44 protein-coding genes and 5 pseudogenes (1 of these 49 running past the window's edge) are annotated in these 57,671 nt (G+C 53.9%); 20 read left to right on the top strand and 29 right to left on the bottom strand.

What is annotated here, in order from left to right; all coding sequences use genetic code 11:
* From LBW89_RS17575 to LBW89_RS17545, 7 genes are all read right to left on the bottom strand, one after another.
* Nucleotides 1-729: the beginning of a GH36-type glycosyl hydrolase domain-containing protein gene (locus LBW89_RS17575; RefSeq protein ID WP_148455167.1), read on the bottom strand. It extends 2,703 nt beyond the left edge of the window; 729 of the gene's 3,432 nt are visible here — the first part of the coding sequence; it begins with the start codon at nucleotides 727-729; its stop codon lies beyond the left edge, outside the window.
* A complete protein-coding gene (locus LBW89_RS17570; protein WP_148455165.1) occupies nucleotides 726-2,978 on the bottom strand; it encodes a glycoside hydrolase family 3 N-terminal domain-containing protein in 2,253 nt (750 codons plus the stop codon). The genes LBW89_RS17575 and LBW89_RS17570 overlap by 4 nt, the downstream gene beginning before the upstream one ends.
* Nucleotides 2,979-3,079: 101 nt before the next feature.
* Entirely contained in the window at nucleotides 3,080-4,717 is a 1,638-nt protein-coding gene (locus tag LBW89_RS17565) for an extracellular solute-binding protein (protein ID WP_148455164.1), read from the bottom strand.
* A gap of 57 nt (nucleotides 4,718-4,774) precedes the next feature.
* On the bottom strand, nucleotides 4,775-5,650 hold the full coding sequence (locus tag LBW89_RS17560; RefSeq protein ID WP_148455162.1) for a carbohydrate ABC transporter permease: 876 nt from the start codon (nucleotides 5,648-5,650) through the stop codon (nucleotides 4,775-4,777).
* 16 nt (nucleotides 5,651-5,666) lie between these two features.
* Nucleotides 5,667-6,626 carry an ABC transporter permease gene (locus tag LBW89_RS17555; protein WP_412067008.1) on the bottom strand — a complete coding sequence of 320 codons (960 nt, stop codon included), beginning with the start codon at nucleotides 6,624-6,626 and terminating at the stop codon, nucleotides 5,667-5,669.
* A gap of 27 nt (nucleotides 6,627-6,653) precedes the next feature.
* Nucleotides 6,654-7,406, bottom strand: coding sequence for an alpha/beta hydrolase (locus tag LBW89_RS17550; RefSeq protein WP_148455160.1), 753 nt, complete (start codon nucleotides 7,404-7,406; stop codon nucleotides 6,654-6,656).
* A gap of 33 nt (nucleotides 7,407-7,439) precedes the next feature.
* Nucleotides 7,440-8,453, bottom strand: a complete 1,014-nt coding sequence (locus LBW89_RS17545; protein ID WP_148455158.1) for a LacI family DNA-binding transcriptional regulator — start codon at nucleotides 8,451-8,453, stop codon at nucleotides 7,440-7,442.
* 391 nt (nucleotides 8,454-8,844) lie between these two features.
* On the opposite strand from LBW89_RS17545, the gene LBW89_RS17540 reads away from it, so the two are divergent.
* A complete protein-coding gene (locus LBW89_RS17540; protein WP_148455156.1) occupies nucleotides 8,845-9,768 on the top strand; it encodes a serine hydrolase domain-containing protein in 924 nt (307 codons plus the stop codon).
* 140 nt (nucleotides 9,769-9,908) lie between these two features.
* Entirely contained in the window at nucleotides 9,909-10,565 is a 657-nt protein-coding gene (locus LBW89_RS17535) for a YitT family protein (RefSeq protein WP_318249401.1), read from the top strand.
* Between the two features lie 38 nt (nucleotides 10,566-10,603).
* Here the strand turns inward: LBW89_RS17535 and LBW89_RS17530 are convergent, their stop codons facing one another.
* Together LBW89_RS17530 and LBW89_RS17525 are read right to left on the bottom strand one after the other, a co-directional pair.
* Nucleotides 10,604-12,136 carry a hypothetical protein gene (locus tag LBW89_RS17530; RefSeq protein WP_148455154.1) on the bottom strand — a complete coding sequence of 511 codons (1,533 nt, stop codon included), beginning with the start codon at nucleotides 12,134-12,136 and terminating at the stop codon, nucleotides 10,604-10,606.
* Between the two features lie 644 nt (nucleotides 12,137-12,780).
* Nucleotides 12,781-13,215: a carboxymuconolactone decarboxylase family protein gene (locus LBW89_RS17525; protein ID WP_148455152.1), complete on the bottom strand. Its 435-nt coding sequence runs from the start codon at nucleotides 13,213-13,215 to the stop codon at nucleotides 12,781-12,783.
* Between the two features lie 126 nt (nucleotides 13,216-13,341).
* Between LBW89_RS17525 and LBW89_RS17520 the strand changes: the two genes are divergently transcribed.
* The gene (locus LBW89_RS17520) at nucleotides 13,342-13,806 is read left to right on the top strand and encodes an Lrp/AsnC family transcriptional regulator (protein ID WP_148455150.1); all 465 of its coding nucleotides are present in this window, start codon (nucleotides 13,342-13,344) and stop codon (nucleotides 13,804-13,806) included.
* 496 nt (nucleotides 13,807-14,302) lie between these two features.
* Here LBW89_RS17520 and LBW89_RS17515 read toward each other — a convergent pair whose 3' ends face one another.
* Nucleotides 14,303-15,475 (bottom strand): TraB/GumN family protein, encoded by a 1,173-nt coding sequence (locus tag LBW89_RS17515; protein WP_148455148.1) that lies wholly within the window; start codon nucleotides 15,473-15,475, stop codon nucleotides 14,303-14,305.
* 210 nt (nucleotides 15,476-15,685) lie between these two features.
* Here LBW89_RS17515 and udk point away from each other — a divergent pair, with 210 nt between their 5' ends.
* The gene (gene udk / locus LBW89_RS17510) at nucleotides 15,686-16,321 is read left to right on the top strand and encodes a uridine kinase (protein ID WP_148455146.1); all 636 of its coding nucleotides are present in this window, start codon (nucleotides 15,686-15,688) and stop codon (nucleotides 16,319-16,321) included.
* 121 nt (nucleotides 16,322-16,442) lie between these two features.
* On the opposite strand, the gene LBW89_RS17505 is transcribed toward udk, so the two are convergent.
* The 4 genes from LBW89_RS17505 to LBW89_RS17490 all read right to left on the bottom strand — a co-directional run bounded on the left by LBW89_RS17505 (nucleotide 16,443) and on the right by LBW89_RS17490 (nucleotide 22,692).
* Nucleotides 16,443-18,458, bottom strand: coding sequence for an EAL domain-containing protein (locus LBW89_RS17505; RefSeq protein ID WP_318249400.1), 2,016 nt, complete (start codon nucleotides 18,456-18,458; stop codon nucleotides 16,443-16,445).
* A gap of 127 nt (nucleotides 18,459-18,585) precedes the next feature.
* Nucleotides 18,586-19,932 carry an extracellular solute-binding protein gene (locus LBW89_RS17500; protein ID WP_225039698.1) on the bottom strand — a complete coding sequence of 449 codons (1,347 nt, stop codon included), beginning with the start codon at nucleotides 19,930-19,932 and terminating at the stop codon, nucleotides 18,586-18,588.
* Nucleotides 19,933-20,044: 112 nt separating this feature from the next.
* Nucleotides 20,045-20,896: a response regulator transcription factor gene (locus LBW89_RS17495; protein ID WP_225039696.1), complete on the bottom strand. Its 852-nt coding sequence runs from the start codon at nucleotides 20,894-20,896 to the stop codon at nucleotides 20,045-20,047.
* 2 nt (nucleotides 20,897-20,898) lie between these two features.
* On the bottom strand, nucleotides 20,899-22,692 hold the full coding sequence (locus LBW89_RS17490) for a sensor histidine kinase (RefSeq protein ID WP_225039694.1): 1,794 nt from the start codon (nucleotides 22,690-22,692) through the stop codon (nucleotides 20,899-20,901).
* A gap of 221 nt (nucleotides 22,693-22,913) precedes the next feature.
* Here LBW89_RS17490 and LBW89_RS17485 point away from each other — a divergent pair, with 221 nt between their 5' ends.
* Nucleotides 22,914-23,969 (top strand): hypothetical protein, encoded by a 1,056-nt coding sequence (locus LBW89_RS17485; RefSeq protein WP_148455138.1) that lies wholly within the window; start codon nucleotides 22,914-22,916, stop codon nucleotides 23,967-23,969.
* A gap of 68 nt (nucleotides 23,970-24,037) precedes the next feature.
* Here the strand turns inward: LBW89_RS17485 and LBW89_RS17480 are convergent, their stop codons facing one another.
* Both LBW89_RS17480 and LBW89_RS17475 read right to left on the bottom strand, forming a co-directional pair.
* The gene (locus LBW89_RS17480) at nucleotides 24,038-25,360 is read right to left on the bottom strand and encodes an MATE family efflux transporter (protein ID WP_211373339.1); all 1,323 of its coding nucleotides are present in this window, start codon (nucleotides 25,358-25,360) and stop codon (nucleotides 24,038-24,040) included.
* An 877-nt stretch (nucleotides 25,361-26,237) separates the two neighbouring features.
* Nucleotides 26,238-26,903, bottom strand: a complete 666-nt coding sequence (locus LBW89_RS17475) for a Crp/Fnr family transcriptional regulator (protein ID WP_225039692.1) — start codon at nucleotides 26,901-26,903, stop codon at nucleotides 26,238-26,240.
* 113 nt (nucleotides 26,904-27,016) lie between these two features.
* Here LBW89_RS17475 and LBW89_RS17470 point away from each other — a divergent pair.
* The 4 genes and pseudogenes from LBW89_RS17470 to LBW89_RS27740 all read left to right on the top strand — a co-directional run bounded on the left by LBW89_RS17470 (nucleotide 27,017) and on the right by LBW89_RS27740 (nucleotide 28,482).
* Nucleotides 27,017-27,693: pseudogene (locus LBW89_RS17470) on the top strand (lactate utilization protein).
* Nucleotides 27,694-27,855: 162 nt separating this feature from the next.
* Nucleotides 27,856-28,029, top strand: a pseudogene (locus LBW89_RS17465) (recombinase zinc beta ribbon domain-containing protein); the annotation flags it as partial.
* A 96-nt stretch (nucleotides 28,030-28,125) separates the two neighbouring features.
* On the top strand, nucleotides 28,126-28,317 hold the full coding sequence (locus tag LBW89_RS17460; RefSeq protein ID WP_225039689.1) for a hypothetical protein: 192 nt from the start codon (nucleotides 28,126-28,128) through the stop codon (nucleotides 28,315-28,317).
* A 12-nt stretch (nucleotides 28,318-28,329) separates the two neighbouring features.
* Entirely contained in the window at nucleotides 28,330-28,482 is a 153-nt protein-coding gene (locus tag LBW89_RS27740) for a hypothetical protein (protein WP_318249405.1), read from the top strand.
* Nucleotides 28,483-29,079: 597 nt separating this feature from the next.
* Here the strand turns inward: LBW89_RS27740 and LBW89_RS27935 are convergent.
* The 7 genes and pseudogenes from LBW89_RS27935 to LBW89_RS17435 all read right to left on the bottom strand — a co-directional run.
* Nucleotides 29,080-29,577 (bottom strand): annotated as a pseudogene (locus tag LBW89_RS27935) (LamG domain-containing protein); the annotation flags it as partial.
* 201 nt (nucleotides 29,578-29,778) lie between these two features.
* Nucleotides 29,779-32,172: pseudogene (locus LBW89_RS27930) on the bottom strand (LamG-like jellyroll fold domain-containing protein); the annotation flags it as partial.
* Between the two features lie 642 nt (nucleotides 32,173-32,814).
* Nucleotides 32,815-33,327: pseudogene (locus LBW89_RS27925) on the bottom strand (S-layer homology domain-containing protein); the annotation flags it as partial.
* A 116-nt stretch (nucleotides 33,328-33,443) separates the two neighbouring features.
* Nucleotides 33,444-34,934, bottom strand: a complete 1,491-nt coding sequence (locus LBW89_RS17450; RefSeq protein ID WP_148455128.1) for an alpha-N-arabinofuranosidase — start codon at nucleotides 34,932-34,934, stop codon at nucleotides 33,444-33,446.
* Nucleotides 34,935-35,019: 85 nt separating this feature from the next.
* Entirely contained in the window at nucleotides 35,020-35,865 is an 846-nt protein-coding gene (locus LBW89_RS17445; RefSeq protein ID WP_148455126.1) for a carbohydrate ABC transporter permease, read from the bottom strand.
* Between the two features lie 21 nt (nucleotides 35,866-35,886).
* On the bottom strand, nucleotides 35,887-36,762 hold the full coding sequence (locus LBW89_RS17440; RefSeq protein ID WP_148455124.1) for a carbohydrate ABC transporter permease: 876 nt from the start codon (nucleotides 36,760-36,762) through the stop codon (nucleotides 35,887-35,889).
* The gene (locus tag LBW89_RS17435; RefSeq protein WP_225039687.1) at nucleotides 36,762-38,006 is read right to left on the bottom strand and encodes an extracellular solute-binding protein; all 1,245 of its coding nucleotides are present in this window, start codon (nucleotides 38,004-38,006) and stop codon (nucleotides 36,762-36,764) included. Before LBW89_RS17435 ends, LBW89_RS17440 begins: the two co-directional genes overlap by 1 nt.
* Before the next feature lie 443 nt (nucleotides 38,007-38,449).
* Here LBW89_RS17435 and LBW89_RS17430 point away from each other — a divergent pair, with 443 nt between their 5' ends.
* From LBW89_RS17430 to LBW89_RS17390, 9 genes are all read left to right on the top strand, one after another.
* Nucleotides 38,450-39,625: a GntR family transcriptional regulator gene (locus LBW89_RS17430; protein ID WP_225039759.1), complete on the top strand. Its 1,176-nt coding sequence runs from the start codon at nucleotides 38,450-38,452 to the stop codon at nucleotides 39,623-39,625.
* Between the two features lie 88 nt (nucleotides 39,626-39,713).
* Nucleotides 39,714-40,691, top strand: coding sequence for a LacI family DNA-binding transcriptional regulator (locus LBW89_RS17425; protein WP_148455119.1), 978 nt, complete (start codon nucleotides 39,714-39,716; stop codon nucleotides 40,689-40,691).
* Nucleotides 40,692-41,921: 1,230 nt separating this feature from the next.
* Complete coding sequence (locus LBW89_RS17420) at nucleotides 41,922-43,259, top strand: ABC transporter substrate-binding protein (RefSeq protein WP_225039685.1); 1,338 nt, start codon at nucleotides 41,922-41,924, stop codon at nucleotides 43,257-43,259.
* Complete coding sequence (locus LBW89_RS17415) at nucleotides 43,241-43,405, top strand: hypothetical protein (protein ID WP_225039684.1); 165 nt, start codon at nucleotides 43,241-43,243, stop codon at nucleotides 43,403-43,405. The genes LBW89_RS17420 and LBW89_RS17415 overlap by 19 nt, the downstream gene beginning before the upstream one ends.
* Before the next feature lie 75 nt (nucleotides 43,406-43,480).
* On the top strand, nucleotides 43,481-44,365 hold the full coding sequence (locus LBW89_RS17410) for a carbohydrate ABC transporter permease (protein WP_148455114.1): 885 nt from the start codon (nucleotides 43,481-43,483) through the stop codon (nucleotides 44,363-44,365).
* On the top strand, nucleotides 44,365-45,189 hold the full coding sequence (locus tag LBW89_RS17405; protein ID WP_213508563.1) for a carbohydrate ABC transporter permease: 825 nt from the start codon (nucleotides 44,365-44,367) through the stop codon (nucleotides 45,187-45,189). The genes LBW89_RS17410 and LBW89_RS17405 overlap by 1 nt, the downstream gene beginning before the upstream one ends.
* Before the next feature lie 27 nt (nucleotides 45,190-45,216).
* Complete coding sequence (locus LBW89_RS17400) at nucleotides 45,217-46,698, top strand: glycoside hydrolase family 32 protein (RefSeq protein WP_225039682.1); 1,482 nt, start codon at nucleotides 45,217-45,219, stop codon at nucleotides 46,696-46,698.
* A 108-nt stretch (nucleotides 46,699-46,806) separates the two neighbouring features.
* Nucleotides 46,807-49,434: a LuxR C-terminal-related transcriptional regulator gene (locus LBW89_RS17395; RefSeq protein ID WP_225039680.1), complete on the top strand. Its 2,628-nt coding sequence runs from the start codon at nucleotides 46,807-46,809 to the stop codon at nucleotides 49,432-49,434.
* Between the two features lie 620 nt (nucleotides 49,435-50,054).
* Nucleotides 50,055-50,963 (top strand): EamA family transporter, encoded by a 909-nt coding sequence (locus LBW89_RS17390; RefSeq protein ID WP_148455106.1) that lies wholly within the window; start codon nucleotides 50,055-50,057, stop codon nucleotides 50,961-50,963.
* Between the two features lie 22 nt (nucleotides 50,964-50,985).
* Here the strand turns inward: LBW89_RS17390 and LBW89_RS17385 are convergent, their stop codons facing one another.
* A complete protein-coding gene (locus LBW89_RS17385) occupies nucleotides 50,986-51,198 on the bottom strand; it encodes a DUF378 domain-containing protein (RefSeq protein ID WP_148455104.1) in 213 nt (70 codons plus the stop codon).
* 143 nt (nucleotides 51,199-51,341) lie between these two features.
* Between LBW89_RS17385 and LBW89_RS17380 the strand changes: the two genes are divergently transcribed.
* Entirely contained in the window at nucleotides 51,342-52,427 is a 1,086-nt protein-coding gene (locus LBW89_RS17380; RefSeq protein WP_148455101.1) for a phosphotransferase, read from the top strand.
* A gap of 50 nt (nucleotides 52,428-52,477) precedes the next feature.
* On the opposite strand, the gene LBW89_RS17375 is transcribed toward LBW89_RS17380, so the two are convergent.
* Together LBW89_RS17375 and LBW89_RS17370 are read right to left on the bottom strand one after the other, a co-directional pair.
* Nucleotides 52,478-53,152 (bottom strand): lysozyme inhibitor LprI family protein, encoded by a 675-nt coding sequence (locus LBW89_RS17375; protein WP_225039679.1) that lies wholly within the window; start codon nucleotides 53,150-53,152, stop codon nucleotides 52,478-52,480.
* 235 nt (nucleotides 53,153-53,387) lie between these two features.
* Nucleotides 53,388-54,158: a sporulation protein gene (locus LBW89_RS17370; protein ID WP_318249398.1), complete on the bottom strand. Its 771-nt coding sequence runs from the start codon at nucleotides 54,156-54,158 to the stop codon at nucleotides 53,388-53,390.
* 117 nt (nucleotides 54,159-54,275) lie between these two features.
* Between LBW89_RS17370 and LBW89_RS17365 the strand changes: the two genes are divergently transcribed.
* On the top strand, nucleotides 54,276-54,941 hold the full coding sequence (locus LBW89_RS17365) for a spore coat protein (protein ID WP_225039677.1): 666 nt from the start codon (nucleotides 54,276-54,278) through the stop codon (nucleotides 54,939-54,941).
* Nucleotides 54,942-55,039: 98 nt separating this feature from the next.
* Here LBW89_RS17365 and LBW89_RS17360 read toward each other — a convergent pair whose 3' ends face one another.
* The 3 genes from LBW89_RS17360 to LBW89_RS17350 form a co-directional block, all read right to left on the bottom strand.
* The gene (locus LBW89_RS17360) at nucleotides 55,040-55,348 is read right to left on the bottom strand and encodes a hypothetical protein (RefSeq protein ID WP_225039675.1); all 309 of its coding nucleotides are present in this window, start codon (nucleotides 55,346-55,348) and stop codon (nucleotides 55,040-55,042) included.
* A gap of 76 nt (nucleotides 55,349-55,424) precedes the next feature.
* Nucleotides 55,425-56,828: a DUF5808 domain-containing protein gene (locus LBW89_RS17355; RefSeq protein WP_225039673.1), complete on the bottom strand. Its 1,404-nt coding sequence runs from the start codon at nucleotides 56,826-56,828 to the stop codon at nucleotides 55,425-55,427.
* A gap of 16 nt (nucleotides 56,829-56,844) precedes the next feature.
* The gene (locus LBW89_RS17350) at nucleotides 56,845-57,231 is read right to left on the bottom strand and encodes a GntR family transcriptional regulator (RefSeq protein ID WP_213508554.1); all 387 of its coding nucleotides are present in this window, start codon (nucleotides 57,229-57,231) and stop codon (nucleotides 56,845-56,847) included.
* Nucleotides 57,232-57,671: the final 440 nt, after the last annotated feature.

Raw genomic sequence — 57,671 nt, 5'->3', positions numbered from 1 at the left:
GCCATAGAAAACAAAACGAACCGGGGCTCCCCCGCCGAGTTCCACAGTCTTGGTCTGCAAGGCGGTGTATGCGAACTCGTATTGATACACCTCATTCGCCAGCTTCGGACGGGTCAGGGCTTCCGGCACGTCGGTTTCTTTGTAGGACAAACCGAAAAACTGAAACCCGTCCGTGGAAAAACCGGCGCTCCCCGTCAACACGCCCTGCTGGATATAAGGAAAGCGCCCGCCCTGCGGCTGATTTTGCCGGGAACAAACCACGTAACCCCATTCCTCGTCCTCGAATACGGCATGGTCGATATATTGGGACAAATAGGCCTCGTTGCTGCGGACCGCGCCCGGTGCGGCGATGCCGATGTCCTGCCCGTACAGCACGTCCGCCTTGCCCCGGCCGCCTTCCAGCGTAACCTCCCAGAACCAGACGCCCCGCCCGGTCAGCGTAAACACAACCTGGTACCCGATGCCTTCCGCAATCCCGTTCCAAATCATCCGGCGCGCCGTCCGGCTCACCGAAGCGCCGGAACGGATGCCCAGCAGCGGGACGGCCCGAATGCCGTCCTCTCGGTGCAGGCGCAGGTAAAGATTCCCCAGCGCGCCGTCGGCGGCGTGCGGCAGAAGCTGATTGATCATGGTGGTCTCCGACGAAGCTTGATACAGATCGCCGCTATTCAAAAAGGAAAAGGTCAGGCCTCCGGCCTCCAGCTGATATTGATGCACCTGTTTGGTCATCGCATTTCACTCCCCATCTGTTCGTGTTGGTTGTTCCCGAGGCTTGCTCCCTGAAGCCGGATTCCCGACGTGACGGGGCCTTTCTCCAGCCGGAATCGCAGCTCCTCGGCATCGCGGCTGTTCGGCCCCACGAATACCGAGAATTGTCCGGCATCGCTGGCAAACTCCAGATTCTGATGCGTGTAACGGAGCATTTGTTCCGTTACCGTGAAACGAACCTCACTGCTTTCCCCGGCCGCCAGGCGTACCTTGGCAAAAGCCTTCAGCTCTTTGACCGGACGAACCGTATCCCCCACCCAATCGCGGATATAGAGCTGTACGGTCTCTTCGCCCTCCGCCGGACCGGCGTTCGTCAGCACCACCGATAATTCCAGGGGTCGGTCCGGCGTCATGATTTTCCCGGACAATTGCGGCTTGCCGTAAATGAACGTCGTGTAGCTCAACCCGAAACCGAACGGCAAGAGCGGTTCGTTCGGAAGGTCCAGGTAATGCGAAACATAGCGCTCTTGGGCATCCGGCGCGCCGAGCGGGCGGCCGGTGCTGAAATGGTTGTAGTAAACCGGGATCTGTCCGACCGCGGCCGGGAAAGACATGCTGAGGCGGCCGGACGGGTTGGCGTCCCCGTACAGCAGGGCGGCGATCGCCGCGCCGCCTTCGCTGCCCGGGAACCAGGCCTCCAGCACCGCGTCGGCGGTGTCGTACACGCCGCGCAGGTCCAGCGGCCGGCCGTTGAACAGCACGACGGCCACCGGCTTGCCGAGCGCCTTCATGCGCCGAAGCAGCTCAAGCTGCGCCGCCGGCAGCGTGATATCCGCGCGGCTGCCCGCTTCCCCGCTCATCTCCGACGACTCGCCGAGGGCGAGCACGATGACGTCCACGTCGGCGGCGGCGCGGGCCGCCTCCGCCCATTGGGCTTCCGTCATCGCCTCGATGCCCGAGCCCTCGGCCACGGAGATGTCGCCCGGCTCCGCGGCGGCCGCTTTCATGGCCGTGTCCAGCCGGACCGCATCCTTGCGCGATCCGGTCCACGACCACGGCCCCAGGATGTCGCCGCTCTGCGCGAACGGCCCGACCAGGGCCACCCGCTGTCCGCGGGCCAGCGGCAGGACGCCGCGCTCGTTCTTCAGCAGCACGCACGATTTCTCGGCGAGCTCTCGCGCGGCGGCCCGGTGTTCGGCGCAGAAGACGATTTCTTTCTCCGCCTCGGGATCCGCCCCGCGGTGCGGCCGCTCGAAGAGGCCCAGCCTCTCCTTCAACTGCAATATGCGCAGCACCGCCTCGTCGATAATTTCCTCCTCCACGCGTCCCTCCCGGACAAGCCGCGGCAGATGATGGACGTAACAGGAGGTCATCATTTCTATATCTACCCCTGCCTGTATCGCCTTATAGGCGGCTTCCGCTTCATCTTCGGCCACCCCATGCGGGATCAATTCTTTCACCGCGCCCCAATCCGAAATCAGGACGCCGTCAAAGCCCCACTCCTCCCGCAGCAGCTTCCGCATCAGTCTGGTGTTTCCGCTTGCCGGTACGCCGTCGACCGTATTGAAGGAGGTCATAACCATCTCGCAGCCCTCGTCCAGGGCGGCCCGGTAAGCCGGAAGGTAATACTCGCGCAGTTGCCATTCCGACAGGTCCACGGTGTTGTAATCTCTCCCGCCCTCGGACAATCCGTAAGCGGCGAAATGCTTCACGCAGGCGGCCACCCGCTGTACATCCTCCCGCAGATTTTGGCCCTGGAAGCCGCGCACGAAAGCCCGTGCGAGCTCGCTGTTCAGGTAAGGGTCTTCCCCCGTCGACTCCATGACTCTTCCCCACCGGGCGTCGCGGACGAGATCGACCATCGGCGCGTAGGTCACGTGAACGCCGGAGACCGCGGCTTCCCGGGCGGCGATTTCCGCGCTCCGCTCGGCCAGCGGAAGATCCCAGGAGCAGCCGATCGCCAGCGGGATCGGGAATATGGTTTTGAAGCCATGCACAATGTCCGCCATAAAGAGCAGAGGAATGCCCAGCCGGTTCTTTTTCAAATGCGCTTTCTGAACGGCGATTGTTCCTTCGGCGCCCGCGTACCCCAGCACCGAACCGCTGTTTCGCACCATCTCCTCCGTCACGCCCATCGATTTCATCGGACCCGTGATTTGCCCTTCTCCCTCCGCCCCTTCAAAGAACGGAGCCGCCAATTGCATCAGCTGAGCAACCTTTTCCTCCAGTGTCATTTGCGTCACCATTGTAAGCAGCTGCTGATTGTCCATGTCTAGTCCTCCATCGCTTTTGCTTATGTTTTGATTCGCAGCGCGCCAATGAATGGAAGAACCCGGTGCGGGAAACCCACGCCGGGTTCTTGGCCTGCTGCCTATTTCTTCAGGCTGTTCAATTCGTCGAGCACCGGTTGCACGAGCGACATTTTGCTGTTCACCCATGCTTTCCAGTTCGCTTCCAGATCCCCTTCCTGCAAGATCAGGTTGGTGTATTCTGTGGCGTAGTCGAAGCCGGCCTGATTTTTGGCCTTGGAGTCATACAATTGTACATCCCAATCGTACTCGGCCATCGCTCCGCCTTCCGTACTGAGCTTCGCCTTGTCTTGATAGTGCTTGACCGCTCTTTCGCGGAATTCTTTCTTGATCGCCGGGTTCACGACGCTGAAGTCGTCGCCCAGCAGATAAAGGCCTTCGAAGCGGCTAGGGTATTTCTTCTCCAAGGTCGTTCCTTCCGGAAGCAGGCTGACGAGTTCCTTGTTCTCGTCATACTTCCAGTCTTTTCCTTCAAATCCCATATTCAGCAGAAGCTGTCCTTCTTGACTGATCGAATAGTCCATCAAATCCATAACGCGTTCGAATTTCTCTTTGCTGATGTTCGGCGAGAAAATAATGCTCGACCAGAAGTTCGCTTGCTCCAGGTTACGGTACTTCCCGTCATCGCCGAGCACGATCGCCGTGTGCACCACTTCCGAGCTGTCGAGGCCCAGGTTCTCTCTCATCCGCGTATCGATATCCTGTCTGTAAGAAGCCAGACCGCCAATACTTGTGATACCGGCTACGCCGTTAATGGAGAATTTCTGGCTGGCCTCCTGGCTTTTCCATGTATAGAATTCGGGGCTGAGCAATCCTTCTTTGTATGCGGCTTGATACTGCTTCAACGCGTTCAAAGTTTCCTCGTTGGCGGGACCCCATTGATACTTGCCGTCTGCGCCTTTATAGAAGGCCGATTCTACGCGGGAATGCGCGCTGTTTGCCATGATGATGTTGGTCAGCGAATCGTTGATGTCGAAAGAAATCGGCACCAGTTTATTGCCTACCTTGCCAGGATCTTTTTCTTTAAGCAGCCGGGCGTATTCCATCAGTTCTCCGACGGTATAAGCGTCTTTGAGTTCAAAACCGACAGCCTTGGCCCAGTCTTTACGCAGGCCGATGACCCCAATTTGGTTCAACAGCGGATCGGCCGGCTTGTTCTCGAAATACACCGGCTTCGGCAATACGTAAGTTCCGCCGGTCAACTCCTCCAGCTTTTCGCCGAGCCCGGTTTGTTTATAGGCCGCAGCTACGTTTGGCCAGCGCTCTTTCCAGTCGTCCGGGAGCTTGTATAATAACCCTTGTTCGATATAGTTAATGGCGTCGCCATGCACATAGTTCCAGCTGGCTACATCGGGCAAGTCGCCGGAGTTGATCCACAGGCGGAGCTTTTCCGGCCAGGAATCCCATTCCACATAGTTGTAGTCCCACTCCAAATTGAACTTGTCCGACCAATATTTATGGAATTCGTTATCCAGCACGTCGGGTTTTTCCAGTTTGATCGTACTGGCCAAAGAAATTTTCAGTTTCTTGTCGTAGCCGTCTTTGGCATTGCCGCCTGAGCTTGCATTCGAGCCTTGCGCATTTCCGCCGTTTCCGCTGTTACCTTCCCCTTTGGAACAAGCGGCCGTCACCGCCATCAGGACGATGCACAGCGATAAAACCATAATTCTTCTGATCGAAAGCCATTGGGTTGCTTTCATGTTTTGACCTCCCTGTTTTTTTAAGTAGTTGCAAAGCGAGAATTTTATGTGTATGAATCAGGTCTTGATAGCCCCTGTCATAACCCCTTTGGCGAAATGCTTTTGAAGCAGCGGGAAAAAGCACATGATCGGCACCATGGTGACGAAAACCGCCGCCATTTTCATCCCCATCGAGAATCTCTGACCCGCCGAGGCATCCAGACTGGCCGCGTTGGACGTGTTCAGTTGCGACTCCACGATGATGCTGCGCAGCACGTTCTGCAGCGGCATCTGCTCGGCTTTCCGGAGGAAGATCATCGCGTCATACCAGCCGTTCCAGATCGCCACGCCGTAAAACAACGTAATTGTGGCGACGATCGGCGCCGATAGCGGAAGAATAATCGAGAACAGGATTTTCCACTCTCCCGCACCGTCCAGCCGCGCGGATTCCATCAACGACTCCGGCAGGGTGTGGAAGTAGTTCATCATCAAAATCATGTTGAAGGCGCTGAAACCGCCGGCCAGGACGACCGACCACAGGCTGCCCGTCAGGTTCAAATCCTTCATGATCAGGTACAGCGGGACAATCCCCCCGTTAAAAATCATCGTGAACAAGACGAGGAAGAAAATCGGCTTTTTCCCCGGATATCCCGTCCGGCTCAGCCCGTAGGCCATACTGGTCGTCAGGAACAGGCTGAGCGGCAGGCCAAGCAGCAGAAGTTTAAGGGTATTGAGATAGCCGGTGCCGATCCCTCCCTTCTCAAAAAGCTGTCTGTAATTGTCCAAGGTAGGTTGGCTCGGGAAGATCATCAATGGATGGTCGGCGTATTCCTTTTGCGTCGAAAACGAAATCATGACGACATTCCAGAAAGGAATGAGGATGGCCAAGGCCCCCAAGGTCAACAAAACAAAGATGATGGCATCCATCCAGGAAAATTTGCGTTTCTGTATCATCGTTCGCACTCCTTTCTCATCGGAACAGCCCGTCGCCGCCCATCCACTTCGCCGCCCGGTCGGCAATCAGCAGCAGCGCCATATTGATAATGGACCGGAACAAGCTGACCGCGGAGGAGAACGAGAAGTCGGTGGCGGATTGGAACGTAATCCGGTAGATGTAGACGTCAAGCACCTCTGCCGCATTCTTCGTGGCGGCGTTCATCAAGTTAAAGATCTGATCGAAGCCCGAGGACATCAAGCCGCCGACGGATAGAATGAACATGACGGTAATGGTTGGCAAAATATTCGGGAGCGTGATCCGGAACAGCTGCTGCAGCCGGGTCGCCCCATCAATTTGCGCGGATTCGTACTGGTCCATATCGATCCCCGAAATGGCCGCCAAATAAATGATGGCCCCCCACCCCGCGGACTTCCATATGTCCGTCACGATGACCATCGGCACGAACAGTTTTTCCGAGCCCATAAAGTTGATGGGCTGCGCCCCGAACAAGGTCAAGGCACTGTTGATCAGCCCGTCATGAGAGAGGACGTTGATCACGATCCCCGAAACGACGATCCAGGACAAAAAATGCGGGAAGGTAAATACGGTTTGCATCACTTTTTTATAACGGCTCATGCGGAGCTCATTCAGCAGCAGAGCCAGCATGATCGGGAAAGGAAACTGAATGATCAGCTTGGTGACGTTGATTGCAAGCGTTTTCCACACCGCGTCGATAAAGGCGGGATCCCGGAACACATACTCGAAGTTCTCCCACCCGACCCAAGGGCTGCCCCATATTCCCAGGTTCGCCTTGAAGTCTTTAAAGGCCAGGGACAAACCTCCCATCGGCATGTAAGCAAATAGCACGAGCCATACCAAGCCGGGAATCAGAAGCGTATAAGTCATCCGGTGTTTCCAAATTTGTCTGAAATACGTTCCCAGCTTATTCCCGCCGGTGCGGCTATTCTGAGGTACTGCGGCTGCCGGTTTCAATTTTGCATCTCCTCGCTCTACTAGAATCTATTTGTGATACAGGAAGTCAAAAGCGGTTTTTAAATGTTCCTCCCAAAAACGCCATTCATGCGTTCCCGGGGTTTCGACATACCTGAAATCAAAAGGTGACTTTTCCATGTAGGAGGCAAAAGCGCGATTCATTCCGCAAAACGGATCCTCCGACCCGCAGCAGGCGAGCAGGGAAGGAAGCCTTTTGTTCTCCCGGACGAGCGTGTCGGCCAAAGCGTATAAATCCTGCTCCGGCTTGACCTCCAGGCGCTCTCCAAACACCGCCTTCATCTCCTTGATCATCCCCGGGGGCATGTCCGGATCCCGCAAGCGTTCCCGGATATCGGTGACGCCGGAGAGCGAGACCGCCTTGGCATATTTCTCGGGGAAGGTCAGCGCGCACTTCAGCGCTCCGTACCCGCCCATCGAGAGCCCGGCCACATAGGTTTTGGCGGGGTCCGTATCCAGGTTCAGCATCCGGGCGCATAGCTCCGGCAGCTCCTGCGTGAGATAGGTGAAATAATCGAGCCCATACTCCATGTCGGTATAGTAGCTGCGATTCACCTCCGGCATGATCACGGTGCAGCCGTAAGTTTGCGCATAAAGCTCGATCGTGGTCAGCCTGTGCCAGGTGCTGGCGTCGTCGCCGGCTCCGTGCAGGAGATAGAGGGTCCCCCCATCCTGCCTGCCCGCGTCGCAAGGCGATATGACATGAATGGATGTCGTCATCCGCAGCGTAGGAGAACCTGTTTCCACGGTTAAAAGCGCCATCTGCTTGCTCCTCTCCTTTTCCTTGCCGATCCGTTATTTGCCGATTTTCTTGCAGGACCCCCGCTTGACCAGCACGGAATCAAACACGACATGCTTGTTGGTCGACTGACCCGTAATCAGGTCGAACAGGATTTCCACGCTGGCCTTCGCCATATCTACCCCCGGCTGGCTGATGGTGTCCAAGGAAGGGTGGTAGTACTCCGCCATCTCGATCCCGTCGAAGCCGATGACCGAAATGTCGCCCGGGATGGACAAACCCGAGGAAAGAATCGCCTTGGCCGCCCCGATCGCGATCGTATCCGAGGCCGCGAACACCGCGGTCATATCTTTGTTCTTGTTCATCAGCCGTTTCGTGGCGGTGAATCCCGAGCTTGGGCTGTACTCGCAATCCTCGACCAGGGAAGGGTCGTAAGGAATGCCATGCTCCTCAAGCGCCTTGATGTAACCGAGCAGCCGCCGGTTCCCCGTCGTATGCTGTACAAGCGGAAACCGGGCCAGGAAGCTGATCTTCGTATGTCCCAGGGAAATCAAGTAACTTGTCGCCTTGTAGGCCTCCTGGACATCGTCGATGATGACGCTGGAGAAGACCGTGGGATCCACTTCCTGGGTCGTCGTGATTGTGGTCAGAACGAAGGGAATATTGAGCTGCCGGAACTTCTCTTCGGAGTGATCGTAGGTTCCCCCCATAAAAATAACGCCGTACAAATTTTTCTCTTTGACCAGTTGAAGCGCCGCGTTAATCTCGTCGCTGCCGTCTTCGACATGTTGGATCAGCAGCGGACAGCCCCGGAGGTTCACCTGGCGTTCGACTTCTTTAATCATGTTGGAAAAGAACGGGTTGGATATCCCTTTAACCATAAGCGCAATCGTGTTGGACTGCGTCATCTTCAGGTTGCGTGCGCTGCTGTTAGGGATATAGTTGTACTTCTTTACCACTTCCATCACTTTGGTCCGGGTGGCATCGCTTACAAATCCCGTATTATTTAAAACTCTGGAAACGGTGGAAATGCCAACTCCGGAGAGCCTTGCAATGTCTTTTATATTCATTTTCTTACGGACCACCTCTGCTATAATGCCTTATCCCACCTGGGTGGATCGGGGATTTCAGGATTTCCATTGTTTTCGGGAAACGTTTCCCGTTCAGGGTAAATCCAGCCCATGGCAAGACATTCTTTCGATGGATAACATTATGCACCCGATGTTTCCGAGTTGTCAATAATCAATTTTTAAAGCGGGTCTCTTGATTTAATGCGCTTACAAAGTTGATTTACACCATTTTCCAATGAGTTCCCCCGCAGCTTGGCATGTTATTGACATTTTTGCGGCGCTCCTTTACGATCGTCTTAGATAAACCACAGAAAAGTATAGGGAAACGTTTCCCTATACTTAATATCCTTTCTTTATTCGGATTGGAGTGTCTCATAAAGGAGGAACCAAGATGGCGCTGAATCTGTCCGCGTTTCAGGCAAGGCTTGAGCGTGAAGGGCTTCATGTTTTTTCCGTTCGCGTAGTGCAGCATGGCGAGGCGGTAGGGGCGGAAAATTTTGCGGGTGCCGACGACATTCGTCGTTTACAGCATTCCGTCAGCAAATCTTTTACGAGTATGGCGGTCGGCCTCGCCCTTGAGGAAGGACGGCTGGATTTGGATACGCGGATCGGAGACGTGTTTCCCGAGGCCGGTTCGGATCGGGCTTCCTGCGCCTCCGAAGCCCTGGATCCCGCACAAATCCGGTTGATCGATCTGCTGCGGATGTCCAGCGGCCATGATACCCCGCCTTTAACTTATGAGGAGAGAGCCGTGCTGGAGGAGCCCGACTGGGTGAAGCATTATTTATCCCGGCCGCTGGACCGACCTCCCGGGGAATTGTTCACATACAGCAGCGGGGATACCTATATGATTTCGGCCATGCTGGAGGCCGTAACCGGGCAGACGGTGAAGGATTACCTGGTCCCCCGCTTGTTCGAACCTATGGGAATCGATGACGTGCGTTGGGATACCTGTCCGCTTGGCCGAACGCTCGGCTGCACCGGATTGTATTTAACCACCGAAGAATTGAGCCGGTTTGGGGAGTTTTTGCTGCGCCGGGGGGTGTGGAAAGGCCGACGACTAGTCTCCGCCGCCTGGATCGATCTGGCGACGAGCAAGCAGGTCGCCACGCCCGAAGACGGCGGTGACTGGGGGGCCGGTTACGGCTATCAATTTTGGCGCTGCACGCACGGGGCCTACCGGGCCGACGGCATGTACGGACAATTCTGCATCGTCCTTCCCGAACGGGATGCGGTGGTCGCCATCAACAGTCAGGAAGAAAATATGCAGGGGATCTTGAACGCCGTTTGGGAGGAGATCTACCCTCAGCTCTGAAAATAAATGCGTGGTAGTTGGAACATCCGGTTCCATGGATTGAAGGCATGTTCGATGTCCGGCCAGCATACACTTGTGACAAGCAGGCTGTAGGACTGGCCCGAACCAATGCCTTCATCTCGAATAAAGGATGGTCCCTTGTGAATTTATTAACACGCAGAACCAAAGCCTATCTTGTTCGCCGTTCTCTCCAAAAAGGCTCCATGATTTTTGCCGGCTCCATGATTCAGGGGTTTGCCATGGCCGTCTTTTTATTTCCACACGCCATTCCCTCCGGCGGGGCCGCGGGTCTCGCGGTGCTGCTGAACTACTGGTTTCAACTGCCGATGAGCATCGGGTTATGGCTGATGAACTTTCTCTTTCTGATCACTTCGATACAGTATCTGGGTAAAATCAGCGCGGTGGGCACGATCGGCGTCATCACGACGACCGCGGTATCCGTCAATTTCTTCGAGGTTTACTTCCGCTCTCCCTTCGAGAACATCTGGCTCGACCTCTTGATCGGCTCCATCTTTCTCGGCCTCGGCATTACCCTTCTGCTCAAGCAAAGAGTGTCCAACGGCGGGATCGGATTCGTCGCGCTCGCCCTTTCCAAACAGAAGAAAGTGGATCCCGGCAAAGCCCTGTTCTGGATGAACGGCTTCATCTTCCTCCTTACGGCCGTTGTGATCAACTGGCAGATCGTGATCCAGGCGCTGCTCTGCCAGTGGCTGTCCACCCGAATCGTGAGCTGGCTCTACCGCGTTTCATTTCCGCCCGTTTTGCAAATGGCCTGGCGCAACAAAAGGGATGGCTGAGCGCCATCCCTGCGTACCGAGTGGGGAAGATTTCACGGTTAGTCCAGAGTTTCCTTGTATGTGGTCAGAGCTTTTTTAAACCAATCCTCGTTAGCTTCCATAAAATCCTGCTCCCCTATAAACATCATTTGGGTAAATTGACGTGATGAGCGGGTAATCGCCATGATTACCATCGCCCTTCTCCCATTGAAGATTCCAGTTCCTTTAAAATAAATCGCTTCATAACCTTTGATGTTGATGGGTTCGGGCTTGGTCCAACTGGGATTTTCCAGCGCTAAACTCTCGATATAGAGTTGGTAAGCATCTTCCATTGTTACGGATTCGAGTCCAGCGGCGTCTTCGGCATATGCCGTAAAAAGGGTGTTGTCGCTGCCATCGTGACGCAGCTCAATCTCACCATCATCAAACAGCTTAAATTCTTTCCATACCTCGGTAAGCTCGACCTTCATTGAAGCACGTTTATTTTTGAATACCTTGGATTTTTCCTTACTGAAGTCAAATGAAAGGTTTGGTTCTTCTACCTCTTTCAGCACTTTGAAGGAATCCACAATACGTTTATACTCCCTTTTGTGTGAAACAAAATCTTCGGGTGGGCATGTGACCGTTAAAAAATAATAAGCGTTCCCTTTTTTTAGCCCTGTCATCAGTACTCCTCGCTTTTCCCCCTCCAACTCCGTTCTTCCTTCCAACTGGTACGCCGGCTGACCGTCAATGGTAAGATTTCTCCAGCCGGTCTTCTCACCGTGTCCCACTAGTTGAAGAGAATCGAACCTCTCATTGACAATCGCCTCAGGTTCTTTCCCTTCCGTCATTTTCGACTCGAACACCCTAGCAACTAATAATTGGGCATTCCTGTCGTCGTGCAGTATAAACTCGGCGACTTGATCATACGGGGTCCTCATCTTGTTCCATTTCAAAGGGACCTTGATTTGCAAGGATTGATCATTATTAACGATCGTTTCACTTTGATATTCTATAAATTGCTCCTTCTCCGCAGGTTTCAGAACTTTAAACGTCGACATTAGTTTCCGGGACTCCTCTTTTGGGTGAGAAGACGCCTCCGGGCCGGTAATTTCTATTAAGTAAAATGCATCTTCCTTTTCTAAAAATGTCTGCATTACATATTCCGTTGCGTTATTATGTATTCGCATGATATATCTCTCTTTTGCCGTAACCCCATCGATCTCTACGGTTTGGACGACTTGTACATCAACACTCGCATACTCTTTATCCAACTCTTTCTCCCATACTTCGAGAGTCATTCCTTCGCTAGCATCCGCGCGAAGTTCCTGCATAATGCTTAAAGTTACAAGAGTTCGATTTGTTCCATAGCCGTGAAGTACAAGACGGGTACTTCCGTAGGTATGGTCCCCTTCATCCAACCACCAAGACTCCGGAACGGAAATTTGAACCGTCCCGTCCTTGCTCCCGACCGTTTTAAGCGGCTCGCGCAACAAAGTAAGGCCCTGCTCCTTCCCTTGAACAGGATTTGCATTGCCGTTCTCCCCCGACTGGCATCCCGTAATCAAAACGAACAGCACGATGCAGGCAAGCCACCACAACCTATCCATTCCTTGCCTCATTCTCATAGCTTCCTCCCACCATCCAAAATCTGTTAATGAATTATTTATCTTTTCATTTATCGGGTGGGACAGGTGAAAATGTTAATATTTAGGTGGCTCAATCCAGCGTTAACGGAAGTTTCTCCCGTTAATTTAGCTCGTTACGTCCATAGGACATAACTTAGCTCACTGGCGTTGCATCAAACCTGACATGGTGCTGCCGCCCCCGCCATCTCACTTACCGCCCGTTATGATAGCGGCATTTTGGGCTGCTATTTCGCCCAGATATGCTTTTTCGGGAAAAATAGCGGCTAAAAAGGGCCTTATTTCTCTGGTGCGAGTACAGAAATCAGGTTTTGGCCCGCTTTTTTTCAAAATAAGGCCCCAAAAGACCGCTATTTCACAGCAAAGAGCCAAGTTCGACAAAATAGCGCCGCAAAAGGCCGTTATCCACCCGCCCGGCTTCAAAAGGTGGCGGTTACGGCCATTAGACCCCTCGGGTTCATGCAACGCTAGTGAACTTAGCTGGAAATTATCCCGATAATACCGCCCAAAAGGGGCGAACGAGGCCTCTGCCCGCAGATTTGCTGGAGGTTTTCCAGCTAATTGTGAGCTGCGGCGGTTCGCCTCCGAATTAACGGGAATTTCTCCCTTTAAGCCCCCTCACTCCCCGCCGGGCCTTCCGGCTTCAAGTCCATCATCGCCCCGAACAACTGGGAGCCCGTGGTGAAGCAAATATAAGCGCAGAGCTCGGCTATTTCCTGCTCGGTGAACAGCTCCCGCAGGATGTTAAAGCTTGCTTCCCCTATGGCGCCGCGGTCCTTCAGAAACAGCTCCGCGAACCCGACCGCGAGGCTGGTGCGCATGTCCTCCTGGCTCGCGTCAGCCCGGCCCTTGGCCTGGCAGTACTCGCAGCCGTTGCCGAACGCAAGTGTGCGGCGAACCTGCTCCTTTAAGTTCCGATCCAGCGTTCCCGCGGAATAGAACGTTTCCTCGAGTCTAGTCCACTCCGTCAAGATCGCCTCATTATGTCCCAACAGCCTCTGAAACGGCGTGTCTCCCCGGTCGGAATAAGCAATTCTTGGCATAAAAAATACCCCCTTTGGATTTATTTTGATTATATATACCAACCGGGGGCGAATGAATTATAATTGATATTAATCATATGGGTTTTCCGATCATATATAATCATTTTATAGAAAAAGAGGTTTCATATGAAAATTGACGAAATCGATATCGCCATCCTGAACGAACTGGCTGTAGACGCCCGGCTGTCCATGCGGGAACTCTCCAAAAAGGTCAATCTGTCCCCACCTTCCGTCACCGAGAGGGTACGCCGTCTGGAAAGCGAGGGGATCATCGAGGGTTACACGATCCGCCTGAACCGGAAACGGCTTGGCTTCGGACTGGAATGCATCATGGAAATTACTGTGCGGAATGGAGATTACGAACGGCTCCGGAATCTTATTCAGGATCATCCCCGTGTCCTTGGCTGTTGGCGGACCGCGGGGAAGGCCTGCTTCTTCGTACATTTGTACGCCAAAGACTTGGCGGAGATCGAGGAGTTTGTAGACCGAATCGCCTCGTTTACCGCTCCCTCCACCAACATTATTTTTTCCGAGGTCAAAATTCGTACCCCGCTAAAAGACCAGTTGTCCGGCGGCCCTGCTGATTTTTAACTGTATGCCTGCCCCGCTACCCGCCGCTCCAAGTGCTCCGTCTCGTTATCCCGACTTGGCGCAAGGAGGCGCTCATGCACAAAAAGATGCAAATCTGCAGGAATTTTCGCCAGCCATCTAGACTTCCGCTCAAAAAGATGCAAATGTGCAGGAATTTTCAGGCGGCTGGGGCCGCAGGATGCTATTTCCCGATAAAAGCTGCAGATTTGCATCAATTTTTCCATCGGGGCTCCATATGAGAAAAAAACCTGCAGATTTGCAGGAATTCTCACTGACAGGCCTAGCTCGGACGATCCCGACCTATCTCGAACTCCCGACCTATCCCGAACTCCCGACCTATCCCGAAACTCCCGACCCTATCCCGAACTCCCCACCTACCCCGAACCTATTCCGACCACCCCCGAACCTATCCCTGATCTGCCTCCGGCTATCCCGGGCTCTCCCACAGCACAAAAAAAGAACCCCTCCTCATCACCGAGGCAAGGGTTCTTTCAAATTATTTACGCGTAACGGTGTAGCCTTTTTCTTGGAGCAAGGTTACGATGCCCTTCTCGCCGAGCATATGAGCCGCGCCCACAGCGATCATGTACGTCGAGGAGTCCTTTCCTTTCAAATAACCTTCGATTTTCTCGGTCATTTTAACATTGCGATCCACGAGCATGGCTTTGTAGTACTCGTCGCCGCTGGATTTAATGGCATTAACCATTTCGATCAGCGCTTGATCATCGCCGGTTTTCCACATTTCGGCCATCGAGTTTACGCTGTCGTCTACCGCCTGGAGACTGTTCAGCGTGGTCAAGAGATTGGCTTCCTGCAGTTCCTGAGAGAACTCGTTGAACATTCCCAGCTGCGATTCATAACTTTCGAGTTCGATAACCGGAATTTTACGCTCCATAGCTTTCGAAACGAAATAGTAATCGATGCCGACTTGTCCTTGATACCCGCTCTTGCTGGCCTGCAGGGTCTGGAGTGTCATTTCGACCACCCAAGGTTTGAACGGATCGAACGCATCCCGTTCCATCCCGTTTTCGGTGAGGAATTTGGCCAATTTCGCGTAAGTTGTCTCGGAAATATGGTCCTTCAAAGTGGTTCCGTCCTGATAAGTCCCCAGATCCAACAGCAGCTTCTGCATCTCGGGAGAAGACCCCTTGGTCACGTCGACTTCGACTCCGAGGTTATCCGCTTCGGCAAAGGCACTTTCAATCGCAGGGTCGAGCGGATAGAAGCTATCGTCCGCGACATGCATGGTTCCCAGCAGGTAAACTTTATTTCCGGCATTTTCGACTTCCCACAGGAAGCCGCGGCCGCTGGCGGCCGCCGGTTGCTTGGACCAAATATAAACGGCGCGCTCCGAGGCGCCCCAGTGTACATCGTAACCGGAAATTTCCCCGAACGAACGGACCGGGAGGTACGTGACGCCGTCCACCGTTTTGGAGCCCGAAACGTTTTGGGCTTGTTGCTCCGGCTTCAGTTTCAGAGCTTTATAGATCTCTTCCGCGGGAACCAGGGTCGATCCTTGGTCGATGACAGGCGCATGTTCACCGAACTGTACCCATTCTCCGTCCACTTTAACCGATACCGTATTCGGCGCAGCCGAAGTCGCAGGGACGAGCACAACCAGCGACATGATCATGGATAACAGCGAGGCTGTCCATTTTTTAAATCTCATTTTCTAGTAACTCCTCTCTTATGTATATCTAATTAGTATAGCGAAGTCGGTCGTCGAAGCCAACCCCGCATAAGAAACGCCTGCCGTTGGGCAGATTTAATATAATCCGGCGGCCCTCGTCTATTGGAAGACAAGATGAAAAAAAACGCCCGCTGTGCTACAATAACGGAATGTTCAACGGGAAATTGCCTAGGAGGTTAACAAAATCGCATGCTGATTATCGGAATCGCCGGCGGCACCGGTTCGGGAAAAACCACGGTGGCCCGCTCTGTCATCGAGCAGCTCGGCTCGGACAAAGTCACATTTATATCCCAGGATAATTACTATAAAGACCAGGCGGACCTGACCATGGAAGAACGGCTGCTGACCAATTACGATCACCCTTTCGCTTTCGACAATGAACTGCTGATCGAACATCTTCAATTGCTGAAAAAGGGGCTGCCTGCCCACGCGCCGGTCTACAATTTCACCGACTATACCCGCTCGACCTCGGAAACCGTCTTGCTCCAGCCCAACCGGATCGCCATCGTCGAGGGCTTGTTCGTCCTCTATGACGAACCGCTGCGCAAGCTGCTGGACATCAAAGTGTTTGTTGACACGGATGCCGATGTCCGTCTGCTGCGCCGCGTGCTGCGGGATATGGAGGAGCGGGGCCGCTCGATTCATTCGATTTACCAACAGTATCTGGCCACGGTGAAGCCGATGCACGAAGCGTTTATCGAGCCATCCAAAAAATATGCCGACCTCATCATTCCCGAGGGCGGGCATAACGAGGTCGGCATTCAGCTCCTGAGAATCCTTACCGAGAAATACCTGACGGGTGGAGAAGAATGGCCCGTCGGATAAAGAATCCGTCTATGATAATAACCGGACGTTGTCCCGCTTTATGAACCTTTTTCGGGTACATGCAGGACGGTCCGGTTTTTTCCTGCTTTTTGGCCTGGCACAAGAGGGATTCCGATGAGGATCATGAGGATAAAATGCCTTTCCGAAGCATCCATTCGTCAACTTGTTCCACCCGCATCGGTTTGCCGTAATAATACCCCTGCATCACATGGCAGCCGAGCTCGGTCAAAAAGGAAACCTGCTCCTCGTTCTCCACTCCCTCGGCGATCACATCCAGATGAAGATTTCCGGCCATCTGAATAATGGCGCTGATGATCGCCCGCTTCGTCGGCGTTTCCAGATCGTTAGTAAACAGGCGATCCAGTTTCAGCGCGTCCAACGGAATCCTGTCCAACAGACCGATCGAGGAATATCCGCTGCCGAAATCATCCATGGAAATGCGAACGCCCATCTCGCGCAGCCTTTCGATCTGCCGGATAATCTCATGAATATCATGCAATACCATGGATTCGGTAATCTCCAGCTCCAGGAGGCAGGGATCCAGACCGGACTCGTCGAGCGCGCTGCTGATCATGCTATGCAGGCTCCCCGTCCAGAACATGCCGACCGACAAATTGACCGAAACCGGCTGAAGAATGCCGCGAGACACCCAGGCGACGCATTGACGGCAGGCCTGCTTCAAAGACCAGCGTGTCATCGGAACGATCAAGCCCGTCTCCTCCGCAATCGGGATGAACTCTCCCGGGGACACGGTCCCCAAACGGGGATGGCTCCACCGGATCAAAGCTTCCCACCCGACCAGCCGGTTTTCCTTGACGCTCCATTTCGGCTGATACACCAAATAAAATTCCCGGTTGTCCAGCGCTTTTCTCAAATCCTTCTCGAGTTCCATTCTCCGAATCTCTTGAAGTTCCATTTCATTACTGTAGAAACAGTACCGGTTCTTCCCCGCCGACTTTGCGCGGTACATGGCCGTGTCCGCCGATTTGAGCAGAAAGGAGCCGTCCGTCATATGCGGTGAACGGAGACTGATTCCGATACTTGCGGTTATGTATAGTTCATTTCCTTGGATAAAATAGACCTGCTTCACGCATTGCAAAATATGCTCCGCCAGCCGCCTGGCCCGGTCCTCGTCGCAAGGGGAGACGATAAACAAAAATTCATCCCCGCCGATTCGGAACACCTCCCGGCCATCGCCCGCAAACCGGAGCAGCCTGCGGCCCACATGACCGATCATCAGATCCCCCACGGGATGCCCCAGCGTGTCATTGATCGCTTTGAACTGGTCGAGATCCAGGAACAAGACCCCCAGGCTATCCCGGTCCGAAATCGTATTAAAAAAGCGGTTCATTTCATTCCGGTTCGGCAGTCCGGTGACCGTGTCGCGATAAGCCATGCTTTCGAGAACGAAGCGGTCCAGGAATATCGCCGTCCAGGAAATAAACAGGATGATGAGGATGATCACGGTAACTCCGTACAGCAATAACATGTCCACGGTAGGTTCGTTGGTCATCTTCATCCCGGGATGACCCAGGAAGCGGGACGCCTTCATTCCCGTATAATGCATCCCGCACACCGCCGCCCCCATGACCAGGGCGGCCGCCCATTTCATCCCGCTTCCCTTCGGCTGATAGCGGAAGCGGAGGAACAACATCAATGCCACCAAGGAGGCGGCTACGGCAATCACGGCGGACAGCGCCACGTATAGGGGATCATATTCCAGCCGGGCCGGCATAATCATCGCTTCCATCCCGATGTAATGCATCAGCACGATCCCGCCGCCCATCGCGCCGCTGCCGAGGATCAAGGCCTTCCAGCCGACTTTCTTGGGCAAGGTGATGTAAAAAGCAATCCAAGAGGACATCATGCTAGCGAACATCGAAAAGACGGTCAGCCACCAATCATACCTCACTTCCATCCCCAAATGCACCGCCTGCATGCCTACAAAGTGGGTAGCCCAGACCCCCGTACCCATAACGAACGCCCCGGCCAATGTCCAAAAAAAGCGGATTCCTCCGCTTGCCCGGGAAATCCGCGACGTAATATTTAGCGCAGAGTACGAAGCTAATACGGCAATCAAACATGATAGCGCCACAATGTAGTAATTATAGATGCCCACCATAACCAACGCACTCACTCCTGTCTTCACCTGCTGTCTAAAGTGATTATAATATGATAATGAAATAAATGAACAGAATAATCTGGTAGAGCGTATAAAAAAGAGCCGATCGCCCTTCCGGGCATCGGCTCCACCGTGCGGCGGTTTATTTTCCGGCCTTCAAGACCTCTTCCTGCTTCTTGACGAACTCCTCCGGCGTCAAGGCGTTGCCCAGCAGCGCCTGAATCAGATTCCGATGTTCCTCGGAGGCCACCGGCTTCATCTGCACATCCAAATAGAGAATGACCTTATTGGCGTTGTTAAGCTCGTTCAGGACATCCTTAAACATCTGGGGCAGTTCGACGCTCGACGTATCCACCTTCGTTCCGGGAATGATGCCCGCATCGGTCACGGACAATTCCCCCCACCGCTGCACAAAAAAGCTGACGAACTTCTTGGCGTCCTCCTTCACCTTGGAGTTCTCGGACACGAACAAGCCGACGCCGACGCCCCCGACCCAATCGTTGACATTTCCCTTGCCGCCTTCGACGATGGGGAACTTAAAAAAGCCGATTTTGTCCTTAAACGCTTTCGGTATATCCGGGTTTGTCGTATAGTTCGGCACTTCCCAAGTCCCCATCGCGTACATGGCGGCCTTCCCATTCATGAATTCGGCCTTCGCTTCTTCATTCGACAAACCGTTGAAGCCCTTGATGAACGCGTTGCTGTTGACCAGAGCCTGGGCCTCCCTCGCCGCTTCCAATAAGGTTGGGTCGCTGAAGCTGCTATGGGCAACCGCGTGATCCTGCACATCCGGCCCGCCGATTCGATCGGCCAGATACATATACCAGATCGATCCAGTCCACGCATCCTTCGAACCGAGGGCGACCGGCGTTACATTGTGCTCGTTCAGCGTCCTGATGATGTTTTTGAATTCTTCATAGGTCTGCGGCGGCTGAAGGCGGTACCTCGCGAAAATCTCCTTGTTGTAATAGACCGGCACGATGTTCAGCTCTACGGGAAGCGCGTAGGTTTGGCCGTCCATAGCGTAAGCCTCGGTCGTTCCGGCCACGAACTTGTTCTTCAGTTCGTCCTGAAGCAGATCGTCCAACGGGGCAAACAGCCTTCCTTTTACGTAGGGCTCCAGGAATCCCGCAGCCCAGGTAAAACCGACGTCCGGCAAGCTGTTCGAAGCGGATAATACCTTGATTTTATTTTTGTACTGTTCATTCTCCAGCATTTCGATTTCGATTTTTACATTCGGGTGGGCCTGCTCGTATTCGCCGATGATCTGTTTGACCAGCTTGTTTTGCGCGGAATTGTTAACATCCGGCCAAAGATGCATCATTTTGATCGTCACCTTGTCCGCGGAAGCGCCTTGACTCGCTTCATATCCCTTTGCGGCCGTGGCCGGCGAGCCTTCCGGTCCGGCTTTGTTTTTGTCCCAGCAAGCAGCCAGTACCAAGGCCAGCGCCAGCAAAAGCAGGGATACGGAAAACATTTTTCTTTTCATTTCTTCCTATCCCCCTTATTCGCCTTGGAAAAATGTATGCGCTTCCTTCCTGAAGCCAGTGTAGCACCCTACCGCCGGGAGACAAGGTCATATCGATTGGGAATTATACCAATTAATTTGGCTCATTCGGATCTTCGTTCGGTCCCGGCACTTCCGGCGCCTGTCCCTTCACCTCGTTCCGGTAAGAACCGGGGCTGTGTCCTTCGTACTCTTTAAATACCTTGTTAAAATATTTGGTTGTCTGATATCCGACGCGCTCCGCGATCTCCCCTACCGGCAGCTTCGTCTGCAGGAGCAGTTCCTTCGCCTTCTGGATTCGCAGGCGGGTGACATATTCGATGAAGGTCATCCCCATCTGCTCCTTGAACAGCACGCTGAAATAGCTCGGGTTCAAGTGCACGTGCTGCGCCGCATCGCGCAGGCCAAGGCCTTGATTCAGATGCTCCTCCACATAGCGGAGCGCTTCCTTCACGGGCTCCGCCACCGAGTTCAGCTCTCCCGCCGCCTCCAGCAGCTTGCGGTCCATCATCCGCTCCAGCAGCGTCGCCCGGCTTCGCTCCTCGCCGATCTGCAGCGCCCGCTCCACCGTATCGATCAGTTTCTCCCTCCGAATCGGCTTCAACAGATAGTTGACCACCCCGAGCTGGATCGCTTGTTGAGCATATTCGAATTCGGCGTAACCGGAAATCAGAATGACCGCCGGCCGGTATGCCGCCCCCGCCTCCCCCTCCGCTTCGGCCGCGGAAAGACGCTCCACCAGACTCAGCCCGCTAATTTCCGGCATACGGATATCGGATATCAGCAGCACCACCGGCTCTTTGGCCAGCAGCTCCATCGCTTGGGGGGCATGCTCCGCCGTCAACACTTCATAACGGCCGCCGCTCCAGGATTCAAGCATATTTTTCAGCCCTTGGCGGGTTCTCGGTTCATCATCGACGATTAAAATAACTTTTCTCCTCCACATGTTCATTCCTCTCCCGTCCGCAATGGAATCGTGATCATGACCCGAGTCCCTTCGCCGCTGCCGCTGCTGACGGACAATCCCGGCTCCAACCGGCCGGGACGTTCCGTTTCTCCGCCGGCGCGCCCTCCGCCGCGGCCGTAGTAAAGCTTCAACCGCTGCCGCACGTTGAAGATTCCCATCCCCGTCCCTTTGGAAGGCGGGGACTGGCCGGACTCCAGCGCACGGTTCACCGAGCGCAGGGTCTCTTCATCCATCCCCCGGCCGTCGTCTTCGACGGAGATCCCCAAGTGGATCCCGTCTCCGGCCGGCTCTACCCGGATCGTCACGGTCCCCGGGCCGATCCGCCCTTCAATGCCGTGCAGGATCGCGTTTTCGACGAGCGGCTGGATCAGCAGCTTCGGCATTCTTACCGCCGCGTAAGCCGGCGGCATCGAAACGCTCCAGGCGATCCGGTCGCCGAGCCTCATTTTCATAATCAGCAAATAACGCTCGATATGCTCCAGTTCGTCCCCCAAGGTGACCCATTCCTCTTTATTCGGTCCCGTTATCGTATAGCGAAATAAATCCGCCATGGCGATGACATATTCGGCCAGTTCCTCCTCCTGCTTCTCCTGCAAAGACCAATAAAGCGCTTCCAGCGTATTGAACAAAAAATGCGGATGAATTTGCGCCTGCAGGGCCTTCAGTTCCGTTCGGCTCTGGATCAGCTCTTTTTCGTAAACCAGCTCGATCAGCTCGTTCATATGTTCGACCATCTGGTTGTACGTGTGATTCAGTTCGTTGATCTCGATCGTCGACGAAATCCGCGTCGTCGGCTTCAGACCGCCCAGCCGGGCGCCGCGCATCGTTTTGATCAGCTTGAACACCGGCCTGGTGATGATCGTGGACATCGGAAAGGACAGCACGATAAACAGCAGCGTACCGAGCCCCGCCGACATCAGAATAGCCGTCCGCAGTACGGAAATCCCCTCCGTTATGGCGCTGACGGGCGTCAGAATCAAAAAGATCCACCCCGTTACTTCGGAAGATTGCTTCACCAACATGTATTTTTCCTTGCCGATCGAGACGACCGTCTCTTCCGCCTCCACCAACGGCTGGATCGCCCCCGCATTAAAGGTCGGGGCGCTGCTGGCGATGAGACTGTAATTCGGTCCCACGACCAGCATCGTCTCACGGCCGCCATCGCCGCTTAACGATTCGCTCAGCCTGAACGCCTCCCGGTCCATCCGAACCAGGACATACCCGCCGTGCGTAAACCAATGATCCATCAGACTGACGCTGCGGATCGCCAGCACCGTGTTCGGCTCCAACGGATCCTTGCCGATCCATACCATCCGCCCCTTGCCTTCCTTCGCCCTGGCGATCCATTCCTGGCCCACCTTCTTGTCCAGACGCCCCTCGTCAAGCGGAAACAGCCGTCGATTATCGCCGCTGTACAGTTCGACCGAGGTGATGCCGTCGGCATAGGTCTGCACGATTTTGATGCTGGAGAGCAGGGCCTGGCGTTCCGCAAATGTCGCCGGCTTTCCCCCCTGTTCATTCAGCAGTACTTTCTGGACATAGGCATTCGTGGCGACCTGCGTCGTCAGGGAATCGATCTGGTTCAGCACGGCCTCCAGCCGGCCGTTGGCCTCCACCGCCGTCTGTTGGATATGTTTCTCCGCATTGTTTTTTAACAGTCGGGATACGGAATCGAAGGTAAAAACCCCGACCACGCACAAAATAATGATCATAACCCCGAGGAACCCCACCAGCATTTGATTGCGCAAGGTATTCCACTCTCGAAAACGCCGCATCCGTCCATCCCCTTTCCATCCCTTGACGGTGGTTCTCGGTTTTCGAGTTACCTAAATTCTAGATTGAGCGGAAAAGTCCTTTTTTTTTCGAGCGGATGTCAGGGCATACCCGTCAAGCTCATGGCGAAAGGAGAGCCAAAGGAACAAAAATCCATTTAACAATTTACCACGTTTCTCCGATAAATGATTTAGCAGCACGAATAGGACTATAGGAGGAAGTCATGAGAACTAGTAAAGTATGCCTGAGCTTCATATTAATTGCAGGGTTGTTTGCCGGCTGCGGGTCCAAGGAGAAAGCCCCTTCCGAAAGCAGCGCTCCCAACCCGCCCGCGCAAGAAGCCGCGGCCCAAACCACCAAGGATCCCGGCGTCGTTACCGGAGCCAGAGAAACGATCCTGGACATGTACCGGGCGGCAAGTACGGGGAATCAGGAAACCTTTTTAAAGATTGCCGAAGGATACGCAAATTCTACGGCGGAGTCGCCGAGCGAAACGATGGGGAACCTGGCGGAACTTTTTGAGATGAAAGGCGGAGCCGAAGGGATTACCCTGGAAGAAGCGACAAAGGAACAATTAGCCCCCTTTTATCTGGCCCGCATTGAAGAGCAATTTGGCCCTTACGGGGAAAAAGCAGTCGTCGTCATCGAGTGGAGTCTGAGCCATGATACGGAGCCGATGGCCTGGATCGTTGAGCGCCGGGACCAGGAAAACCGCGTAATTCGGCGGGACCTTGATTTGGAAGAGGGCAGCAAGTTTACCTTCTTCGAGCGAAAGGAAACCGGCCAGACTGCACAACAGCCGGGGAAATCCGCGAACTCCGGCGGCGGCCAGGACCAGGTCTCGCTGACCGATATTATGCGGGGCAGCCCCTACAACACGATCGTCGCGCTTTATGAGGCGGCATTAAATGGGGACAAGGACGTTTTTGAGAATATCACGCAGTTCAGTACCGAGAAGATTCATTCCTCCTGGATGGCCGAACGGGTTATGAAGGCCGGATCGACGGGAGGTCTGCGGATTGAAGAAATCGATAAAGCCTGGATCAAGGCGGACTTGCGCGATAAAATGGCCAAGGAATACGGTGAGGATTTCGCCTTGATGGTAGAATGGGAGAAGGATGATTACGCGCAGTTGTTTATTCTGAAAAAAGTAAACGGGGCTTACTATGTGATGTGGCATGAAGACGAGAACAAAGACGGGTTCCTCGATTACTACGTCAACGAGAAATATGAGTACGACATGAGTATATTCGACGAGGAGAACGTCGATTACGAATAGAAAAAATCCCGGTCCTGGCGACCGGGATTTTTTGTTTCCTGTTCTACGGAGGGCGGCGTTATATGGCGTTATATCAGCTTATGCGCGTACCACTTTTTGCCGCGGAACCGCCACAGGAAAATCGCCCCGCGAACGCCCCATTCGCAGTTCATCGCCAGCCAGACTCCGAGAATGCCGAAATTCAGCGTAATCCCCAAAATATACCCGAGGATGACGCGGAACAGCCACATCGTCAGCATCGAAGTGATAGAAGTGAATTTCGAATCGCCGGCGGCCCGCAGAGCCGAGGGCAGAATAAAACTGATCGCCCAGAGCGGTACCTGGGCCAGCGTGTTGACCAGCAGGACGAGGAAGATGTCGTCCACAATTTCCGGCGGCGGATCAAACAAGCCTACCAAAGGCCGGAAAAACGGCATCAAAATCAGTCCGATCAGCGCGAGGGAGATCGATCCCAGCCAAAGAAAGGACTTGATGAACTTCCGCGCATCGGCGATATTTCCGCGTCCGATGCACTGCCCGACCACCGTCACGATCGCCAGGGACATCGCGCTGGCGGGAATCTGGAATACCATGGCGAGCGAACCGCTGATCGCGTTGGTCGCGATGGCATAGGTCCCCAAGCTGACGATGAACACCTGGGTCAACAATTTCCCTCCGTTGAAAAACATCTGTTCCGCCGCAAACGGCACGCCGATGAACATAATTTTGCGCAGCATCGACAGCGGAAAATGAAAGAGATCGCGAATGCGCAAATGCAGCGTGACGTCGAGTTTGAACAAATAATACAGCGCGCACGCCGCCCCCGCGTAACGGGCGATGTTTACCGCGATCGTCATGCCTACCACGCCCATATGAAGCAGCGTAATGAAGACGATGTTGAGCAGCACGTACAGCAGGTTCATAATCAGCGACAGGGCCAGCGAGGCCCGGGTCTTGCCGATCCCCCGCAAGGCGCCGCAGACCGCTTGAACCACCGCGATGCCCGCATACGAAATACTGCTGCCGATCAGATAAACCCTGGCGTTGCCGAGGACCTCCGCCGAGGCCGTCCCGAACAGCACGTTCAGCACCGGGTTGTGAAAGCCCATGATCAGCAGGCCGATAGCCAAAGCGATCATCGCCACCGCCGTCACGGTAGCCGCCGAGGCCCGGGATACCATCGAATCGTTGCCGCTGCCCTTGTACTGGGCCACCACCACGGTGCCCCCGGTCGCCACGGCGACAAACACGTTGATCAAGAAAATATTGAGCGAATCCACCATATTCACCGCACTGACCGCGGCCACACCGGAGGAACTGATCATGGCGGTATTCACCAGGTTAAGCCCGACGATGAAGGCCTGGTCGATCAGAATCGGAATAAAGAGGGCGATAATCTGCCGGTAATCCATCGTCTCGCCGGTAAAATATTTGTTCAAAATCGCGGGATTCCGCAAACGCTCGGGTAAACGAATCACTATTCATCACATCTTTACTTTTAAAATGGAAAAAACCCTTCGGAATGAAGAGCTTTTGCAAAAGAGAACTATAGAAATCGATCACTCATTATATAAACCGTATCTGTTTGAACATATCACTCGGGGTCGGTTATGTCAATGAACCGGGTCATGCGGGTTCTATAAACATCGTGACGCCGTTCTTCGGCGGCGTACCTGCCACCGCCGGGCCTGAAGGTTCGACGGACCGGCGAAAATTCTAACGGAAGCCATAGCGGCTATTTCGTCCTTTCAGGGCAAAACGGAATTCTAACGGACGCAGTAGCCGCTATTTTGGTAAAAGGAGGTCGTTTGACGAGGAAATTCGCAAATAGGCGCTACTATTTCCGTTAGAATTCGGAAAGAGCCACTTTTGGCGAAATAGCGGTTATTATGTCCGTTAGAGCAACCGATTGAGGGGAACTCGCGTCCGCCCGGCGTGGTTGCCGACGGAATGGCAAGAGCCGGTATGACAGTAACCGGAGAGTTGATCGGCCAATGCATCGCTAAATATCGTGCCCCCGTTCTTCGGCGTCGTACCTGCCACCACTGAACCAGGGAATACCAAAATAAAATATGAGCTATCACATACACAGGATACCCCGCCCTATTGGACAAGATGGGCGGTATCTTTGTATCTGGATAGCGGAACTTCGGGTCAACTTGGCTCGAAGTTGTTTTTTAGAGGAAAGAAGGAAATGCACATGGCAACTCCCCGCCTTATCACCCGTCACACTGGAAGCGGCAAGTGTCAATACACTTGCTCTGCTTGCCGGTTAGTGAAAATCTTTTTCTACTGCTTTTGCAATAGCTTAAATTCGTTTCTATAAAAGTCAATCAAGCCGTCCCGCTTCATCCATGCAAGCTCTCTGGATAAAGCACTTCGATCTACATCTAAATAATCGGCCATCGCTTCTCTATCAAAAGGAATAGTAAAAGCTTCTGTTCCAGTTTCACGCATAACCCTTGTTAAATAAGTTAAGACCTTATCCCGAATAGTAGGCATAATCAGACAATCATTTCGGTCATGCAGTTCTAACGCTCGTTCTGCAATACTATCAAAAAGATTGCCAAGTAATTGTTCGTGCACCATACATAACTTCGTACAACGGCTCAATATGCTTTTGATAGGAATAAACAGAACCTCAAGCGGTTCTATTGCCTGTACTGACATAGGGCATCTTCTTCCACGGCTAGCCGCTGTTAAAACTGCGGTATATCCACCCGGATGATGGAGGGATACAATAATTTGTTTTCCTGTGACACTCAATTTCGTACTTTGAGCGCTGCCCTGCAATATGATGCCGACATCATCAACTAAATCGCCTTCACGGACAACCATCTCGTCTTTTGCATATTCTTTCCGTGTGGCTGACAGACATTTAAGCATTTGGGGAATATCATTTGGGGAAATCCCCGAAAATAAACGTGATTGACATAGGGAATCTAAGTTGTTCATGAGAGGATCCTCGTTGCACGTGCAACATACTTTTTCTTTTTACTATCCTATATTAATCATAAATACACAAGAAGTTTAGTCACCTTTTCTAACGTCAGAATGGAGGAAACACAATGCAAGGGAAAGAGAATTCAATAAAAGCGAGAAATCGACTATTAGCCTCAAAGGTTATTAAAAATCTGCAAAGCAGAAAGTTTGAGGCTTATTACTGTGATAACGCCAAAGAAGCTGTAGAAAAGGCACTATCATTTATTCCGGAACATTCTTCGGTATCATGGGTGGGTCAGTCACGCTTGAGGAAATCGGGCTTCTTAATCGAGTACGTCAAGGCAGCTATATAATCACTGATCGTGATAAAGCGCAAACAATGGAGGAACGTTATGACCTCATGCGCCAATCTCTTTTGTGCGACACCTATTTAACGAGCTTTAACGCCGTTAGCGAAGATGGCATATTGGTCAATATCGACAGTGTGGGCAATCGAACGGCGGCGATTACCTTTGGACCGAAAAGTGTTATTGCTGTCGTTGGGATGAATAAGGTTTGCAAGACCGCTGATGACGCAGTTATAAGAGCCAGAACATATGCGGCCCCCATTAATGCATACCGCTGTTCGTGCTCGTCCAGCCCGTTTTTACATTCGCCGCAAAAAACGCCCTGTCTGATCAACGGTGCTTGTGGAGATTGTAAAACAGATGATTGTATCTGTTCTTACATCGTCCAAACAAGAATGTGTAAAACAGCGGGGAGAATAAAGGTTATCCTCGTTGGTGAATCTTTGGGATTTTGATTTGAAGGTGTTGAACCGCCTTGCCTATCCCATAACTACACGGACGCAGGGAGCTTGATTGAAAATCCGTTTGTGCAGATGAATGTACGGTTTATCAGCTTGACAGAGGATTGACAGCTACTTGAACCCGGACAGCATTTCCAATCTCATTGTGCCGATTGCGGCAAGGCTATGAGTCGCAGTCAGGTAAAAGGCACTGTGTACTACTTTTGCCGCACCTACAAAAACCAGTCAAAATCGGCTTGCACCGAACATTCCATTAAGCATAATCGACTGGGAGCGGCGGTATTGTTATGCCATTCAACAACAGGTATATCTTGCGGTACACTATGCTAACTTTTTAGAATAAATCAGATCCGCACCGCTTCAAAAAAGCCAGTCCACTCGGATTGAAGCCTTAATAGAGCAAAAGAAAAGAAACACTCCAAAATCATGCGTTACAAGCGATCCATTTATCAGGATTGGAAAGACGGAGAAATCACTCACAGTGATTACCGTCACATGATTAAAGATTACGAACGGCAAATAGCCGCTTTGGGCGAAGTTTTGAAAAACCTCCACGCAGAGCGTGAGGAACTGCAAAATGGCATTACCGATGAAAGCTCTTGCTTAGTAGTTTTTTAGAAGTTTGAAACTATCGACAAGCTGACAAGAGAGGTTTTGATTGAGCTTGTAGACCATATCAAGGTACATGAGAATGGCAACCTCAGTGTAAAGTTTAAGGTTGCCGACCAGCTACGCCGAGCAATGGAATACATTGAAATCACTACCCAATCCGAAGCGGTTTAATAGGCCGCTAATAAAAAGGCAGTTTGTTTTCCTAATAAAACTGAGTCAACCGGGCCTGAAGGTTCGACGGACCGGCGAAAATTCTAACGGAAGCCATAGCGGCTATTTCGTCCTTTCAGGGCAAAACGGAATTCTAACGGACGCAGTAGCCGCTATTTTGGTAAAAGGAGATCAGTTTGACAAGGAAATCCGTAAATAGGCGCTACTATTTCCGTTAGAATCGGGAAGGAGCCTCTTTTGGCGAAATAGCGGCTATTATGTCCGTTAGAGCAAAAGAACGCCGCATCTACCCTACTTAAAAACCGGTTATTCTGAAAGAGACGAGGGCAGGGAGCGAAAACGGCGGTTCAAGACAAGGCAAGCCCGATTAAGGCCACGCCACACCTCGCCCGGCACCTAATCCTACACCTAGCCCTCATCTAGCTCTACACCTAACCCTCACCTAACTCTATACCTAGCCCTACACCTAGCTCTACACCTAGCCCTACACAGCTCTACACCTAGCCCTCACCTAGCTCTACACCTAACCCCACCCCTATGCCTTCGGGCAAAAAAGCCGCCTCCCGGCCCGATAGCCGGAAGGCGGCGCTCGCCCTTTTAGCGGGCGGCCAGGTCTGCGACCTGCTCCGCTGTAAGGGCGCCTTTGTAGACATGCAGCTCATCGAGCATGCCTTGGAATGGCGGGTCCCACCAGTTCACGCCCAGGGCGAAGGTGCCCTGATCGTCCGTGAATATATCGGGGAATCCCGTTCCCGTAAATTTCGCCTCGCCATTCACGTAGACCGTCACTTTGCCCCGATTTACGGTAAAAGCCAGGTGGGTCCACGCACGCAGCGGCGTGCTCCCCCCGGTGACGGCGTCGTACCAGGCCGATCCGGACCAGAGCTTGGAGGATGTGCCTGCGCCTGCGCCTTCCCCTTCGCCTACGCTCCCTCCGTCGGCGGCCTCCGGACCGGCCGGAAGCAGGCTGATCCAGCTGTTGTTGGTCTGCGCGCCGAAAAAGGCCGGTGTGTAAGTCGTCAGCCGTTCGGCGTACACCCACATCGTCACCGAGTAGTTTGGACTGGAGATCAGTCCTTTCGGCAGAAGGACGCCCGATTTCCCGTCAAACACGGCCGCCTTCCCGTTAACACCGTCGGCAAAGCCGATCACGCCGCCTTTGGAAACGTCGTCGATTTTCTCGCCAACGACCGTCCCGGCGCCCGCGCTGCCGGCCACATCCGCCAAGTTCCCCTCAAAGGAGAACTTCGCCGTCAGTTCGGCCGGCGGCTCCACTCCGTCCGGGCGGGCACCCGCCAGCTTGGCGACAACCGCGTCCGTGATCGGGACGTTGTAGACGCGCACTTCATCCATCCGGCCTTGGAACGGCGCATCCCACCAATTGACGCCCAAGCCGAAAGACTCCTGGCCGGTTTTAAAGACATCGGGGAATCCCGTCCCCGAGTATTTCAACACGCCGTCGACATAGACCTTAACCATATCCCCGTCGACGGTAAAGGCGATGTGCGTCCATTGGTTGGCGCGGATTCGCGACCCTGTCGTGCCGTCGTACCACGCTTCGCCGGACCACAGCATCGTGTTGTTGTCCCAGGCCTGCGGAACGAGACTGATCCAGCTTCGGTTCGTGCCGCCGAAGAAGGTTGTCGTGTTGGCCGTATGTTTTTCCGGATTCAACCACAGCGAAACCGAGTATTTGTTCCCTCGGATTAATCCGTCCGGCAGCCGGACGCCGGAAGCCCCGTCGAACACGGCCGCTTTGCCGTGCACGCCCTCGCCGAAGGTGATGTTTCCGCCTGAGGATTTATCGATCCGGTCCCCCGTGACGACCCCAACGCCAAACCGGCCGGACGAATCCTCCAGATTTTCCTCGAACCCATAGTGCGCCACCAACCCGGCTGCGATGTCCACCGGGACGACAACGATGGAAAAGGTTTTGGCGGCGGAAGCGTTCCCTTTGGTTATCGTCGCTGTCAAAGTAGCCGTCCGGTTTGGTTCTCCCGGCTCCGGCGGAGAAATCACCCCTTGATCGGTGATGACGCCGGGGTCCGAGGACTTCCACGAAATAACCGTCCCCCGGGCTCCGCGCGCCGGCAGCGCCAGATTTGCCATCACCCGCCCCGTATCGCCAAGGGTCAAGGCTTGGCGGACGTCCGCCACGAGGCTCTCGTCGCTTTTATCCGGCTGCCGGATACCCCAAACCGTTTCCCCCGCCGCCGAGCTGGCGGTGAAGGTCATCGTTTCCGCTCCCCGCGTCTCATCCCACTGACGGACGAACACCCCGTCATAAGTTACCCCGTTCAGCGTGAGGGACGCCCGGTAGCCGTCGCTTAAGCTCCAGGTGCCCGTCACGTCGCCCGCCACCGTCCGGTCCTCCTTCAGCCGGATCGCTACGGACTTCGTAATCCCGCCGGAGTAAGCCAAACCGTGATTGACGAACTTGTAATCCCCCGTTATATCCCGGGCGCTGACCGGCTGAACCGTCTCCCCGGTATAGCGCGCAGGCGCCGTAACCAGCCAACCGTCCTTGTTCAAAAAGAGCTGATGCACCCGGACTTCATGAGCTTCGCCTTTTTGCGGAAAGCGGGTATGGAAGATCAGGAATCGCTTGCCCGTCGCCTCGTCAAAATACAGCGAATTGTGCCCCGGGGACACGTAACCGTAACCCTGGCCCGAGCCCGGATCGCCGATCTCCCGTTCGAACAGGAAATTGCCGATCATCTTGGTGCCATAAGCGGTATTGGCCGTCGATCGGTCCGGCAGCACCGCTCCTTTTCCTTCGGCATCCACATAAGGCCCCTCCGGTGCAAGCGCCCGGAACAGTCTCATGTTGTAGCCGCCGTTGGCCGCCAAGCCGCCGTAAGTCACGGTCAGATAATAATACCCGGTCTCCTCGTCGTAAAGGATGAACGGACCCTCGCCGGACTTCGTATACCCGCCGGCAATATGCGTGCCGAAGTAACGGTCGATCATCCGGCCGTCCGCCGTTCGGCCGTCCTGTCCCGGATATTTGACCCGCCCTGTCGCCGGGTCGAGCTCCAGGACGAAAATCCCGCCGGACCAGGAGCCGTAAGTCATCCACAGCTTGCCGTCCTTGTCGTAGAACAGCGTCGGATCGATCGCGTTAGGATAGGAAGCGTTGTTGTAGGAACCGTTGCTGTTGAACCAGTCGGTTTTGACGCCCGGCAAATCGCCTTTTTCAATCAGAGGCTTGATATTGGTGTTATCCCATTTTTTATTGACAGCGCTGTTGTTGTCGTAGGCTTCATCCCGCGTGAATCCGGTGTAAATGACCGTGTCCACGTAACGGTAAGGGCCCTCGATCTTCTTGGACACCGCATAACCGATCGCGGACCGGATGTAGGTGGACGAGGCGCTGTAGTACATCATGTAGGCTCCGGTAGTGCCGTCTTCATTTTTGTAATCTTTATTCCAGAACACATCCGGCGCCCAGACGGCAAACCCGCCCTTGCTGTCCGCGTCGTCCTCCCCGGCCCAGGCGAACGAGGCCGCCAGATTGGCGGACAGGTCGCCGTACAGCACGTTCCCCGGCGTGTCGTACCCGTTCGTAAATCGCGTCCAGTGCATCAGGTCCGTCGATTTTGCCGCTTCGATGTGCGAACCGAATACATAATAAGCGCCGCCGTCCTTGATGATCGAAGGATCATGCACGGACACATCGGTGAAGGACGGGAGGCCGGTCCCCGGTGACGGATTCGGAACCGGCGCCGGCCCGCCGCCTCCAGGCGAGGAAGAACCGCCGGAACCGGAGGTTCCCGAGCCAGAGCCGGAGCCCGGGCTCGTGCCCGCGCCTCCGGACGCCGCACCCTGTCCCTGCTCTTGCGCTTGCCCTTGTTCCTGACGGACCAACCGGCTGTCGGCGGAAACGATCTTTCCTTTCCCGGTGACAGGAATGGTTTGGCCGCCTCGAATGTCGACGCTCTCGATAACGCTGTCCTCTTCGATATGAATCGATACGGCACCGGATACGGCGGTGACCCGCTTCACCGATGTCGCGCCCCGGGCGTCGAGCTGGATACGGCCTCCTCCTTGTTTATCCATAACGATTTCCGCCACATCCGAGTCGATCAGCGAGAGCGTGTCCTTCCCTCCGCCCCATACGAACACCTTGCCGCCGATCTTTACGTTTCGCAGCACAACCTCCCCGCCGCCCATCGCTTCGGAAAGATAAAGGTTGCCGGGAATCACCGCATCCTTCAAGGTCACCCCTCCGCGTTGAATGATCCTATTCCGCGCAGAATCTCCGCCGTACGTTCCGGGCGCAAGCAGCACTTTGCCGGAGAGGCGGTTCAGCAGGGCGACCGCCTCGGCGCGGGTAACGGGCCGGGCCGGGTTAAAGGCGCCGTCCGCCGACCCTTTTACATAACCGCCGCTCCACAAGGCGGCCGCCGCCGGCCGGCTCCATTCCGGCATGGACGCCAGGTCCCGAAGCCCGGGGGTAACGCCGTCCGCAGCCGGCTCCAGGCGGAACGCCCGGAACAGCATCACCGCCGCTTCCTGCCGGGTGACGAAATCCGCGGGGCGAACGGTCCCATTGTCAAAACCGTTCATATACCCCGCCGCAACCGCCTTCCCGATTTCCGGATAGGCGGCGTCTTCGGGTTTTAGATCGGTAAAGGCCGCGCCGCCGATCTCGGCAAAACCCAGCACCCGATTGACGAGCGCCGCAAACTCCGCTCGCGAGATCGGCCGATCGGGCCGGTACGTGCCGTCGCCATAACCGCGGATCCAGCCGTTTTGAATCCAGGAGGACCATTCCTTCTCCGCCCAGTGTCCCTGTAAATCGGAGCCCGATTTCGCCGCGGCCGCGTAACCGAAACCCAACATATTCGACGGCCACAACAGCGTCCAAACCAGCGCTGCGACCAGAAACTTGCCGAACCTTCCCTTCACGGACATCTCTCCTTATTACCGATTCTTTTGAACCCTTGCTATGCTCCAAACTACTCCACAGTTAACGTCACTACGGACATCGGCGGAAGCTTGAGCTGCAGACGATCGGCCTGTATGGTCACGTCCGAGAAGTCCACCGGTTTCACGGCATCGGGGCGCTCGAAGGTGTTGTGGGCATTCATCGATGCCGCGGTCAGCAGGGTGCCCGATACCTTGGCCTCGCTAGACCGAGCGCCGCCGCGCAGCTCCAGGCTCAGTTCCGCGCCGTTTTGGTGGTCGATGTTGCACAAGCTGATATGCACCTTCCCGCTGTCATTCCTTGAAGCGGATACCGTGACTTGCGGCAACTTCTCCCCGTTGTACTCGTAGCTGCCGAAGGAGGAATCGACCGCCAGCCGCTCCGCGTCCTGATGCACCTTGTACATGTCGAAGACGTGGTACGTCGGAGTCAGGATCATCTTTTCGCCTTCCGTCAAAATCATCGCCTGCAGTACGTTCACGGTTTGCGCAATGTTCGTCATATGCACGCGGTCGCAATGGTTGTGGAAAATATTAAAGTGAAGACCGGCGACCAAAGCGTCGCGAATCGTGTTTTGCTGATACAGGAAGCCCGGATTCGTGCCCGGTTCCACGTCAAACCAGGTGCCCCATTCATCGATGATCAGGCCGACCCGCTTGTCGGGGTCGTATTTGTCCATAATCGTGCTGTGCTTCGTAATCAGCTCATCCATATGAAGCGCTTTCTTCATCGTGATGAACCACTCGTCCTCCGGAAAATCAAGCGCCGATCCTTTACCCAGCCAGAAGTCGCCCGGAATCGTATAGTAGTGCAGGCTCAAGCCGTCCATCAGCCAGCCGGCATGTTTCATCAGCACTTCCGTCCAGTTGTAGTCGTCCACATTGGCTCCGCCCGCGATTTTGTAAAGTTTGTTATCGCCGTAGTTGCGCACGTAAGTCTGGTAACGCCGATACAGATCGGCGTAGTACTCCGGCCGCATATTCCCGCCGCAGCCCCAGTTCTCGTTGCCGACGCCGAAATACTTCAGCTTCCAAGGCTGCTCACTGCCGTTTTGGGCGCGCCAGGCCGCCATCGGGGACTCCCCGTCGAACGTCATGTACTCCACCCACTCGGACATCTCTTGAACGGTACCGCTGCCTACGTTGCCGCAAATATACGGTTCGCACTCCAGCAGCTCGCAGAGCAGCATGAACTCGTGAGTGCCGAAATGGTTATTTTCCACCACGCCGCCCCAATGCGTATTGACCATCCGCTTCCGTCCCTCGCGCGGACCGACGCCGTCCTTCCAATGATATTCGTCGGCAAAACAGCCGCCCGGCCAGCGCAGTACCGGTACTTTGATCCGCTTCAACGCTTCGAGCACGTCGTTGCGAATGCCCTGCGTATTCGGTATGAGGGAGTCCTCTCCGACCCAAATCCCCTCATAGATGCATCTGCCCAAATGCTCCGCAAAATGGCCGTAGATGTTCCTGTTGATTTTCCCCTTCACGATATCGGTATTGATAATGACTTGGTTCGCCAAATCCACTCGCCTCCATGTCTTTTGTCTTTGTCTTCTTGGTCTTGGGTTGTTTCCCGTGCTTCCCTAATTCGAGAGTTTCCAAAGCTCAGCCTTTGAGCCCGGAATTCAGATTGATCGATTGAAGGAAATGCTTTTGCGCAAACAAAAACAGAACCAGCGTAGGAATGATCGCCAATATAGCCGACCCCACCAGTTGCCCGATCATCCGGTAGTTGCCGTAAATGTCCTGCAGGAGCAGCAATCCGGCCGTCACCGGCATTTTGTCGACATCGGTGTATACGATGACCGGCCAGAGGAAATCGTTCCATGAGCCGATAAAAGAGAACAGTCCGCACACGATCAGCACCGGCTTGATAAGCGGCAGAATGACAGAGTAGTAAATCCGGAAATCGCTGGCGCCGTCCACGCGGGCCGATTCGTCCAGCTCGGTCGGAATCCCCTTGAGGAACTGTCTGACGAGGAAGATGTTCCCCATGCCGGCCAGCCCCGGAATAATCATCGCCCAGGCGGTGTTGACCCAGCCCAGCGCATCGATGATTTTGTAGGAAGGAATCAGGTTGACGACTCCCGGAAAAAAGGAGATGCCGAGCAGCGTAAAAAACAGCGTATCCCTGCCCTTAAAGTTGATGCGCGTGTACCCGTAGCCGGTCAACGAAATGACGACAACCACCAGGAAGGTATGGGTGATCGCGATGAACAGCGAGTTAAACAGCCAGCGCAGAATCGGCGCGGTTGAAGTGTTTTCCAGAATCGCCTTGTAGTTCTCGAAGTTCCAGCTCTCCGGCAGCAGCCGGAACCCGCTGGAGACGACTTCGGCTTCCGTCCGGAAGGACGTAGTAATCCCGAACAGCACCGGGATAATCCAGATCAAGCAAAGCACGATTAAAAACAAATAGGCCAAATATTTGGATAGATTGATTTTTTTCAGCATGATGCCTCACCCACCTCTCCTTTAGGAAGCATTCCGGTTCATCACATAGTACTGCATGGCGGAAATGACCAGGATCACCAGACCCAGCAGCACCGCCATCGCGGACGCCATCCCGGCGATAGACTCCCCGTGGCCGAACGCCAACTGGCGGATATACATCATCAGAACGTGCGTGCTCTGCTGCGGGCCGCCTTTGGTCATCATCAACGGCTGGCCGAAAACGTTAAAGGCCCCGCCCGTCGTCATCACGAAGGTATAGATGAGCGGAAAACGGATCGACGGCAGCGTAATGCTGGTAAATTTCCGGATGGAGCCGGCCCCGTCCATTTCCGCCGCTTCATAAAGGTCCTTCGCCACGCCGTTGATGGAGGCGCGGTAAATGATCATGTTGCCGCCGACACCGCCCCAAACCGTGATCACGATAATGATGATCCAGGCGTAAGGCTGATTCGCCGGCCACGGAATTTGCGAACCGAACACGTTGCCGGTGATTCCGAGCTGCTTGTTGAAGATCAACAGCCAGATCAGCGCCGCCGCGGAGATCGAAATCAGTCCGGGAATGTAGAGAATGGACTGCATGAGCCCCTTCATTTTGACCTTCTTATGCTCCAGCGCCACCGCGACCATCAGCGGGATCACGATAAGAATCGGAACGCTGAGACCCACGAAGATCAAGGTGTTCTTCATTCCGTTCATAAATTGAGCGTTAAAGGTGGAAGTGCTGTCGAACAATATCGTTTTATAGTTTTCAAAACCTACCCAGACCGGGTCCCCGAGCAAATTCCACTTCGTGAACGAAGCGTAAATCCCGTAAATCGTCGGCACCAAAATAAAGACGATAAACAAGATCAGATGGGGACCAATAAAGAAGTAAGGTGTAAAAGATCTCTTTTTCATTATTGTCCCGCCGCCTTGTTGTTCTCGGCGATTTTGTCTTCGACAAACTTCTGCATGGTGGCCAAAGTTTCATCGAGGTCCACGTTGCCGCGGACGATATCCGCGCAATACGTGTCTACCGCTTCGGCAATGTACGGATAATGCTCATACGTATAGATGTAAAGGGATTCAATTTCCTTTTCGTCGGAAGTAAAGAAGGATTGGATGTAGTTTTTGTATTCCGGGCTTTCGATGACCTGCTTACTGGCGACGATCTGCCCGGCCTTCGCCCATTCCATGGAATTCTGACGGATGAACTCCAGGAAGGCGCCGATGCCCTGCTCCTTCTCATCCGTGCGCTTCTCGTTGGTCAGCATGGCGAACAGGTGCGAGGAAGCCCGGTTCGTGAATTTGTCGGGCGTCGGCGAGTAAATGTTGGTCACGCCGAAGTTAAGCCCTTCCACTTTGGCGTGTGCGGTGGAACTCCAGGTCCCGTCCGTGGAGAAAAGCACGTGCCCGCCTTGGAACATCAGGTACCCGTCCTCGCCGAACGGAGTCATCAAACCCGCATCGGCGATTTTTTTCACGCTCTCAAACGCCTTTTTCATCACTTCGGTGTTGACGGCCGGCTTGCCGTCCTGCTGGATGTCGCCGCCCAGGTTCTGCACCTGAGCCAAGATGACCCAGCCGAGGAGCGCGTCGTTGACGACATAATCCCCCTCGTCCAGCTTGCCTTGGAGGGACAGCATCTCATCGATCGTGACTACGTTATCGTCCAGGAAAGATTCGGCGTTATATTTCTTCAGCAGGTCCTTGTTGTAATACATCACGTTGCTGTGAATATCCAGGGGAACCGTATACTGCGTGCCGCTGATCGTGCCGGTCGACCAGGCCTGGGGCAAATAGTTGTCCTGCTTGAGTTCCGGCTGGGCGGACAGCACCCCGGTCAACGGTTCAAGCACGCCTTGCTTCACGAACCCCGGCACGCGGTCGGCGTGAATGATGGCCAGGTCGGGTACCCCTTTGCCGGAATTGATGACTGTGGAAATTTTGGTGTACATATCCGAGGTAATGACGTGCTTCACTTTAAATTCCGGATTGGTCGCGTTGTATTCCTTGACGATTTGGTCCATGTAAGCCCCGTCGTCCCCGGTCAACGGCGTCCAGAAGACGATGGTGTTTTTGTCCGATCCGCTTCCGCAGGCCGAAAGTAAAGCGCTGAATATAGCTGTCAGCAAAATTAAAGAAATGGTTTTTCTTTTCAATTTGTTCTCCTCCTCGATTTCTTTCTACATGCATAAGTCCCGGTTACCACGCTGCAGTTCCCAGATGCCGTTGCCCCCACTAGTCCTTTAGATGTACGTACATGTTTAGACGATTATGGAACCCCCTCTCGCTGGATAACCAGCTATAGCAAGCTAAAAGCTGTTTTATCCTTAACTAAAAGAGAACTTATTAGCGATGTATTTGTTGTAAGCGCATTCTATGTAACAAATATTAATTTACATGTTCGTACATGTCAATCGTATTCATCATTTTTGTACGTACATATTTTTATGTGTATTTTTCTGCTTCTTATTTATTCATAGTAAATTCGCGTCCGATTTGATACGATAGTTTTGTTTACAGATTGGGCAGCTTAGTGTTATAGGCTAATCATATAGATCGAAGTGGTGATACCGTGTCGGTGCAAAAAACAAAATACAGTATGGTCAAGGAACAAATTACGGAATGGATTCGGGACGGCAAGGTGAAGCCCGGAGATAAGATATATTCGGAGAAGGAGCTCTCCGGCATGTTCGGGGTCAGCCGTCACACCGTCAGGCAGGCGATCGGGGCTCTGGTGCATGAAGGCTTGCTTTACAGGGAGCAAGGGGCGGGGACGTTTTGTTCCGCAAGCCCGAATTTATCGGTCAACGAATCGCATGCGGGTGCAAGTTTGGGGCCAGGTTTGAGTGCAGGTTTGAGTGCAGGTGTAGGTGCGGGGCCTTCCGGCTTCTCTCCCGCTAACGTCAATCGGAAGAACATCGGCGTCATAACGACCTACATCTCCGATTATATTTTTCCCTCGATTATCAAAGGCATCGAATCTTATTTGACCGCCGAAGGCTATTCTCTCACCTTGGCTTGTACGGACAACGATGTGGAGAAGGAGAAACAATGCCTGCAGGCGATGCTGGACCGCGGGATCGACGGGCTGATCGTAGAGCCGACGCGAAGCAGTAATTACAATCCGAATATCAATTACTATTTGACGCTCGAGCAGAAACAGATCCCCTATCTGATGATCAACCAATTTTACTCGCAGTTGATGCCCCCCCATCTAATCGTGAATGATGATCTCGGCGGCTTTATGGCCACGGACCATTTGATCCGGCTCGGCCATGAACGTATCGTCGGGCTGTTCAAAACGGATGACCTGCAGGGGGTCAACCGGATGAAGGGATTCATTCGCGCCTTTCGCGAGAACCAGGTCACCTTTTTTCCGGAAATGGTTCTGACGTATACGACCGAGGAACAAAGCAGTGCGGTGATTCGGCGCCTGGAGCCCTTCTTTAACGGAACTTCGCCCCTTCCCACCGCTATCGTCTGCTACAATGATCAATTGGCCTTGGCCGTGCTGGACCTGTTGAGGAGACAAGGCCTTCGGGTACCGGATGAGGTTTCGATCGTCGGATTCGACGATTCCCCTCTGGCGGAAGCATCCGAGGTAAAGCTGACCTCGGTGACCCATCCCAAAATGGAAATGGGCACGGATGCGGCCAAATGGATCGTCGCCGCGGTCGAGGGCAGAGAACAGCCGCCCCAGTCCGTCGTATACGAGCCCAGATTGGTCATCCGCAGTTCCACTGCGCCGGTAAAGGGAAGCGAACGCGAAGGATGAAGCGGCCGGCCGGTCTTCTTGTCCCTCGGCCTGCCCCTAAGGTATATTGTTGATGTTGATAGATTAGAGAAACGAAAGAGGATACCCAATGGCAACGATTCACGATGTGGCCGCCAAGGCCGGCGTCTCCGTCACTACGGTATCCCGGGTGCTGAACAACCGGGGATACATCAGCGAAACGACGCGAAAAAAAGTATACGATTCCATGGATGCGCTCGGGTATCAGCCGAACGAGATCGCCCGGTCCCTGCTTCGCAAGCAGTCCAATATTCTGGGTGTGATCGTCCCCAGCGTTTCTCACCCCTTCTTCAGCGAACTGACGGACCGGGTGGAGTATTACGCCTATCAGAAAGGGTACAAAGTGCTGTTATGCAACTCCCAACGCGATCCCATCAAGGAAAGGGATTATATCGAAATGTTGAAGCGCAACCGGGTGGACGGGATTTTTATGGGGAGCCATACTTTGGAAGTGGAGGAATACCAAAGCCTGCGCTCGCCGATTCTGACCTTTGACCGGAAGATCGGGGAGGAGATTCCGTTTATCAGCTCGGACAACTACGAAGGCGGCCGCCTGGCCACCGAACGCCTCATCGCGCTCGGCTGCCGCAAAATCGCGCATATTTGCGGGAACTTGCAGCTGGATTTGCTGGCCAACCGGAGAACGAGCGCTTTTCTTGACGTGGTCCGCCAGCACGGTACCGAGCATCTGATCATTCAAACGGACATGAACGTGTTCGATCAGGCCAAGTACGAAGAGCTGCTGAGCCAGCTGTTGAAGGAGCACGCGGATATCGACGGCATATTCGCCACAAGCGACATTATCGCCGCCTTCGCCATCAAGGAGTGCAAGCGAGTCGGCAAAAAGGTCCCCGAAGAAGTCAAAATCATCGGCTATGACGACGTGAGCGCAGCCCGCTGGGTAACGCCCGAATTGACTTCCATACGCCAGCCCGTTGACGAAATGGGTAAACTGGCCGTAGATTTGCTGTGCAGACAGGTGGAAGGGGAAAACGTCGATTTTGCCAATATCTTGCCAGTAGAACTTATTGTGCGGGATTCCGCGTAAAATGCTCTAACTAATTGCAGTAACTATACTATTTTCCGAGTGTATCGTGCCCAGGGGACGCCACACTTACGCGGAGCGCACAAGCCCGAGGCTTGCGGGGCTTTTTAACGCGAAGCCCGGAGATCTGGCGGGCACTTCAACGGTAGCCCGTGGCTATGCCGGGCATTCCAACGATAGCCCGAAGTTCTGACGGGCATTCTAACGGTAGCCCGGAGATCTGCTCGGGGATCTCAACGGAAGCCCGAGAATCTGCTCGGGGCATTTCAACGGAAGCCCGAAGTTCTGCTCGGGCACTCCAACGAGAACTCGAAGTTCTCCCGGGCATTCTAACGGAAGCCATAGCCGCTATTTCGTCCTTTAGGCATGTTTTGAAATTCTAACGGACGCAGTAGCGGCTATTTTGGCAAAATGAGGTCATTTGGACGCGATATTACCACAATAGGCGCTACTATTTCCGTTAGAATTTCGCAAAAGGGAAAATTCGCGAAATAGCAGCTATTATTTCCGTTAGATTTCCGTAAGCGTAGCTTTCGCGACATAGCGGCTATAATGGCCGTTATTGTTCCCCGGGGAGCACCGCACTTAACGCCGAGCGCATAAGGCCGAAGCCTGATGGGCATTTCGACGAAAATGCTAAGCTCTGCCGGACACTTCAACGGAAGTTCGAAGTTCGCCGGGCACTTCAACGGAAGCCCGAAGCTCTGCACGGGCACTTCAACGGAAGCCCGAAGATCAGCCAGGTATTCTACAGGAGCCTGAAGCTCACTCAGGTACTCCAACAAAAACCCGAAGATCACCCGGGAATCTAACGGAAGCCATAGCCGCTATTTCGTCCTTTAGGCATGTTTTAAAATTCTAACGGACGCAGTAGCGGCTATTTTGGCAAAATGAGGTCATTTGGACGCGATATTACCACAATAGGCGCTACTATTTCCGTTAGAATTTCGCGAAAGGGAAAATTCGCAAAATAGCAGCTATTATTTCCGTTAGATTTCCGCAAGCGTAGCTTTCGCGACATAGCGCCTATGGTGGCCGCGGCCAGGGCCATAAACGACCGCTTAATCCGCTCGGTAAGTTGAGTTCGATTTGTTACGGGAGCAAACCCGTCTTGAGGCAGCCCTTAATTTTTTACGCGATTTTTATGTCAAACGATTGACATATGTTAAACGTTTGACATACAATGATCTCGTAAATGATGCAAGCGATTACATTTAACAGGGGGAAACAAAGATGAAACGAGTATCCTGGATGAACATGACGGTCATGATCGCAATTTTGACGCTCCTCGTCTCGGCTTGCGGAGGCGGCAATCAGGCCGGCTCCAAAAACGCCGAAGGCGCCGGTTCCTCGGCCGGGGGCTCGGGCGGCAAGGTAAAAATCTCCTTGCTGAACTCCAAGGGAGAAATTCAAACCCAACTTGAGGCGGCGGCCAAAACGTTTGAAGCCGACCATCCCGGCATTACTCTCGAGATTATGGCGGCTCCGGCGGGAACCTCGCCTTTCGAACGCGCCTCGACCATGTACGCGTCGGGAAACCCGCCGACCATGATCATGCTGGATACGGGGGATGTCGAGAAATTCAAGGACCGGATCCTCGACTTGAGCGGTGAGAAATGGAACGCCGACATCGTGGAAAACGCGACGAGCCTGACAACGTTCGACGGCAAAAACCTCGCCTTTCCTCTGGCCATCGAAGGCTATGGTTTCATTTACAATAAGCCGGTACTCGATCAAGCGGTCGGCGGCCAATTTGATCCAAGTACGATAAAGACCAGAAGCGACTTGGAAAACCTGTTCAAACAAATCGAAGCTTCCGGAAAGAAAGCGCTGATTGTTTCGCCGATGGACTGGTCGCTCGGGGCTCACTTCCTGCCTCTGGCCTACGCTACCCAGAACAAGGATATGGCGGAAGTCAACAAATTTATCGATTCGTTGAAAGCGGGGCAAACGACCCTCGCCGACAACAAAGCTCTCAACGGACTGCTCGATACATTCGATCTGATGAAAGAGTACAACATCGATAAGAAATCCCCGCTCTCCGGCGTCTATGAGCGCGGTGCCGAGCTTCTCGGCAAGGGCGAAGTCGGCATCTGGTTCCAGGGCAACTGGGCATGGCCGCAGATTAAATCCTTTGATACGGCGAACGGCGAATACGGGTTTATTCCTGTACCGATCAGCGATACTCCCGACGATTTCGGAAACCGGGAAATCTCCCTGGCCACGTCCAAGCGGATTGTTGTAGACAAGGAAAAGAGCACGCCCGAACAGCAAGAAGCGGCTAAAGCCTTTTTGAACTGGTTGGTGTATGAGGAAAAAGGACAGGACTTCCTCGTGAATCAGACCAATATTATTCCTGCCTTCAAGAGCATCACCCTGCCGGCCGCCGATCCGCTCGGCCGCTCCATTCAGGAGTACATGGCGAAGGGTCAATTCCAGGAATCGATGAGCGTTCTGCCCGCCGACCACTGGGCCAAACTCGGCGCTTCCATGCAGAAATATTTGAGCGGCGCCGGAGACCGCGGCACCTTGATTCAGGAAATCGAAGAATATTGGAAAACCGTAAAGTAAACGAAGCTAAATCACAGCAAGGTCAAGCAAGTACAGCAAGCACAGCAATACAGCAAGTACAACAAGTTAAGCAGCAACGCAAGTTAAACAACGAAAGCAAGCAAAGCTACAAAAATCGGCTCATCCGCACGCAATTCATCAGCTAACAGAGAAAGGGCAAGCCTGGTCTTGTCCCTCTCTGTTCTTCCATCTACACGACTTAACGGAAAAGAGGAATCAGTATGATTAAGGAGAAGGAATGGTGGCCCCGGCTGCAGAACCGGCTGTTGTTTACCGGTCCTACCTTGTTTGCTTTTATCACGGTGATGATCGTCCCGTTCCTTTACGGCATCTATTTGACCATGACGAACTGGGATGGCATCGCGACCTCGCATACGCTGGTTTGGTTTGATAACTATACCAAGGTTTTTCAGGATAAAGTATTCTGGCAATCCTTCGGTTTAACGCTTAAATATGTATTTTTCACCGTCGTGCTGGTCAATGCCGTGGCCTTTTTGCTGGCGCTCGGGCTGTCCCGCGGCTTAAAGGGCCAAAACCTGTTCCGGGCCGGCTTCTTTCTGCCCAACCTCGTAGGCGGCATCGTGCTCGGGTTAATCTGGCAGTTTATCTTCTCGAATGTTTTTGTGTTCCTTGGCGAAAAAGCGAACATCCCTCTGTTCAGCTACTCCTGGCTGGCGGACCCGGAGAAAGCGTTCTGGGCTCTGGTTGTCGTTACAGTATGGCAGTACGCGGGGTATATGATGGTGATCTATATCGCCGGACTTATGAGCGTACCTCATGATGTGCTGGAAGCGGCCAGCATTGACGGAGCCAACCGCTGGACCAAACTGCGCCGCATGATTTTGCCGCTGATGGTCCCTTCGTTTATCGTGTGTATTTTTTTGACGCTGCAACGCGGCTTTATGGTCTACGATGTGAACCTTTCATTAACCAAAGGCGGGCCTTTCAAAAGCACGGAAATGGTTTCCATGCATGTTTACGAAAAGGCTTTCCTGTCCCGGGATTACGGGCTCGGTCAGGCTGAGGCGCTCGTGCTGTTTCTTCTGGTGGCGGCGATTACATTGCTTCAAGTCTACTTCGGCAAAAAGATGGAGGTGGAAGCCTGATGCGCAGCTCCAAATCTTCAACCTGGTTAAGAACCGCCGGCTTGATTGTGGTCCTCTGCCTGTTCGTGTTCCCTTTCTTTTTTCTGCTGCTGAACTCGTTTAAAGCAAATACGGCGATCACATCGAACCCGCTGGCTTTCCCGGAAGTATTTAACTGGGACAACTACCGGAACGCCTTCGAAAAAATGAACTACACGGCTTCTTTCTTCAACTCTTTGGTGATCACCCTGTTGGGCGTCGCTTTGATCTCGCTTTTTGCCGCGATGACCGCCCACTATTTTGTACGAAACAATACGAAATTCAACCAATACACGTTCATGATTATGGTTGCGGCGATGATCATCCCCTTCCAGGCCATTATGATCCCGCTCGTTAAAATCTACGGATCCTTGAACCTGCTGGACAACAAATGGTCGCTGATTTATATGTATTTGGGTTTCGGGAGTCCGCTGGCGGTGTTTATTTACCACGGCTTTGTCAAAGGGATTCCGGCGGAGCTGGAGGAAGCCGCCCTCATCGACGGGTGCACGCGCCGGCAAACCTTTTTCAGGATCGTATTTCCGGTACTGGCGCCCACAACGGCTACGATCTCGATTCTGAACGTACTCTGGATCTGGAATGACTACCTGCTTCCTTCCTTGATTCTGGTGTCGCCGGAGAACCGAACCTTGCCGCTCTCGACGTTTAACTTTTACGGTACCTATTCCGTGGATTACGGGCCGCTTATGGCCGGTCTCGTGTTGACGGTCATGCCGATCATGCTCGTCTATATGTTCGCCCAGCGATACATTATCCAGGGAGTCATGCAGGGTTCCATCAAATAAGGGATTTTTCGGGAGGCTTATTCAAATATGTTTACTGAATCAACTTACACCGTAGAACGAGCGGATCGATTTATTCGGGAGTCGAAACCTTCCTTAAACCCGGAGTACAGACTGAATTACCATCTGATGGCGGAATACGGCTGGATGAACGATCCGAACGGATTTATTTATTCGGGCGGTGTCTATCACCTGTTCTATCAGCATTATCCGTACAAGCCTTTTTGGGGACCCATGCATTGGGGGCACGCCGTCAGCCGGGATCTTCTCCATTGGGAGTATCTCCCCGTAGCGCTTGCCCCCGGCGAAGCTTACGACAAGGATGGGTGCTTCTCGGGCAGCGCAGTGGAAGTGGACGGCAAGCTCGTGCTTATGTATACGGGCCACCGGGTAACCGGTGCCGATCCGGATCGGGATTATGAGCAAGTGCAAGCTTTGGCCGTTTCCGAAGACGGGATCGCCTTTACAAAATATTCGGGGAACCCGGTGATCGGCCTCGGTCAAATTCCCGCGGGGGTAAGCCGCAAAGACTTCCGGGATCCCAAGGTCGCGAAGATCGGCGAACACTATTACGCGGTGCTCGGGTCGAACGACGCGCAGGGCAACGGCCTCGTCTTGCTCTACCGTTCTTCCGATTTGAAAGCATGGACTTTTGTCAGCATCTTGGCCAAGAGCGACGGCACCATGGGCGACAATTGGGAGTGCCCGGATCTGTTCCCGCTGGACGGCAAGTACATTCTGATGCTGTCGCCCCAGCGGATGCCCGCACAGGGAGAACAGTACCGGAACCTCCACTCCACCATGTACATGGTTGGGGAGTTTGACCCGGAAACCGGGTCATTCCAGGCGAACTTCCGGGCCCAAGTGGACCATGGCTTTGACTTCTACGCCCCGCAATCCGCCGTCGACGACAAAGGACGACGGATCGTGATCGGCTGGATGGACATGTGGGAACAGGACATCCCCACCCAGCGGGGGCACCATTGGGCCGGTGCCATGAGTCTCCCGCGCGTGGTCGTCCCGGACGGTGACCGGCTTCTGTTCCAGCCGGTGCCGGAGGTGGAGACCTGGCGCACCGCTCCATACGAATTGGGAGCAACCCCTCTCGATGGCGAGCTTCCTTTGGACATCTCCGGAGATTGCTATGAGCTTCAGGTGGAGTTTGAGCCGGGAACCGCGACGCAATTCGGGCTGAAGCTGCGATGCGATGGAACGGGGAAAGAAGAAACCGTCATTGCTTACGATCGCTCCGAAGGCATGCTTGTCTTGGACCGGGACCGGGCCGGGATCGGCCCGGGAGGCCGGCGCAAAGCCGCCGTCTCCCTTGCGGACGAACGGCTCCGGCTGCGGATTTTTATGGACAAATCATCTGTGGAGGTATTTGCCGGGGACGGGGAGCTCGTCATGACGGCGCGGATTTATCCGGGGCCCGCCTCCCTGGGGATGGCCTTATTTTCCACGGGGGAGTGTCGGGTGCATCGGCTACGGAAGTGGGATCTCGTAAAAGGATGATCCCGAACGAATCTCTTCTATAAAATTTGACAAGCGGTGCCTATGTTTTTCCCGTATAATAGGAGCAGCAAATCTAGCTAATCATCTTTGAGATCCTCAGGAGGTTCTATGCTGCTGCAGCCTGCCCATTCCGGGATGCTGGCCACCAAGACGGCCCTTCCCGTTCTTAAGGAAGTTCTGGTCCCGAGAGAACGTTTAATCCATAGCCTGAACGGGGCCTTGTCCAGAAAACTGACGTTCATCAGCGCCCCTGCCGGTTACGGCAAATCGACATTGATTAGTCAATGGGTGCATCAATGCGGTGCTCAGGCGGCGTGGGTCTCGCTTGACGAAAACGACAACGACATCGTTCGATTTTGGCGGTATGTCATCCAGGCCTTGTGTCAGGACGGCGATGGACCGTCTGCGGATCGCACCGCCCCGCTTATCCGCGAAATGCCCGGGTTGTCCGTAAATCTGGCCGTTGACGCGTTAATCAATGAATTGCACAGGACAAGCGCGGAGATCGTGCTTGTCCTGGATGACGTTCATCTGGTTACGAACCCCGCCATTCATTCGAGCCTTTCTTACTTCATAGACAATATGCCCGGAAATGTCCATCTCCTTCTATCCAGCCGGGTGGATCCCCCCTTCCCCACCGTCAAATGGCTGGCGCAGGGCGATGCCGTCCGGCTTGCGGCCCGCGATCTGGAGTTCAATGCAGCGGAAATTGGCGCTTTCTACCGGAACACCGCCCAAGTGGAACTGTCCAAACGGCAGCTCCAGATCCTGTCCTCCAAACTGGAGGGTTGGGCCGCCGGACTCCAGCTCGTTTCCTTGACGCTCCCTTTTGAGGACGAACTTGACCGCTATATTTCAGATTTGAATAGCTCCCACCTGCATATCCGCGATTTTTTGTTCGAGGAAGTGTTTAACCGGCTCTCCGCCGATGAGCAGGAATTCACCACGCAGACGTCGGTGCTGCCGCAGATGAACGCCTCCGCCTGCAACGCCGTTACCGGCCGCAGCGACGGACAGAGCATGCTCGAACGGCTGCAGGCCAACAATTTGTTTTTGATTCCGCTGGACGCCCACCGTGCTTGGTATCGATACCACCACCTTTTCGCGGACTTTCTGCAAAATTTGATGAAAAAGCGGGATGCCGAAGGGTGGAAAAGGTGTCATCGCAAGGCCGGCGTCTGGGCGGCGGAGCGGGGAGCGATGGAACAGGCCGCGCAGCATGCGTTTGCCGCCGGAGACTTCGGCCTCGCCGAGCTGCGGATCCGCGACCAGATTCAGGGGAAGGTGGAACAAGGGGAGTTCTCCACCCTGACCCGGTGGTTCGACCAGTTTCCGGACGAGTTTCCTCTTTCCTCGGATATGCGGCTGCTGCGGGCGTTTATTCAGGTCGTTACCGGCCAGACCGAGCGGGCGGAAGCGGAGCTCGACAAGATGGAACGGCGGGAACTCCCGGCCGCCCAAGGCGAGGAAGCGGAGAAATTGCGGAGCGGACTTTTGTTCATCCGCTCCAACCTGCTGTTTACCTCCGGCAGCTTCGGGAAATGGTTCGCCTTTAAAAGCGCCATCCCGGATGATGACATATTGACGCCGGAGCCGATCTTCTACAATTTCAACTATAACCAGAGCAAACCGTTCGTCCGGCTTACGGATCTCGGCCTGCGGGGCGGGCTGTCCGAGGATATGGAGCGGATCGGCCATCTGTTTACCGGGGTACTGCAGTCCCATGGGTGGCAGGACTCCCTGATTCATCTCTACGTCGTCCAATCGCTTTGCGAGGGGTACTATGAGTGGAACCGGCTGGAGGATAGCGAAACGCTGATCCATCGGTTGGAGAGCATCTCCCGGGTGGGCGAAATTCCGGGATTGTTCGTGCCCAACCGGATGACCCAGGCGCTAGTCCATGCGGCCCGCGGACAGTGGGCGGCTGCCCAGGACACGATCGGCGACGCGCTGGACCATCTGCCGAATACGACCGATCCCCATTGGCGCCGCTACCTCTGGGCCATGCGGACCCGGCTCTATGTGATGGAAGGCAAGGCGAGAGAAGCCAAGAAATCGCTGGCCGACCTTTCGATCTCGGCCAAGGACAAGCCTTCCTTCAACCGTTATTTTGAGTATGCCACGCTGGCCAAAGTGTTGGGGGCGCAGAAAAAGGAGCCGGAAGCCCTGCGTATTTTAGAGCAGCTCCTGCCCTTGTCGCGGCGGGAAAATTGCGTCATGGCCACCGCGGAAATCCTGTGCCTTCAGGCCGTCTTCTCCCATGCCGCAGGCTATCTGAAGCAGGCTCGGCGCTTCCTCCACGATGCGCTGGAAATCGGCGAAGCGAACGGATATGTCCGCTGCTTTACGGATGCCGGTCCGGCTATGGACAGGCTGCTGCGGCAGTATGAGGCGCTTCAGCCGCAGGCGGAGGAGCCTTCGCGGATTGCGAGAAAAGCCATATCCGGCGCCTATATCGCCGCGCTGCTGGCAAGCTTTTCTCAAGCCGATACGGGTGAGGCCCGTCCGGAGAACGCCCGGAGCGAGGCGAACCCGCCGGAATCCTTCACGTCAGGCGAGCTGGAAATCCTGCGGTGGGTCCGCCAAGGGGCTTCCAACAAGGAAATTGCCGGAGCGCTATCCCTATCGGAAGGAACGGTCAAAGTTTACCTGTCCCGGCTTTACGGGAAGCTGGGCGTATCCTCGCGCACCCAAGCCCTGCTGGCCGCCGAAGCGCTGGATCTGCTGGAGGAGTAAAAAGAACGGAGCAAATCACGAATTTACCGTGGAATGCAAGGGAGCTTTCCCTTGTATTCCGCTTTTTTATTTGGGGCTTTAGCCAGTTGAACTCGCGAAGCGTGCGAAACAACAAACCACCCGTGTGCTTCCAAGCTTCCAACTCCAAAAAGATGCAAATCTGCGGGTATTTTAGGCCGATTCCCGAGGGAGTGCGAAAAAAGATGCAAATCTGCAGGAATTTCTAGCGATTTTAGAGAAACGAGCCGGTTTCGTCGAAAATTCCTGCAGATTTGCAGGAATTTTGAATTTTTTGGCCCTAAGCAAGAAAAAACATGCACATATGCAGGAATTCTATGTTATCAGGGTTGTCTGAAGGGACACTAGTGGCACCCCTTCAGGGGTAGGCAAAAGCGGCAACGGCATAGTAGCTTGAACGAAGTGAAAGCTAGCGCCATTAGGCGCGAGCCGGTAATAAAAGCTTATAGCCTTAGAGCAAACCACCCGTTGGACGGGTGGTTATGATTTTTCAACCGGTCCCGGGCGTGCATTTGTCATTGACATCCCTCCGGCGATGACGATTATAATGAGAAAGCCTTTGGGGCTTTTTTGGAAATCGAACGAACAAGGGGTTTTCATGAATGTGGTTTATATTTGCACTATTGACGGCGATGGCCTGGGGAGGCGCGGATCTCTTTTACAAAAAAGGAAGCGACAGCAGCGACCGGTTCAGTCACATTAAAATCGTCATCATGGTCGGCCTGGTGATGGGAGTTCACGCCGTTTCTTACATGCTGTTGAAAGGAATCGCCTTTGACCCGGCGGACATGATCCGATATCTGCCCGTTTCGGCCTTATATATTCTGTCCATGACGATCGGATACATCGGTCTGCGCTATATCGAACTGTCCATTGCTTCTCCCGTGCAGAATTCCTCCGGGGCCGTGACAACGATTCTGTTGTTTCTGTTTTTCACGCATAGCTTGGGAGCTCTCGAAATTATAGGGATCACGATCATTACGGCAGGGGTGGTCGGCATAGCCATCCTCGAAAAAAGAGCCGAACGGGCCGCGCTTCAAACCGGTGCGATCCAATTCGACAAAAAGTATCAGATCGGCGTTATGGCGATCCTGTTCCCGATCCTCTACTGCCTGATCGACGGGCTCGGCACCTTCGCGGATGCGATTTACCTGGACGAATGGAGCTTGATCGGCGAGGATTCGGCCCTGCTGGCTTATGAGTTCACCTTTTTCCTGTGCGCGTTGGCCGCATGGGTTTATCTGCGCGGAATCAAAAAACAACCCTTCAACCTGTTCCGGGAACGGGTCAAAGGGGCTGCGGCGGTCTTCGAAACGATCGGGCAGTTTTTCTATGTCTTCGCCATGTCCAGCAACGCGATTATCGCCGCGCCGCTGATCGCCTCCTACAGCATTTTCTCGATCCTTCTCTCCCGCTTGTTCCTTAGGGAACGGCTGAGCCGGGGGCAGTATGCTCTCATTGTTATCGTCATCCTGGGGATCGCCCTGCTGGGGATCGCGGATGAGTTATGAGTCGAGGGAAGCGAGGCGACAATTATCTTGCACGTTCTCCGTTGCTCACATCGTTAAAGAATTTGAGCGAATATAATGCACAGATGCCGACGATCACATAAACGACCCGGGACAAGGTTGAGTCCTGGCCGCCAAAGAGCGAAGCCACCAAGTCGAACTGAAACAGACCCACCAGAAGCCAGTTCAACCCCCCAATGATAAGTAAGGTAAGAGCAATGACATTTAAGGTTTTCAATTTCCGTCCACTCCTTAAGGTATACTTACTTGTTTATTAAGAAAATTCCCGTTTTTTGAGAAGATTATGCATTTTTTCACAAAAAAGATTACCCTTGTCCTTCAGTTTGGTATATCTTTTAATTGGAGAAGGGAGGGGTTTTTATGAGCAGTACGGTAATACGGGATCCGAACGATGCCGATCAGTTTTCGCTGGACCGCCTTCGTTCCTGTTTGCTCCAAGCCGGCTTTTCGGGAGCCGGAAATCTCGAAAGCTATGACGTGGAACAAATGGATGCGACGAACGCCTCCATGTACAAAATCCGGCTCCGCCCCGATGCCCCGGATGTCCGGTTGCCCCGAAGCCTCATATTAAAAGTATGCCGCAGCCAGGAATTCGGCCCGTCGGAAGTATATTATTATGGCAGAGATTATCGGGATGCGGACGACATTCCTCTGCTGGCCTGCTATGACGCCGCATTTGAAGACCATGCCTACCATCTTTTGCTGGAGGACGTCTCAGATAGCCACCGGAATAGCTGGGAGCTTTCGCCCGATTCGGAATACGCTGCCCAGGTAGCGGCCGCCGTCGCCAAATTGCACAGCTGCCGGTGGGGACCCGACCGTATTAAAGAGGCCGGATACCCGGAGATGGACACCTCTCAGCTTGACCGTTATCTGGCCCATGTGGAACGAGGATGCGCTCCGCTGCTTGAGGAGCTTATGCAAGAGGGGCGCCATGACCTGGCAGCCGTCGCCCGGTTGGTTTTTGACAAGCTTCCGGCCGTGCTGAGACGAAGAATCCGGCAATTCCCTTCCCTATGTACATTGGTGCACGGGGATATAAATCCAGGGAATATTTTGGTTCCCAAATCCGGTTCCGGCGGCAGCGTGTTCCTGATCGACCGTCAACCCTTTGATTGGTCGTTATTAAGCTGGTTCGGTCCAGCCGATTTAGCTTACTTAACGGTTTTATTCTGGGAGCCGGAAAACCGGCGCAAGCTGGAACGAGACCTCTTGAAAGCCTATCACCAAGTTCTTTCCGGCCGATGCGCTGCGGATTATCGCTGGGAACAGTTATGGATCGACTATAAACTGTCGGCGATGCAATGTTTCTATGTCGCCGCCTCCTGGTGCATCGATCCGGCGGAGAGGACGGAAATGCGCTGGCTATGGAGAAGAGAGCTGGAACGTGCCGTTCTGGCGTTTCAGGACTTGCAAGGCGGGGAACTGCTGAACGCGGCGGAATAAAAAAAAGGGAATGACACCCGCTACCCGGAGGTCATTCCCTTTTCTATTTTTCACTTCATATAGTTTTCAACCAACTCGTAACATCTCTTCTTGGTCATTTCCGCCTTCGCTGCAACCAGCTGCAAAGCTTCCATGGTTCCTCCCTCGAACTCCTCCGCCGCTTTCGCCGCGGCTTTATCACGCTGGGCAATCCACTTCCGCTGTTCTTCCTTCAAGTCCTTTATGGCGCTTTCAGTAAGCCGGTTCTTCAACTCCCCGTTTATCTCGTTCAGCGCCGCATCCCATCGTTTGTAGGTTTCATCCGCCGCCTGGGTCATTGAAGCGGTGGTCCCTTCCTCGTTGAGTTGATCCAAATCGGACAACCCCTCTTCAATCTCCTTGAGCTTGTCGAGATAATCCGCCTTGGTTGCCTTCCGTTCGGCCGGCTTATTTCCGGCTTCGGCCGGTTCTTTGCCTTGGACCGGACCGGTGTTATCTTTCGTTTCGGCCGTCGCCGGAGCGTGGCTCACACTTTCGCTGTTTTTGTCCGTCGACGGGCTATTTGTCGGAACGCTGCCGTCCGTCCCCTTCACACCGCCGTTCGATGCCGCACTTCCTTGATCCCCCGCCGGACTTTCCTGTCCGGAAGGAACGGGAAGGATCTCCGCGGTCCCCTCATTTCCAGTACTCCCGCAGCCGGACAGAAACACGCAAGCCAACAATGCCGGGAGAAGTGCTTTCTTCAATATATTTCACCTATCCTTCGATTTTTTTATCCCATATAACGTTCATGTGGCAACATTATATTAACTGAAACGAAACGCAGTCCGATAAAGTTGCATAGTTCTTCCAAATTACCAGAAAAAAGTGAAAAGGTTATGCTGTGGTTGCTGCAAAAATATCCCGGCTTCGCCCTGAAAACATAGACAGAAAGCCCGCTCCACAAGGAGCGGGCTCATAATAACTATTAAAAATAGCGACTTAACTAAACCGGGAAATGCAGGATTGTATCATCTGCGGCAAGTTCGGGATATCGCGGTCCGTGACGAAGAGGCTGATCTTCGTTTCGTCCATATCCATCGCCTCCGCCAGAAATCCGCTCAATCCTCTCGATCTGCGGTCGATTTCCATGATGACTTTGATACCGTCCGCCTGCGGCAGAAACACCACTTCAAGCTCATCCAGCCTTTGGCGGTTCACGCCGTTCACGGGTACGAATTCAAACTCCTGCACGAACGGCAGGCGATTGCGGAACATGCCCGATGCCTGTTCGCAATTGGCGTAATGCAATTGAAAGCCTAAGGATTGGACCGCATTTAGAAAAGCGGATACCAGCGGCGTTGGGGAGATGGCGATATAATCGCGGTCGGACGGATCGACGGCGTTTTTGATATCCAGCCCCGTTTGTACCCAGACGCGGGTTTTTCCCAAGGTAAGCGGGGTATCCAATGGCAGGGTGAAGGAAAAAGGGACCTCCTTCGCTTCGTCCGGCTTCAGCGTAAACGGCCGGGTAAGCGGATAGCTTCCGAGCTCCGCGTGGGACGTAATCGTGCTGTCATTGGACTTGCGTTCATAGGTCGTAAACAATTGAAGATAAATGCTATCGATCGTTTGCTCGACATGCCCTCCCTTTATGCGGACAACCCCCTCAACGGGCTCCCCAGGGATCAACTGGTCGCGGTACAGCACGGTATCCACCTTGGCCGAACCGATTCCCACACTAGCCAGCAATTTGTTTACGAATGACATCATACCCCTCACTTTCAATAATTTAGGTTAAATATAGCATATGGCGATGCATAATTGGGATAACCTTTGTGCAAAATTTTGAAGTAAAAAAATTTAACTTTATGGAGGGTTTACCAACCGATGAATACTCTTGGCGCACATGAGGTTATGGAACTGCATGAAGTAATGAACGATGCCATTCACGGATTGAATACATTGCAGTTGTTCCGCCCGCACGCAAAAGACCCGCAATTGCAAACGATGGTGAACAATCATCTGCACGCCTGCACGATGGAGTACAACAACCTGGTGCAAATGGCGCATCAATTGGGGGCTTCCGAAGCGATGCCGGCCCGCGCCCAAAAAACGCTGCCGGATATGCGGATGAATCCAGCCGACATGTCCTTCCAACCGCTTTATGGACTGCGTAACCCACAAACCCAAACCCCTGCCCAAAGCAGCGAACAAATCGATGACATGGACGTGGCTCTCTGTCTGATTACATGTCACAAGCAAACGGCTGCTTTAAAAATGAAGGCGACCCTGGAAATGGCCAACCCGACGCTGCGCCAATTCATGCAAACTTGTGCCAACAAATCCGCGGACATGGCTTATGAAGGCTTCCAATACGCCAACCAAAAGGGATACTATCAAATCCCGACCTTGAAGGACACGACAATGAACACCTACATGCATTCCTATGGCACCGCCCCGACGATGGGGAACCTCGGTAATCTGGGCAACATGGGCAACATGGGCAACCTCGGCAGCGTGGGCAACCAGCAGTCCGGTCAACAATACATGTAGTTTTTTGCCGATCGGCGAATATCATGGAACTCAAAGAAGCCGCCCGCGAGCGGCTTCTTTCTTTGAGATGGATACGGCCCATCGGGCTACTTCGGAAATCAGGCCGCGAGATCCGCGTCCTGCCGGGCCGTGTCCGAAATTTGGGTCCGCAAGACGCAAACCGGAAACAGCACCATGCTGAGAATCAGCAGGGGCATGGACGTCAGCCCCGTGATGGCGATCGGCAAAAGTGGGGGCGGCGAGTCCAGCATCGACGGCTCATAGACCCGGAACGTCAGCGAATCAAAGACGAGCGCCATCAGCAAAAAACTGGCGAACGAATGAATGGCAAAAGCGGAAAAACCCAGCTTTCCGGCCTTACGGATATGCAGGAAATACAGCCCGAACATGCCGATCCCCATAAACATCGTAAGATGAGATCCTCCCCTAATTCATTGGGACCCATCATAAAGGTTTATGCTTAAATTTGCCGTTTTCTTCCAGTTAATTTTCCATTCCCGATGCGACACGCTCTTTCAACCGATCATACAAACTTTGCGTCCGCCCCGGCTCCTCCTCATTGTAAAAAATATATCCGTCTTTCAGTTTGATTCGAATAAACGGAGGGTGATCCTTAAAAACATACAACCTGGCTTTGCCCAATTCCTTCAGCCGGAAATGTCCTCGCGCGTGCCGGTCGGTCGCCTCCCCATTGATTTTGATCCCTGCCGGCAGTTCGTCGACAAGGGCAATGTCCCTAATGTCCTCCGTTCGGAAGCCGTATGAATACATCGGATAATCGATTTCTACGCGATTGTCCGCGGCAAACCGCAGCTCGGGCGACGTGAGCTCGGAGCGGATCAGCATAAAGCAGACTCCGATCAGAACCGAGGCAGCTAAGGCGAGCGTCCCCCAGACGAGTATTTTTCCGGTTAAGGTTGCCGTATTGACGGTTTCCCCCAACCCTACTCGCTTGGGCACGAAAACGCTTCTGTCATCCGGATTATGATAGGTAAACCCGTTAGCCCAGTACTCATCGTCATCCGTAACGATCTCTTTTCCCTCCTGGGCCAGTACATCATTCTCCAGGACGCGAATCTTACGATAAGCGTAAATCACCATCGCTAAGGGGATTGCCGTAAACAGCAGCGTAACCGCCGTCCAAAATCCGGTCATTCCGTCATTCTCCCGAAGCGCCGATAGGGTGATGAGGTAAAAATGGATGTTCTCCACCACCGCCACCGCGAGCCATAAAAAGGACAACACTCTCCGTCTGGCCTGGTTCAGGCTGAGATTGACTTCACTGTTCTCGCTGTACACTTTGGCTTTGGATCTCCTCATCAGCGCGGATATCAGAAAAAGCAAAGCCGTGACGGCCAGCCCCCCGACGGCGATGGCGAGAAGCCCCTTTTCCTCACGGGCCGTCCACAGCAGCGTTCCGCCGGCCATGGCGAAAGGGAAGGAAAACAGCCACAAGGGAGCGGACTTCCGGTTTTTCAGGCGGGCCACCCGCAAATCGCCCATCACCACGCGTCTCGGCCCGACGAACCAGTCGTGTTCACGCTTTAAAGCCAGCGTTTGCCGAAACGCCTTGCGGAAGGGCAGGGCCATCACGATGAAAAAGGTCGGAAACCACATGAAAAAGTAAACCGCCTGAAAAGCCATATGATGGCGAAGGAACAGCACGGGGACAAACAACAGCGCCATGCCAAGGCTGACATTCCCGAAGCGCCTGCGGAAACCCGCCTGGATCCTTGCCGTCTCCGGATGCTCCATCGCATGGCCGGGCAAGGTCACAGCAAATAACATCCCTTTTTGATATTTGGCCTGCGGACCGTAAGTCGCCAGAAGCACGATGTAACTGAACAGGGCAATACCCGATAACAGCAGCGTAAAAATAGGAATCAACTCATTTCATCCAGGATTAGGGTTGATAGCTCATTTTCGAAAAAATCCGGGCGCAAAGCTGGTGAAAACGTGAGGGGTCGACCCCTCGGATCGCCGCTTCCGCGATAAGCAATTCAAGCTTCCTTTCCAGTTCCGGTTCCGGCACGGCATCGACCTTACCCTGCTGCCGGGCGCTTACCTTGGCCCCATGCCGCCGGTCAATCGCAATGTAGCCTTCCTGCTTCAGCAGCGCGTAGGCTTTATTGACCGTCATCGCGTTGATCCCCAGATCGTCCGCCAACTGCCGGACCGTGGGAAGTTTTTCCTGCTCCGCCAGCTCCCCGGTTGCGATTCCGATAATAATCCGATTGCGCAGCTGTTCGTATAAAGGCGTCTCGCTATCCAAATCCAAAGAAATCAGCATGGCTGGGTGCTCCTTAACATTTAAGTATCATTTGTATTATATATATTAATACAAATGATACTTAAATTCCAGGCCGTGCCCGGGAAAATAAAAAAAGAAGTCAGCCTTATCGGCTAACTTCTTGGTTTCTAACCCGTTCCTTCCGGAGGATCGTTTACACCGCCATTGGTCATTCATTTCCGGGACCAGAGCGGGGCCGAAAGTCCGACCGCCCCGCCGCCCGGGCATAGCGGCCTTTTGGGCCGCTATTTTGGCCCGATTCGGCTCCACGGAGAAAATAGGGGTCAAAAACGGCCTTATTTCTCTGAATCGGGCAGCAATCTTGCAAAAAAAATGACATAACAAGTAAGAAGAATAATTTACAAAAAAAGGAGACCCCAGTTATCGTAGAATTGTACAGATACATACGAAAGGAGGTCTCCTTGAATACAAAGATACCT

The sequence above is a fragment of the Paenibacillus sp. alder61 genome (genome assembly GCF_020179875.1).
GTDB classification, from domain to species: domain Bacteria; phylum Bacillota; class Bacilli; order Paenibacillales; family Paenibacillaceae; genus Fontibacillus; species Fontibacillus faecis.
Note: the sequence above shows the minus strand (reverse complement) of the source record. Positions and strands in the feature narration are given on the sequence as shown.

Excerpts from the sequence above, each read along its gene's own strand:
- LBW89_RS17515 (WP_148455148.1), bottom strand. The coding sequence starts at position 15,475 with ATGAGATTTAAAAAATGGACAGCCTCGCTGTTATCCATGATCATGTCG.
- LBW89_RS17480 (WP_211373339.1), bottom strand. The coding sequence starts at position 25,360 with ATGGATTACCGGCAGATTATCGCCCTCTTTATTCCGATTCTGATCGAC.
- LBW89_RS17560 (WP_148455162.1), bottom strand. The coding sequence starts at position 5,650 with ATGATACAGAAACGCAAATTTTCCTGGATGGATGCCATCATCTTTGTT.
- LBW89_RS17350 (WP_213508554.1), bottom strand. The coding sequence starts at position 57,231 with ATGCTGATTTCTTTGGATTTGGATAGCGAGACGCCTTTATACGAACAG.
- LBW89_RS17550 (WP_148455160.1), bottom strand. The coding sequence starts at position 7,406 with ATGGCGCTTTTAACCGTGGAAACAGGTTCTCCTACGCTGCGGATGACG.
- LBW89_RS17400 (WP_225039682.1), top strand. The coding sequence starts at position 45,217 with ATGTTTACTGAATCAACTTACACCGTAGAACGAGCGGATCGATTTATT.
- LBW89_RS17430 (WP_225039759.1), top strand. The coding sequence starts at position 38,450 with ATGGTCAAGGAACAAATTACGGAATGGATTCGGGACGGCAAGGTGAAG.
- LBW89_RS17420 (WP_225039685.1), top strand. The coding sequence starts at position 41,922 with ATGAAACGAGTATCCTGGATGAACATGACGGTCATGATCGCAATTTTG.
- LBW89_RS17545 (WP_148455158.1), bottom strand. The coding sequence starts at position 8,453 with ATGAATATAAAAGACATTGCAAGGCTCTCCGGAGTTGGCATTTCCACC.
- LBW89_RS17380 (WP_148455101.1), top strand. The coding sequence starts at position 51,342 with ATGAGCAGTACGGTAATACGGGATCCGAACGATGCCGATCAGTTTTCG.
- LBW89_RS17390 (WP_148455106.1), top strand. The coding sequence starts at position 50,055 with ATGTGGTTTATATTTGCACTATTGACGGCGATGGCCTGGGGAGGCGCG.
- LBW89_RS17540 (WP_148455156.1), top strand. The coding sequence starts at position 8,845 with ATGGCGCTGAATCTGTCCGCGTTTCAGGCAAGGCTTGAGCGTGAAGGG.
- udk (WP_148455146.1), top strand. The coding sequence starts at position 15,686 with ATGCTGATTATCGGAATCGCCGGCGGCACCGGTTCGGGAAAAACCACG.
- LBW89_RS17475 (WP_225039692.1), bottom strand. The coding sequence starts at position 26,903 with ATGAACAACTTAGATTCCCTATGTCAATCACGTTTATTTTCGGGGATT.
- LBW89_RS17370 (WP_318249398.1), bottom strand. The coding sequence starts at position 54,158 with ATGATGTCATTCGTAAACAAATTGCTGGCTAGTGTGGGAATCGGTTCG.
- LBW89_RS17360 (WP_225039675.1), bottom strand. The coding sequence starts at position 55,348 with ATGTTTATGGGGATCGGCATGTTCGGGCTGTATTTCCTGCATATCCGT.
- LBW89_RS17520 (WP_148455150.1), top strand. The coding sequence starts at position 13,342 with ATGAAAATTGACGAAATCGATATCGCCATCCTGAACGAACTGGCTGTA.
- LBW89_RS17445 (WP_148455126.1), bottom strand. The coding sequence starts at position 35,865 with ATGCTGAAAAAAATCAATCTATCCAAATATTTGGCCTATTTGTTTTTA.
- LBW89_RS17530 (WP_148455154.1), bottom strand. The coding sequence starts at position 12,136 with ATGGATAGGTTGTGGTGGCTTGCCTGCATCGTGCTGTTCGTTTTGATT.
- LBW89_RS17410 (WP_148455114.1), top strand. The coding sequence starts at position 43,481 with ATGATTAAGGAGAAGGAATGGTGGCCCCGGCTGCAGAACCGGCTGTTG.
- LBW89_RS17440 (WP_148455124.1), bottom strand. The coding sequence starts at position 36,762 with ATGAAAAAGAGATCTTTTACACCTTACTTCTTTATTGGTCCCCATCTG.
- LBW89_RS17365 (WP_225039677.1), top strand. The coding sequence starts at position 54,276 with ATGAATACTCTTGGCGCACATGAGGTTATGGAACTGCATGAAGTAATG.
- LBW89_RS17525 (WP_148455152.1), bottom strand. The coding sequence starts at position 13,215 with ATGCCAAGAATTGCTTATTCCGACCGGGGAGACACGCCGTTTCAGAGG.
- LBW89_RS17565 (WP_148455164.1), bottom strand. The coding sequence starts at position 4,717 with ATGAAAGCAACCCAATGGCTTTCGATCAGAAGAATTATGGTTTTATCG.
- LBW89_RS17570 (WP_148455165.1), bottom strand. The coding sequence starts at position 2,978 with ATGGACAATCAGCAGCTGCTTACAATGGTGACGCAAATGACACTGGAG.
- LBW89_RS17500 (WP_225039698.1), bottom strand. The coding sequence starts at position 19,932 with ATGAAAAGAAAAATGTTTTCCGTATCCCTGCTTTTGCTGGCGCTGGCC.
- LBW89_RS17490 (WP_225039694.1), bottom strand. The coding sequence starts at position 22,692 with ATGCGGCGTTTTCGAGAGTGGAATACCTTGCGCAATCAAATGCTGGTG.
- LBW89_RS17405 (WP_213508563.1), top strand. The coding sequence starts at position 44,365 with ATGCGCAGCTCCAAATCTTCAACCTGGTTAAGAACCGCCGGCTTGATT.
- LBW89_RS17425 (WP_148455119.1), top strand. The coding sequence starts at position 39,714 with ATGGCAACGATTCACGATGTGGCCGCCAAGGCCGGCGTCTCCGTCACT.
- LBW89_RS17485 (WP_148455138.1), top strand. The coding sequence starts at position 22,914 with ATGAGAACTAGTAAAGTATGCCTGAGCTTCATATTAATTGCAGGGTTG.
- LBW89_RS17495 (WP_225039696.1), bottom strand. The coding sequence starts at position 20,896 with ATGTGGAGGAGAAAAGTTATTTTAATCGTCGATGATGAACCGAGAACC.
- LBW89_RS17460 (WP_225039689.1), top strand. The coding sequence starts at position 28,126 with ATGCGTTACAAGCGATCCATTTATCAGGATTGGAAAGACGGAGAAATC.
- LBW89_RS17395 (WP_225039680.1), top strand. The coding sequence starts at position 46,807 with ATGCTGCTGCAGCCTGCCCATTCCGGGATGCTGGCCACCAAGACGGCC.